Genomic DNA, 40806 nt, shown 5'->3' on the forward strand with positions numbered 1-40806 from the left:
CTCGGCCAGCTTGCGTCGCAGCACGGCCACCGAGTCGGGGCAGACGTGACCGGAGGCGTTGCCGGCCCGCAGGCAGGCGACGAACGGGCGGATGTCGTCCAGGCCGAAGCCCACCGCGAGCAGCGCCCGGATCTCGCGTACGACGTGCAACTCCGCCTCGTCGTAAACCCGGTATCCGTTGGCCGAGCGGGCCGCCCGGACCAGGCCGTGCGTCTCGTAGTAGCGCAGGGCCCGGGTGCTCGTGCCGGCGCGTTCCGCCAGCTCACCGATCAGCATCCGACCTCCCTCGTCCGACCCGACCGACGCTAGACCTTGTCACCGGCGTCAAGGCAAACGTCGGACCGCGCGGTGCCTCCGGCGTACGCCACGCATCCGACCTGCGGAAGCGCGACCCGACGGGGTCAGGCGGTCTTGCGGGCCGTCTTCTTCGCGGCGGCCTTCTTGGCGGCGGGCTTCTTCTCGCCCTCGGCGGCCTTCTTCGGGGCGGCCTTCTTGGCGGCGGCCTTCTTCGGCGCGGCCTTCTTCTCGGCGGTCTTCTTGGCCGGGGCCTTCGCCGCCTTCTTCTCGGCGGCCTTCTTCTGCGCGGAGCGGGCGGCCGAGATCGGGGTCGGCTCCCCGCCGCCGCCGGCCGGGGCCTCGCCCCGGGCGGACCGGGCGCGCTCGACGGACGCCTTCAGCGCCGCCATCAGGTCCACCGCCGCGGCCGGGGCCTCCTCGACCTCCTCCGGCTGGACCACCTCGCGGCCCTCCACCTTGGCGTCGATGACCTCCTGCAACGCCGCCCGGTAGTCGTCGGTGAAGGCGTCCGGCTCGAACTCGCCGGCCATCGAGTCGATCAGGGAGCTGGCCATCGCCAGCTCCGGCGGGCGGACCTTCAGGTCCTCGTCGAGGAAGCCGAAGTCGGGCTTCCGGATCTCGTCCGGCCAGAGCATGGTGTTGAGCAGCAGCACGCCCTCGCGGACCCGCAGCGTGGCGAGCTGCTCCCGCTGGCGCAGCGCCACCTTGACGATCGCCACCCGCTCCGAGTCGGCGAGCGCGTCGCGCAGCAGCACGTACGGCTTGGTGGCGGTGCCCTCCGGCTCCAGGAAGTACGCCTTGTTGTAGAGGATCGGGTCGACCTGCTCGGCGGGGACGAACTCCAGCACGTCGATCGCGCGCGAGCTGGACAGCGGCAGCTCGGCGAAGTCCTCGTCGGTGAGGATCACCATCTCGCCGCCGCCGATGTCGTAGCCCTTGGCGATGTCGTCGTAGGTGACCTCCTCGCCGCAGACCTGGCAGGTGCGCTTGTAACGGATGCGGCCGCCGTCCTCCCGGTGCACCTGGTGGAAGCGGATGTCCTTCTCCTCGGTGGCCGAGTAGAGCTTGACCCCGATCGAGACGAGGCCGAACGAGACGGCTCCCTTCCAGATGGCCCGCATCCCCGTGCTCCTCTCGCCGGTACAGCCCAGGATCGCAAATGATCGAAGGCCACGCGAGCGCTTCCGTGCGCAAGTACAGTCGGGACGTGCCCGGCGCGCCGCTCAAGCCGATGCTCGCGATGACCGGGCAGCTCCCGGCGGGTGCCGGCTGGGCGTACGAGTTCAAGTGGGACGGCGTCCGCGCGCTGGCCGACATCTCCGGCGGCCGGCAGCACCTGTACGCCCGCAGCGGCGTGGAGATCACCCTCGCGTACCCCGAGCTGGCCACCCTGCACGAGCAGGCGGGTGACGCGCTGCTCGACGGCGAGGTGGTGCTGCTCGGCGAGACCGGCCAGCCCTCGTTCACGGCCCTGGCGGAGCGGATGCACGTCCGGGACCGGAACAAGGCCGCCCGGCTGGCGGCGGTCGCCCCGGTGACGTACATGATCTTCGACCTGCTCCGGCTCGACGGCGAGGACCTGACCGGCCGGTCGTACGCCCGCCGGCGGGAGGCCCTGGACGCCCTGGCGCTCGGCGGCGCCCGGTGGGCGGTGTCGCCGGTCTTCGGCGACGGCCCGGCCACCTACGAGGCGGCCGGCGAGCACGGCCTGGAGGGGGTGATGGCCAAGCGGGTCGACTCGGTCTACCGGCCGGGCGTGCGCTCGCCGGACTGGGTGAAGGTCAAGCTGGAGGTCACCGGCGACTTCGTGGTCGGCGGCTGGCGGCCCGGGGCACGCCGCATCGGCGGCCTGCTGGTCGGGGTGCCGCGCCCGGACGGGCGGCTCACCTACCGGGGGCGCGTCGGCGGCGGCATCGGCGCGGCCATCGAGCGGGAGCTGCTGCGCGAGCTGGAGCCGCTGCGCGCCGGCGCGTCGCCGTTCGCGGGCGACGTGCCGCGCGAGGATGCCCGGGGCGCGATCTGGGTAACACCCCTGGTCGTGGTGGAGGTGAAGTACGGCCAGCGCACCCCGGACGGGCGACTGCGGTTCCCCCGGGTGCTCCGGCTGCGGCCGGACAAACCCGCCGAGGAGGTCGACGATGCCGGCTGAGCGGTTCCGGGTGGACGTGGAGGGACGCGCGCTGGAGCTGTCCAACCTGGACAAGGTGCTCTATCCCGACGCCGGGTTCACCAAGGGCGAGGTGATCGACTACTACACCCGGATCGCCCCGGTGCTCCTGCCGCACCTCGCCGACCGGGCGCTCACCCGGATCCGCTTCCCCAACGGGGTCACGGGCGGCTCCTTCTTCGAGAAGAACGCCCCCGCCGCCACCCCCGGCTGGGTACGCACCGAGACGCTGCCCGCGCCCGGGTCCAGCAAGGGCCGGGACACCATCGACTACGTGGTGGCCGACGACCTGCCCACCCTGGTCTGGCTGGCCAACCTCGCCGCGCTGGAGCTGCACACGCCGCAGTGGAAGGTCGGCGAGCACCCCGACATGATGGTCGTCGACCTCGATCCCGGGCCGCCGGCGGCGCTGCGCCAGTGCTGCCAGGTGGCGCTGTTGATGCGCGACCGGCTCGCCGAGGACGGCATCGACAGCTATCCGAAGACGTCGGGGAAGAAGGGCATGCAGCTCTGCTGCCCGATCGCCGGCACGCAGTCCTCCGACCTCGTGTCCGACTACGCCAAGCGGATCGCGCAGGAGCTGGAGCGGGCGCACCCGAAGCTGGTCGTGTCGAAGATGGCGAAGAACCTGCGGCCGGGCAAGGTCTTCATCGACTGGAGCCAGAACAACGCCGCCAAGACGACGGTGTCGCCGTACTCGCTGCGGGCGCAGTCCGTGCCGTCCGTCTCCACCCCGCTGACCTGGGACGAGGTCGAGGCGGGCGCGGCGGGGAAGCGGCCGGCGAGCAAGCCGTACACGGCGGGGGAGGTGCTGAAGCGGGTGGAGAAGCAGGGCGACCTGCTGGCCCCCCTGCTCGACGGCGGCCCCGAACTGCCCGCCCGCTGACTGCGGGGCACCGGACCACGTCCGCCGGCTCCCGACGCCGGCGAGCCGGGTCCCCGACGACGAGTGCATCGACGTCCATGATTTTGGCTGTTAGTATCCGACGACATTCGCGGCCGGCGTGAAAGAAATCTCAGCCGAGGTCGGCGCGCGTCCAGTCGGAGGATCGCCCATGCAACGGCTCATCGCCCGCCTCCTGGCCCTCGCGTGCGTCCTGCCGCTGCTGGCCCTGCCGGCGCAGCCCGCCGCAGCCTCGACCCTGTTCCGCGGCCAGCTCAACGGGGGCGCCGACCCCACCATGACCTACTTCGACGGCGCCTACTTCCTGTCCACCACGCTCGGCGACCGGATCGGCATCTGGACCTCCCCGACGCTGGCGGGTCTGGCCACCGCGCCCGAGCGGACGGTGTGGCGGGACCCGGACCCCAGCCGCAACAAGCAGGTCTGGGCCCCCTCGATCCACCGGTTCGTCCGGCCCGAGGGACCCCGCTGGTACATCTACTACACCGCCAGCGACGGCGTCGACGCCAACCACCGCAACTACGTCATCGAGTCCGAGGGCGACAACCCGCTCGGCCCGTACCACTTCAAGGGGCGGATCGCGGACTACGGCGAGTACGCCATCGACGGCGAGCCGGTGACGCACAACGGCCGGACGTACTTCGCCTGGACGGGCCCGGGCCGGGGGATGGGCGGGCCGGCGCAGCTCTACCTGCGGCTCATGACGTCGCCGTGGACCACCACCGGCAACCGCGTCGCGCTGCCGGCCGACGGCGGCTGCCACGAGGTACGCGAGGGGCCGACTGGGCTGCGCGGCCCGGGGCGGCTCTTCCTCGTCTACTCCGCCTGCGACACCGGCAAGCCGGACTACCAGCTCTGGATGAAGTCCATCGCGGACGGCGCCGACCCGTTGGTGGTCTCGAACTGGCGCCAGCACCCCGGGCCGGTCTTCTCCCGCAACGACGCGGCCGGCGTCTTCGGCCCCGGGCACAACGGCTTCTTCCGCTCGCCCGACGGCACCCAGGACTGGATCGTCTACCACGGCAAGACCAGCTCGGCGTACACCTACGACGGCCGCACCACGCGCGCCCAACCGGTCGTCTGGAACGCCGACGGCACGCCGAACTTCGGCCGTCCGGTCTCCCTGAGCACGCCGCAGGTGCCGCCCTCCGGTGACCCGTGGGCCAGCCAGGAGCCGGGCGCGTCGCGCGGGTACGTCTCCGGCGAGCAGCGGCACCACTTCGAGCGCGCCCCCGACGGCACGCTCTCGCACTGGTGGCGGGAGCCGGCCGACGGCTCGATCCACCGCGACACCTGGGGCGGTCCGATCGCGGGCCGGCCGACGGGCTACCCGGTCGGCGGCGAGCAGCACGTCTTCGCCCGTACCCCCGAGGGGAACCTGCGGCACTGGTGGTGGGCGCCGGGCGGCAGCGTCCGCCAGGAGGACTGGGGCGCGGGCCTGGCCGGCGACCCGACCGGCATGCTCTATCTCAACGGGCAGAAGCACGTGTTCGGCCGCGGTACCGACGGCAGGCTGCACCACTGGTGGCAGGAGCTCGACGGCACGGTCCGCCGGGACGTCTGGCACGGCGGCGACGTGGTCGGCAACCCGGTCGCGTACGCGTTCCACGACGAGCAGCACGTCTTCGCGCGCGGCAGCGACAACACCCTGCGCCACTGGGTCTGGTACCCGAAGATCGCGAACAACCTGCCCAGGCTGGACGACTGGGGAGGCGTCGGAAAGGTCCACTCGGACCCGACCGGCTTCGCCTTCGGCGACCAGCAGCACGTCTTCTACCGGGCCGCCGACGGCAGCATCGAGCACCGCTTCTACTCCCACGACCTGGACCGGGTCTTCACCGACAACTGGGGCGGCAACGTCGTCGGCACGCCCTGGGCCGTCCGGCAGGGCCAGACGCAGCAGGTGTTCGCCCGCTCCGCCGACGGCACGCTGTGGCGCATGTCGTGGCGACCGGGCGGCACGGTGACCACCGACAGCGGCGGCACCGGCGCCACCACCGACCCGGTGGCGCTGGCCTGGCGCGACGAGACCCACGTCTACACCCGGGGCGCCGACGGGACGCTCGTCGACCGGCACTGGCAGCCGGCCGGCGGCGCGGTCCCCACGTCGTGGGGCGGCCAGGTCGCACCCTGACCCCCGCGTCGGCGTCACCCGGGCCGCCGGTGCGGCCCGGGTGACGCCGCGCCGCATCGGGCGGGCCCGCGCGCCGACGGCGTCGCCCGGCCGCCGAGGTGATCGGTCAGGCGGCCGGCCAGGTGGTGTACGAGATCCGCGCGTTCAGGTTGGCCGGCACGCCCAGCCAGGTGTAGCAGTTGACCGAGACGACGGTGTCGGCCCCGGACGGGGACCACTTGGCCAGTACGCAGTAGCCGCGCGGCGGACGCTGGAGACTGGTCACGAACGAGTTCACGAAGGCGGTGCCGTAACCGGTGCCCGTGCCGGCGAAGCGCGCCTGGTAGCGGCCGGTGCCGAGCACCGTGCCCGTCGCGCCGCCGAAGCCCGGGATCGTCGAGTTGTAGCTCTCGCCGCCGATCCAGGTGCCGCTGACGTTCTCGCCGTGGAACACGCCGCTGGCGAAGCGCGGCCCGAACGCCCGGCCCAGCAGGTCCACCCGGGAGCCGTACGTGACCACGAAGCGGGCGTCCACCGGGTTGCCGGCGGCGTTCGCGCAGTGGACCACCCACCCGTCCGGCGGATCGAGCTGGCAATGCACGGCGGTGCCGCCCAGTGCGGTCACGTGCGCCATCGGGAAGATCGCCCCGCCCTCGCTGGGCGGGTTCGGGTTCATCAGGAAGCGGTACCGGCCCTTGTCGAGGCGCTCGTAGGCGACCGTCCCGCCGGTCGAGTCGTACCGGTAGGCGGCGGGCAGCGTGCGTACGCCGGTCGGCTGCGCCTGGTCGGTGACGAACCACGCCAGCCGGCCCTGGCCGACCTGCCGGACGTTGGTGAAGGTGGCCACGAAGCGGCTGTCCGCCGGGCTGCCGGTCGCGGCGAAGCAGCGCACCTGGATCAGCAGGTCGGGCGTGCCGATCGGGCTGCGGTACCAGCTCGCCACCGTGCAGAGGACCGGCCCGCCCCCGTACGCCACCGCGTGGGCCACCCCGCCGCTGGTCGCCGCCCCCTCCAGCGCCACCGTGTACGCCCCGGTGCCGGTCCGCCGCACCACGACGTCGCCGTCGCCGGAGTGGGCGCTGTAGCCGCCGGTGATGCGGTACTCGGTCGTGGTCGGGGCGTGCGCCCAGACCGTGGCGGTGACCGTGGGGTTGGGGTCCGGCAGCGGGTCCGCCACGGCGGGCACCGGCCGGGCCAGCACCGCCCCGGCGAGCAGTACCGCCAGCGCCACCGCGCCCCGCAGCGTCCCGCCCCGCCGGGCCCGGGGCACACGTTCGTCTGTCTGCATGACGCAGCCTCCCTGGGCCTCGGCGGACCGTCCGCGCCACGAGTGTGGCAACGCCCGTCAATGCCCGTACCGGCGCCGCCCGCCCGACCCACCGCGCCCGGGAGTGTGACGTCCCGTGCGGTGCCAGTGCCCGCGCGGTGCCCCTGGGGTGTCCGCGGGGGTGCCCGGAACCGCGCATCGGTGCCCTACCGGCCCGTAACCCGTTGAGTAGGGTGGCGACAGCCTGCCGAGGAGTGCGACATGAACATGACCGATGCCCTCGTCCGGGAGCCGCTGACCGGTGGTCGGGCGGCGGAGGTGGACCGGCCGCTGCTCACCTACCTGGACGACGCGACCGGTGAGCGGGTCGACCTGACCGCGACGGAGCTGGGCGGCTGGGCGGCGCGGGCCGCCGGGCTGCTGCGCGACGGCTGCGGGCTCGGTGTCGGCGACCGGGCGGCGGTGCTGCTGCCGGCGCACTGGCAGACCGCCGCCGTGCTGCTGGGCGCCTGGTCGACCGGGGTGGCGGTGTCCTTCCGGCCCCGGGCGACCGCCGGCCTGCCGTCGCTCGAACCGGGCGCCGACCGGCCGTACGACGCGCTCTTCGTCAGCGCGCAGCGGCTGGACGACTGGCTGGAGGACGTACCCGAGGCGCGGCACCGCTACGTGCTCTCCCTCGGCGCCGCGCCGCGCGGGGAGCGGCCCCTGGGCTACCTGGACTGGCTCGCCGAGGTCGGCCGGCACACCGATGCGCTGCCCGCGTCCGCCCCGCTGACCAGCGCCCACGCGGCCAGCCCCGACGGTACGAGCTACCGCGAGTGGGGCAGCGTCGCGCTGGCCGTGGCGGAGCGGCTCGACCTGCGGGCCGGCGACCGCCTGCTGGTCGACGTCGCCGAGCACGAGCAACCCGTGTACTGGCTGCTGGCGCCGCTGGCCGTCGGCGCGTCGGTGGTGCTCTGCGCCAACCTCGACCCGGCCCGGCTCGACGCCCGGATCGCCGCCGAGCAGATCACCCGGGTGCTGTGATGGGCGGGGTCTACACCGAGGCGAGCATGTCGCTGGACGGCTACATCGCCGCCCCGGGCGACACCGGCTTCGACCAGCTCTTCCAGTGGTACGAGAACGGCGACGTCGCCATCGGAACCACCAAGCCGGAGATGACGTTCCGCACCTCGCAGGCGAGCGCCGGCCACCTGCGGCGCACGCTGGACGACACCGGCGCCCTGGTCGTCGGCCGCCGACTGTTCGACCTCGTCGGCGGCTGGGACGGCCGGCACCCCATGGGCACGCCCGTCGTGGTCGTCACCCACCACGTGCCGGACGGCTGGCCCCGGCCGGGCGCGCCGTTCACCTTCGTCACCGGGGGCATCGAGGCCGCCGTCGCGCAGGCCCGCGAGCTGGCCGGGGACCGCTGGGTGGGGGTCAACGGGGGCAGCATCGCCCGCCAGTGCCTGGCGGCCGGGCTGCTCGACGAGATCCGGGTCAACCTGGTGCCGGTCCTGCTCGGCGACGGCGTGCCGTTCTTCGACCACGTCCGCGACGCCCCCGTCGAGCTGTCGAACCCGACGGTCGTCGAGGGCGACCGGGTCACCCACCTCTACTACCGGGTCCGCCGCCCCTAGCCGTTCGAAAGGACGAAACGGGCCTTCTCCGGTACGCCCCGAGGAGGCCCGGCGCGGTCCGCGCGCCTCCGATCAGCGCTCCCCGGCCCCCTGCCGTTACAGGGAGAATCGGCCCTTTCCGCAGGTCTGTTGCCGTTGCCATCGACGTGGTCTCATACCGGGAAGACGACGTCATCGACCTGGTCATGGCAACCCCGCGTCGACTCCGCACCGCCCCCAATCCTCCTGAAAGGTGCACCGATGCACAGGAGACCCATCTTCCGACTTGCGGTCCTCGCCGCCACCGCCGCGACGCTCCTGGCGTCCGGTGGCGCCTACGGCGCGGTATCGGCGGCGCCCGTGCCCGCCGCCCGGGGTGCCGCCGAGTGCGAGCCGGACGCCCACGGGCACGGCGCGGCCCGGCTCGCCGAGGGCGCCACCGCCCAGGAGCCGGAGCTGTACGCCAAGAACGAGGCGAACGCCTACGGCGTCATCAAGGACGCCCCGCGCCTGGCCAACGGCAGCGTCACCGTGCCGACGGTCTTCCACATGATCTCCGACCACCCGCTCACCGCTGCCGAGACGACCAGGTGGAACACCCTGATCGCGGCGCAGATGAAGGTGCTCAACGACTCGTTCGCGGGCCGCACCGCCGCCAACGCCTCCGACACGCCGTTCCGGTTCGACCTGGTCGACACGACGTGGACGGTCAACAGCGCCTGGTACACGGTCGTGCCCGGCAAGAACGAGCGCGACATGAAGAAGGCGCTGCACACCGGCGACTCCGAGACCCTCAACGTGTACGCGGCGAACATCGGCGGCGGCCTGCTCGGCTGGGCGTACTTCCCGAAGGGCTACAACAACGGCCGCGACTACATCGACGGCGTGGTGATGCTCGACGAGTCGATGCCGGGCGGCACGGCCGGCAAGTACGCGCTCGGCGACACGCTCACGCACGAGGTCGGGCACTGGCTGATGCTGGAGCACACCTTCGCGCACGGCTGCTCCGCCGCCGGCGACTTCGTCGCGGACACCCCCCGCGAGGCGACCCCGCAGTTCAACTGCCCGGTGGGCGCGGACACCTGCACCGCACCCGGGCTGGACCCCATCCACAACTTCATGGACTACACGCAGGACTCCTGCATGAACATGTTCACCGCCGGACAGGCGGACCGGATGAGCGACGCCTGGGTCGCGTTCCGGGCCGGCGGCGCCGGCTGACGCAGTGCGCGGGTGGCGGCCGGTCGTCGACCGGCCGCCACCGTCGGGCCCCCGGACCGGCTGGTCCCGGGTCGGGCCGGATCTCGATTCAGTCGAACGCGGCGGCGAACATGCCCGGCTGGTAGGAACCGCCCCGCTGATGCACGATCACGGCGAGGCGATTGGCCGCGTTGATCAGGGCGACCAGCGCGACCAGCGCCGCGACCTGGTCGTCGTCGTAGTGCCTGCGCACCTCGGCCCAGGTCTCGTCGGACACGGCCCGGTAGGCGTCGGCGAGTCGGGTGCCCTCCTCGGCGAGCGCCAGCGCGGCCTGCTCGGCCTCGGTGAAGACGGTGGACTCGCGCCAGGCGGCGACCAGGTTGAGCCGGACCGCGCTCTCGCCGGCCGCCGCGGCCTCCTTGGTGTGCATGTCGATGCACCAGCCACAGCCGTTGATCTGGCTGGCCCGCAGCGACACCAGCTCCTGCGTGGCCTTGGGCAGCGGCGACTGCTGGATCACCAGGCCGGCGTTCGCGAACCGCTTGGCGAACTTCCCGGCGATCTCGTTGTCGAACAAGTTGAATCGGGCGTCCATGCTTCCGTCCTTACTCCCGGTGTTCGTTCGGACGAACACGAGATGCCGGCGGGCAGCGCCACGTGACGCTGCGGCCGGGTGACGACTGCCACAGCCGGGGATGTCACAGGACGGCCGGCTCCGGCATCTGTTGGGTGACGCAGTCGCGAGGGAACAGGAGCCGCCCATGGTGGGTACGCCGCAGACCGCCGCCGACGATCGCCCGGACCCGGCGACCGAGGCGTTCCTCGCCCACCGCAACCTGCTCTTCACCGTCGCGTACGAGATGCTCGGCTCGGCCGCCGACGCGGAGGACGTCCTCCAGGAGACCTGGCTGCGGTGGGCGGGCGTCGACCTGGGCACGGTCCGGGACCGGCGCGCCTACCTGGTCCGCATCGCCACCCGCCAGGCACTCGTCCGACTGCGTACGCTCAGCCGCCGCAGGGAGTCCTACGTCGGCCCCTGGCTGCCCGAGCCGCTGCTCACCACTCCGGACGTCGCCGAGGACGTGGCGCTGGCCGACAGCGTCTCGATGGCGATGCTGCTGGTGCTGGAGACGCTGGCACCGACCGAACGGGCGGTGTTCGTGCTGCGCGAGGTGTTCGACCTCGGTTACGACGAGATCGCCGAAGCCGTCGACAAGAACCCCGCCGCTGTCCGTCAGATCGCCCACCGGGCACGGGCACACGTCGCGGCGCGCCGGCCCCGCCGGGTCGTCTCCGCGGCCGAGACCCGGTACGCGCTCGACGCGTTCCAGCGGGCGGTCGAGACCGGCGACCTGCAGAGCCTGCTCGACATCCTCGCGCCGGACGTGGTCCTGCTCGGCGACGGTGGCGGCATCAAGCAGGCAGTCCCGCGGCCCATCCTCGGAGCCGACAAGGTGGCCCGCCTGCTGGCCGGCGGGTGGGGCAGGGTCGCGGGCAGCACGTCGTGGCGGCCGGCACAGGTCAACGGCCACCCGGCGCTGATCGTCCAACTGAAGGGCGAGATGGACACGGTCCTGGCCGTGCGCATCGACGGCGGCCTCATCGCCGGGATCTACGCCGTACGCAATCCCGAGAAGCTGTCCCACATGGAACGGGAGACCGTCCTGAGCCGTTGAGCCCAAATTTCCCGTCCACCACGGACGCGATTCGTCCCCGTCCAGCTTGATAGCGTGCCCCGTGCGTCCTTCCCTCCTGCTGTTCGCCGGTGGTGCGCTGGCTCTCGCGCAATCAGCAAGCGGAGCCCGCATCGTCCTTCGCGACGCGCTCGACGCGGAGGCGATGTACGGCGGCGGAATGGATGTCGCCCTGCTGCTGATGCTGGTGGTCACCTCGGTGACCAGCGCGGCCGTTCTGATCGCCGCCGGCGGGCTGCTGGTTCGTCATCGTCTCAGGCCCGGCCGTGCCCTGCTTCAGCTATGGATCGCTCCGATCCTCGTCCGATCGGCATATGGCGGCTTTCTCGTGAGCGTCCCGAACGACGGCGGCCCGTTTCCGGCCTGGGCCGTCGTGACGGAGGTCGTGGCCGGTCCCGCTCTGGTGCTGATAGTGATCACCGCAACGTGGTCGCTGTTCGGCTGGTCCGGGAAATCCTCTCCGCGATCGGGGTAGAGCCGGGGCAGGGGCCGGAGCGAGGACTCCAGTGCGTCCAGGAAGCGTTCGAGTGCGGCCGCGATGACCCAGAGCACCGCCCGGGCGCTGTCCTGGTGCTCCCACTCCGTGGGGTGCCCGCACTGCGAAGTGCTTGCGACGATGGTACCGCCCACAGTACCATCGGCCGCGTGGCGTCCATAGACAAGGTCGTTGCAGCGATGCGGGCAAACCAGCAGAACATCGCTTACAGCGATCTCTACCGGGCATGTGAACACTACTTCGGTAAGCCGCGCCAAGCTGGCAGCTCTCACGCGGTGTTCAAGACGCCCTGGGCCGGCGACCCACGTGTGAACATCCAGAACGACAAGGGTAAGGCGAAGGCGTACCAGGTCCGGCAGGTGCTCAAGGCGATCGACAAGAAGGAGGCCATGTGATGCAGACCGATCCCCGTCCCGAGACCACCCACTACACCTACCGCGTCACCTGGTCCGCCGAGGACCGCGAGTTCGTCGCCACCTGCGCCGAGTTTCCCTCACTCTCCTGGCTGGCTTCCTCCCAGATCGAGGCTCTGCAAGGGCTTCAGGATCTGTTGCGCGAGGTGATCGAGGACATGCAGGAGCAGGGCGAAACGGTGCCGCAGCCGTTCGCCGAGCGCAGCTATTCAGGCAAGTTCAACCTGCGTGTCGGAGAGAGTCTGCACCGGGAACTCGCCATCCAGGCAGCTGAGGACGGCATGAGCCTCAACCAGTACGTCCTCCGCAAGCTCCGAGCCGCCTGACCGCAGAGCACCGTCAGTCGACGGTGGGCAGGCTCGGGCCGAGGACGTCGTCGGCGTCCACGATCGTGTACGCGTACCCCTGCTCCGCCAGGAACCGCTGCCGGTGGGCCGCGTACTCCGTGTCGATCGTGTCCCGGGAGACGACGGTGTAGAAGTGCGCCTGGCGGCCGTCGGCCTTGGGCCGCAGCACCCGGCCGAGCCGCTGCGCCTCCTCCTGGCGGGAGCCGAACGTGCCCGACACCTGGATCGCCACCGCCGCCTCGGGCAGGTCGATGGAGAAGTTGCCGACCTTCGAGATGACCAGGGTGCGCACCTCGCCGGAGCGGAACGCGTCGAAGAGCCGCTCGCGTTCCTTGTTCGTCGTGGACCCCTGCACGATGGGCGCGTCGAGGTACTCGCCGAGCTGGTGGAGCTGGTCGATGTAGCCGCCGATCACGAGCACCTGGTCGTCCGGGTGCCGGTCCACGAGGGCCTTCACCACGGGCAGCTTCGTGCGGGCGGTGGCCGCCATCCGGTAGCGCTCCTCAGCCTCCGCCGTCGCGTACGACATGCGTTCCGCGTCGGTGAGCGTCACGCGTACCTCGGTGCACTCGGCCGGGGCGATCCAGCCCTGCGACTCGATGTCCTTCCACGGCGCGTCGTACCGCTTCGGGCCGATCAGGCTGAACACGTCGCCCTCGCGGCCGTCCTCGCGTACCAGAGTCGCCGTGAGGCCCAGCCGGCGACGGGCCTGGAGGTCCGCCGTGAAGCGGAAGATCGGCGCGGGCAGCAGGTGCACCTCGTCGTAGACCACCAGGCCCCAGTCGCGGGCCCCGAACAGGTCCAGGTGGGTGAAGGTGCCCTTCTTGCGCGAGGTGAGCACCTGGTACGTGGCGATGGTGACCGGGCGGATCTCCTTGCGCTCGCCCGAGTACTCGCCGATCTCCTCCTCGGTCAGCGACGTGCGCGCGATCAGCTCCCGCTTCCACTGCCGCCCCGCCACCGTGTTCGTGACCAGGATCAGGGTGGTCGCCTTCGCCTCGGCCATCGCCGCCGCCCCGACCAGCGTCTTGCCGGCGCCGCAGGGCAGCACCACGACGCCCGACCCGCCGGCCCAGAACGCCTCCACGGCCTCCCGCTGGTACGACCGCAGCGTCCACGGCTTGCGGCCGTCCTTGCCGGCCTCCGCCAGCTCGATCGGGTGGGCCTCGCCGTCGACGTAGCCGGCCAGGTCCTCGGCCGGCCAGCCGAGCTTGAGCAGCGCCTGCTTGAGCCGGCCCCGCTCGGACGGGTGCACCGCGATCGTGTCGTCGTCGAGCTTCGCGCCGAGCATCCCGGCGAGCTTCTTGCTCTTGGCGACCTCGATCAGCACCAGCCGGTCCAGCGCCCGCAGGACCAGGCCGTGCGCCGGGTCGTTGGCGAGCTGGAGGCGGCCGTACCGGTCCATCGTCTCGGCCACGTCGACCAGCAGCCCGTGCGGCACCGGGTAGCGGGAGTACTTGATCAGGGAGTCCACCACGCCCTCGGCGTCGTGGCCGGCGGCGCGCGCGTTCCACAGCCCGAGCGGCGTCAGCCGGTAGGTGTGCACGTGCTCGGGGGAGCGCTCCAGCTCGGCGAAGGGCGCGATGGCCATCCGGCATGCCTGCGCGTCCGGGTGGTCGATCTCCAGCAGCAGGGTCTTGTCCGACTGCACGATCAGGGGTCCACCGCTCACGCCAGTGCCTCTCCTCCGCCTCGGGTCGCCGGCTGTCCGGGAGGCGACTGACCCGCCCAGGCCGACCCACCAGTGTTGCACGCACCCGGGTGACGGCAGAAAAATCTGGTCACCTGGAGCAACCGGAGCGGTACTCGCAACGTCTAGCAAAGGGAACACCTGTCAGGGAGGCAGCATGAAACATGTCCGGATCAGCAGCCGGCTGGTCGCCCTGGCGGTGGTCACGCTGGTCGGTGCCGGTGCGTGCACGTTCGATCCGCAGGCCGACGGCGGCGGGGGCGGGGGACCCGTCGCGGCCGGGGCTGCGGAGCGGGTATCGGGGGCGAGCGGTGCGCCCGGGCCGGACCAGCGGGCGCAGCCGAGCACGGCGCCGCCGAAGCCCAGGGTCAAGCCGACGCGGAGCACGCCGGCACCGACGCGCCCCACGGTGAGGCCGACGCGCCCCGCGACGAAGCCCACCGGGTCGCCGTCCGTCGCCGGCTGCCCGCAGGGCGAGCACCAGCGCGAGGTGGAGGCGCACCTGGCCCGGCTGGGCGGGTTCGGGCGCGTGACCGTCGACGGCCGGCAGTCCGCCGCCGACTGCGCCGCCATCAAGAAGTTCCAGAAGCGGTACGACATCCGCCCCGCCCACGGCCGCGCCGGGCCCACGACGTACGACGTGGCGAAACGACTCGCCACCACCGACACGGCGCGCTGCCGGGCCGGCTCGGGCACCACCTTCTGCATCGACCTGACCCGGCAGACCACCTGGGTCATGCGCAACGGCAAGGTGCTCGTCAAGCCGACCGTCACCCGCACGGGCATGCCCGGCTACCGCACCCCCGCCGGCACGTTCACGATCAACTACCGCAACGTCAAGGAGTGGTCCGACCCGTACGAGGTGTGGCTGCCGTACTGGCAGCACTTCACCCGGGGCATGGGCTTCCACCAGACCACCACGTACCTGCACGAGAAGTCGATCGGCTCGCACGGCTGCGTCAACCTGCTCCCCGGCGACGCCGTCCGCTACTGGGAGCTGGGCAGGGTCGGCAGCAAGGTGGTGCTGGTCGGGCGGCGCCCCGGCACCTGAGCCGCCCGACCAGCCGCGCCACTCCGAGGTCGCACAACTCGTCCGATCCGGGTTTTATCCCCTGTCACTCCCGCCACGGCGGTGTCACGCTGGATGCCAGGCGTCGAACCGGACGGGGAGGCTGGGAATGACGGTCGACCGAGAAGTGATCACGGAGCATAGTCCCGCGCACGACCGGTCGCCCGTCGAGGAGGTCTCCACCGCCACCGTGGTCGCGTACGGGGTGGCGGCGGTGGTGCTCGTCGGCTGGTTCCTCTTCGGCTGGCTGGTGCTCGAACAGGGCTTCGTCGACTCGGTCGGCGAGTCGGCCGGCGCCGGGTTCACGCTGCTGCTGATCGTCTCGGTCGTCGGGACGGTACGCCGCAGCCGGCGCTGACCCGACCCGCTCAGTCCTCCAGCACCGCCGCCGTGATCCGGTGCAGGGCGAACGTGTGCAGCATCTCCGTCCGGTCGTCCTCGGCGCGCAGGTAGCCCGCGCCCATCGAGACCGGCCGGACGAGCCGGGACGCGGTCGCCCCGTGCGCGTCGACGTACCCGACCCAGACCAGCGCCCGGTCCCGGATCGCCTGCTGGAGCACCGCCAGGGCGTCGCTGTGGGAGGGCACCGGCGCCGGACCGATACGCCCGACCCCGTTCCGGACCACGGCCGGCGCCCGCCGCGCGGCCCGGGCCGCCGCGTCGCCACGCCGGATCTGCTCCACCACGCCGAGCAGACGGGGCATGGCCAGCCTCGGTGTGGTCAGCGGGTCGATCGTCCGGGTCGTCACCGGCACCCGGGCCGGGGCCCGCCGGGTCTTCGGGCGGGCCAGCACCGCCGAGCCGCTCGCGTCCTCCGGCACCGGGGCGTACCCGGCGTCGCGCAGCACCATCAGCATCCGACCCACCTGGTACGGCGTCGACAGCACCGTCGGCGCCAGCCGGCGCAACGCCAGCGGCTCCAGTCGCCGGTCGGCGAGCACCTCGGTCAACAGCGCCTCGTCGTCGCTGCGCACGTACGCCCCGGCGGAGCCGACCCGCAGCCCGCCGTGCTTGCGGGCCACGTCGTCCACCAGGTACGTCAGCCCCTGCGGGACGGGGGTGCGGGACCGCCGTCGGAACAGGGCGTGCAGGTCGTCGGCCGAGTAGCCGGCGTCCAGGGCCCGGCGCACGCTGGCCGGGGTGACCCGGTGCACGCTGGCGCCACCGGCCGACTCGTGCTCCGCCACCACCTCCAGCTCGGCGGCCAGCGCCGGGTCGGGCGGGCCGGGCACCACGACGGTCAGGTCCGCCTGCACGAGGAAGTGGTCCACCGGGGCGGGCAGCAGCGCGTCCAGCGCGCGTACGGTGCTGGTCGGGTCGCCGCTCTCGGTGTCCGCCCGCAGCCCGAGGGGGTCGTCGCCGCCCCGCTCGTCGGCGGCGGTCACGTCGGCGAGCAGCAGCCGCCCGTACGAGGTGAGCGCCCCCAGCCCCGTCACGCCCAGCGTGGCCGCCTCGGCCAGCACCTCCCGGTGCGCGGCCTCCCGCCCCCGGCTGCGCCGCGGCGCCCGCCAGTCGAGCAGGGCCAGCACCTCCTCGGGGGTGGGCCCGGTGGCCGGCTCCAGGTCGGCGAGGACCTCCAGCACGGCCCGTCGGGCGGCCGGCGCGCCCGCCCGTTCCGCCTCTGCGGAGAGCACCGTGATCGGCCGGTCCCGGTCGTCGCGCTGCCCGACCAGCCCGGCCTGCCGCGTCATGGTCAGCCAGGCCCGGGCGAGCTGCTCCCAGCGCTGCGCGAGCGTCCCCGCCCGCCACACCTCGTACCCGGCGGTGGGCAGGACCTGCTGGTCGGCGCCGTGCCGGGTGGTGGTGGCCCCGGGCAGGTCGACCTCGCCGACGAGCCCGCCCGCGTACGCCGTCTCCAGCAGCAGGGCCGCCGTCGGCTCGTCCACCCCGACGACCTTGGCGAGCCGGCGCAGGTCGCGGACGCCCAGGCCGCCCGAGCGGAGCACCGGCGCCGGTTCGGCGGCGAGCTGTTCCAGCAGCCCCTCGGTGTGGCGTACCACCTCCATGGTCTGCCCGGCCCCGGCGGAGTCGGCGGCCTTCGGCTCGCGCGGCGGGGTGGCCACCGGCGGCGGGCTGCTGCGCAGCGGGCCGAGCGGGCCGCTGTCGCGGCGCAGCAGCAGGCCGACCTCGCGGGGCAGTTCGACGGTGCCCGTGGCGCCGGCCCTGCCGCCGGAGACCGGCACCAGCAGGTGGTGGTCGACGAGCCAGCGCACCGGCGAGCCGGTCGGCGCGCCGCCGTTGGTCGGGTCGGGCGGCAGGTCGTCCTCCGCGCCGAGCGGGGGCGCCTGCAACGCGCCCGTCGGCACGCTGCCGACCGGCGGTCCGGCGGCCAGCCGGTCCAGGATCGCCCGGGCCGAGGGCGGCGCGGCCAGCAGCGTCCGCCGCAGCTTCGCCGGGTCCGCGCAGAGCGCCGCCGTCCGCGGGCCGAGCTCCGCCGCCGGTCGACCCAGGCCCGCCGGGTACGGCGAGACCTCGTCGACGCTCGCCACCACGCGCAGGGCGCTCTCGGGGCCGTACAGCACGAAGAGCGCGCGCAGCCGGTTCACGGCGGCGCGGACGGTGGTGGGGGCGGGCGGCTGCGGGCCGGCGGTGGCCATGGCGAGCACCGCGTCGGTGGAGGTGGTCCCGTCGGCGGCGTCCCGGGTCAGCCGGGCGGCGTCCAGCATCAGCAGGGTGAACTGGTCCAGCGCGTCGAGCGCGCGGGCCACCGAGACCCGCGACTGGGCCCGGGTGGCGAGCGCGGAGACGTCTGCCGGCACGGGTACGACGAGGTCCGGCCGCAGCTGGAGGAGGGCGGCGAGCGACTCGTCGGGCAGCGACCGCAGGTGGTCGGCGAGTGAGGTGGTCATCGTCGTTCCACGCTAGCCCGGTGGAGGGCCCTCCCGCCCCTCGGACGTCCGGCTGACCCGGGGATGGGCGGGTACGTTCTCCCGCATGGCAGCGCTGACGGTCGGCTTCGACCTCGACATGACCCTGGTCGACTCTCGTCCCGGCATCGCCGACGCCTTCCGGGCGTTGACGGCCCGGACGGGGGTGCACGTGGACGCGGAGGCCGCCGTGGCGCGGCTCGGCCCGCCGCTGCGCACGGAGATCGCCCGCTGGTTCCCGCCGGAGCAGGTCGACGAGGCCGTCCTGACGTACCGCGAGCTGTACCCGGCGTACGCGATCACGCCCACCATCCCGCTGCCCGGGGCGGTCGCCGCGATCGACGCGGTACGCGGACGCGGCGGGCGGGTCCTGGTGGTCACCGCCAAGCAGGGCCGCCTGGCCCGGCTGCACCTCGACCACCTCGGCCTGGTGGTCGACGAGGTGGCAGGCGACCTGTTCGCGGAGGAGAAGGCGACCGCGCTGCGGCGGCACGGCGCGACCCACTACGTCGGCGACCACGTGGCCGACATGGTGGCGGCCGGGGCGGCGGGCGTGCCCGGCATCGCGGTCGCCACCGGCCCGTGCACCGCCGACGAGCTGCGCGCGGCCGGGGCGGAGGTGGTGCTGGATGATCTCACCGGATTCCCGGCGGCGCTGGACGGCATGATCCGGCTAGCCTTGGAGCGGTAGACGTCTCAAGCTCAAGCGAAGCAGGGGTTCTCAGGTGCCGACGGGTCGAGTGAAGTGGTTTGACGCGGCCAAGGGATACGGATTCGTCACCAGCGACGAGGGTGGCGACGTGTTCCTTCCCAAGGGCGCGCTACCGACGGGTGTCACCGACCTCAAGGGCGGCCAGCGGGTCGACTTCAGCGTGGTGGACAGTCGCCGGGGCGCGCAGGCGATGGGGGTCAAGCTGCTCGACGCCCCGCCGTCGATGGCGGAGCTGCGTCGCCGGCCGGCGGAGGAGCTGCACGGCCTCGTCGAGGACATGATCAAGGTGCTGGAGGCGAAGGTCCAGCCGGACCTGCGCCGGGGTCGCTTCCCGGACCGCAAGACGGCGCAGAAGATCGCTCAGCTGGTCCACGCGGTCGCCAACGAGCTGGAGGTCTGAGGCACCAGCCCGGCGTCGGCGGCCCGGCCGAGCAACGCCTCCACGGCGGCGAACCCCGCGTCCCCCAGGTCGGCGGTGAACTCGTTGACGTAGAGCCCGATGTGCCGGTCCACCACGTCGGGCTCCATCTCCTGCGCGTGCGCCAGCACGTACTCCCGGCTGGCGGCCGGGTCGGCCCAGGCCTGGCGTACCGACTCGCGGATCCATTCCGCTGCGGCCTCCGGGTCGACCGCGCCGCGCCGGGCCAGGATGGCCCCGAGGGGGATGGGCAGGCCGGTGTCGGCCTCCCACCACTCGCCGAGGTCGACCAGGGCGGTCAGGCCGTGCCGCGGGTAGGTGAACCGGGCCTCGTGGATGACCAGGCCGGCGTCGTACCGGCCGGCGGCGACGCCCGGCATGATCTCGTGGAACGGTACGACCTCGATCCGCGCCGGGGGCCGCTCGGCCGCCCAGAGCCGGAAGAGCAGGTACGCCGTGGTCCGGTCGCCCGGCACCGCCACCGTGGCACCGCCCAGGTCGGCGCGACCGGAGCCGCCGAGCCGCTCGGGCTGGCCGGGGCCGTCGGAATGGTCGGGCTGGCCGGGGCCGTCGGGGTGGTCGCTGCGGTCGGCGTGGTCGCCACGGATCAGGACCAGTGGGCCGCAGCCGCGGCCCAGCGCACCCCCGCAGGGCAGCAGATGGTAGTCGTCCAGCAACCACGGCAGCGCCGCGTAGCTCACCTTGACCAGGTCGAACGCCCCACGCTCGGCGGCCGTGTTGGTGACGTCCACGTCGGCGTACGTGACGTCGACCGGCGGCGCGCCGGGCACGAGACCGTGCACCAGGGCGTGGAAGACGAACGTGTCGTTGGGGCAGGGCGAGAAAGCCAGCGAGAGCGCCACGCCCTCACCGTATCCCCGCCGTCGGCGGCTCGGCTTCGCCCGGTCCCCACGACTGTGACCTGCCCCGCGAGGTGGCGCTGCCCCGCGAGGTGGAGGCGCGGAGGTGGAAGTGTGCGCTCTGACGCCACGAGCCACGGGCCGAGTGGGACGCGACGGCGACAACCAGGGCGGCAATGGTGTCCGGTTCGGCCCCTGTCGAGCTGCCCTCACAGATGGGGCAAGCCGCGATCCGGCAGATGGCGCAAGCCTCGATGCGGCAAATGGGCAGGGTGCGATCCGGCGAGCGCCGGCCGCACCAGCGCGGGAGCGGCCGGGGCCGGTCAGCCCTGTGCCGGCGCGCGTCGAGTACCGCTCGGTCTTCGCCGTCGCATCCCTGCTGCCCGATGACCCGGCTGATACCCGAGTGCATCCTCATCGCACGCCAGGGACCAGTACAGACGGCCGAGTCCGGCCAGCGACCGTGGCGAACTCGGTATCGCCGGCGGCGGCCCCGCCTTCTGGATACCGGTCGCTCAACGGTGCCGGCATCTCCGTGTACCGGTGGTCTCACGAACGGGGCAGCTCGACAGCGTGCCGAAGAGCACCCAGCCACGCAGCGCCAATCCACCTATCCACAGCCTTGTCCACAGGTGTGCCGCGCTTGTTGACGGTCGCTCGTGGCGTCGCAACGATCGACATGTGGCGGAGCCGACCGGACCGATCGAGGTGGGGGCGGCGCTGCGTGCTCTCCGGCGCCAGGCAGACCTGAGCCAGCGGGAGTTGGCGCGTCGGTCGGGCGTACCCAAGAGCACGCTGGCGCGGATCGAGGCCGATCCGGGAGCCGATCCGAAGTTGCGGACGGTGGAGCGGTTGGTCCGGGCTGCTGGCGGAGAGCTGGCGGTCGGCGTCCGGACGGCAGACCAACCGAGCACGAGCGGCAAACCCGGGGACGGCGAACCCGGGGACGGCGAACCGGGCGCGGTCGCCGTGTTGCCGTCCGTACCGCACGACGGACGACGCGACGAGGGAGGCCGCCGCTATCCCGCTCACCTCGACGTCCGGGAGGTCCGGACGTTGAAGGACTGGCCGGGTGCGTGGTGGGGGCACTGGTACGTCCCGCCCGAGCAGTGGCCGGTGCGGGTGCCGGAGAGGACGTACGACCTCCACCGTGGGCGACGCGACGAGCGACGGGTACGCGAGCGGGCCCGCGCCGCCGTCGGTTTCCGTCGGGTGACGGAGGGGGTTCCGGACGGGTGCTGGCGGTTCGTGGCCCAGCTGCCGGGCGGTGAGCTGGTCGGCGAACTCCGGGCACACGAACGCAGCGAGGACCTGCTGCTCGGTGAGGATCTGGGCGACCGGCGGGAGATGGTGCTGGACGGTGTCCTCGTCGCGCCCCAGCTGCGCTTCCTGGGCATCGGCCGGCGGCTGCTCCAGCTCCTCGGCGAGGGACTGGCCGGGGCCGGTATCCAAACGGTGCGCGCCGTCGCCGACATCGGTGGGGCCGACTTCCTGATCGCCTGCGGCTACCAGGTGGAGGCGAGCCGACCGACGGCTCTGCGGTTCGACCGGCGACCGACGTCCGGAGGATGATCGCCGGGCCGAACCGGGGCAGGGCGGATCAGCGGGGGCAGGCAGGCAGGCGGGCGGGAGGCTCAGGGCAGGTCGGGTGAGGTCAGGGCCGCGGCGGCGGTGGTGAGGGCGGCGAGCGCCTCGCGCATGCGCCAGGCGTCGCGGTCGCGGGGGCCGATCGGGTTGGAGACGGTACGCAGCTCGACGAAGGGGACGCCGGCCTGCGCGGCGGCGACGGCCACGCCGTACCCCTCCATGGCCTCGGCGACCGCGTCGGGATGACGCCGGCGCAGGGCGTCCGTGCTGCCGGCGGTGCCGGTCACCGTGCTGACGGTCAGTACCGCGCCCACCGTCGCCATCGGCAGCGCCGCCCGCAGGGTGGCCAGCAGACCGGGGTCGGCGGCGAGCGCGATGCCGCCACCGAGCCACTCCGGGGGCATGCCCAGCTCGTCCACCGGGAGGAAGCCCGCCGGTGACTCGGCGCCCAGGTCGGCGGCGACGGACACGGAGCCCAGCACCGTCGCGCCGACCTCCACCCGGCCGGCGAAGCCGCCCGCCACGCCCGCGCTGACCACACCGCGGTACGGGCGCCCGGCCGCCTCGGCGAGCACCAACTGCCGGGCGGTGGTGGCGGCGGCTACGGCGGGCCCGACCCCCACCGGCAGCACCGTCGTCGACGCGTCCGTGAGGCCCGCGCGGACCGCCTCGGCCTCGGCGGGCACCGCCGTGACCACCAGCAGGCCCGTCACGGCAGGGGCCCCTGCGGTTCCCGCCGGGTCTCGTCGTCCGCCCCGCCCGCCCCGCCGACGGCCGACGACGGCCGGTAGATGTGGTATCCCGGCGGGGCCAGGGCCGGGTCGTCCAGCGGCGAGCCGCCCTGCGCCGGGGCGGGCGAGACGGGCGCCACCCCGGTGTCGGGACCGCCTCCTGCCCCGGTGCGGGCGCCGGCGTCGGCGCCCGTGCCGGTGCCGTCGTTCCTGCCGGCGCCGTCGTCGCTGCTGCTGTCGGTGTCGTCGGACAGTTCCTCGTCGGCGAGCGGGCGACCGGCCAGCCGCTCGGCGCGCAGGCGGCTCGCCACCACGACGCCGCGGACGGCGGCCAGCGTGCCGACCCCGGCGGCGACGGCGATCCCGATCCGGCCGTCGAAGGGTACGAGCCCCAGCCCGCCCCCGGCGACGAACGCGAGCATCAGCACCGTCTCGGAGTGGGCGAAGGAGCTGGCCCGCAGCCGCTCCGGGATGCGCTCCTGGATCGAGGCGTCCACGGCGAGCTTGGCGATGCCGCTGATCAGCGCGGCCACCAGGCAGAGCAGGGCGACCATCGGCAGCGAGAACATCAGCGCGGCGAGGACCGCCACCCCACCCACGATGATGATGCCGCTGGACTGGATCGCGACGGGCCGGTGGATGCGCAGCCGGGTGCCGATGGCGGTGGCGAGGAAGGTGCCCACGGCCAGCGCGGCGCCGACGAGGCCCAGCGCTCCCTCGTCGCCCAGGTCCCGGCCGAAGACGACGGTGGTCAGGTCGCCGGCCTTGATCGCGAAGGCCAGGAAGAGCAGCAGGAACCCGTACAGCCCGCGCAGCGTCGCGGCGCCGATCAGGGTGGCGATCACGAGCCGGCCCGCCGGTCGCCCCCGGCCCAGCGGGCGGTCACCGGTGCGCCGGCCGAGCGCCCGCAGCGGTCGGGGCACCCGCTCCGGCGGCTCGGAGTCGGCCTTCGGTGGCAGCCGCAGGGAGATCACCATGCCGACCAGGAAGATGATCGAGGCGACCCGGAGCGGCCACTGCGGCCCGAACCAGAAGGCGGCCAGCCCGATCGGAGCGACCAGGGCGCCGGCCACCGTGCCGTAGACGCTGGCCCGGGCGCCCACCTGGGAGAGCCCGAGCCCCTCCGGCAACAGCCGCGGGACGGCCGCCGAGCGGGCCACCCCGTACGCGCGGGAGAGCGCCAGCACGCCGAAGGCCGCCGGATAGAGGCCGAAGCCGTGGATGTAGTCGGAGATCAACCAGGCCAGGAAGGCGCGGCCGAGCATGGTGGCGGCCAGCGCGTACCGGCGGCCGTGGCGGAAGTGGTCGAGCAGCGGGCCCACCACCGGGGCGAGCATGGCGAACGGCACCATGGTCACCAGCAGGTAGAGGGCGACCTTGCTGCGCGCCTCGCCGAGCGGGACGTTGAAGAAGATCGTCCCGGCGAGGCCGATGGCGATCAGCGTGTCCCCGGCGCAGGAGACCGCGTGCAGGTCGAAGAGGCGGACCATGCCGACCTCGCCCCCGGCGCCCCGCGCGCGGGCCCGGCCCGCCCGCCGGGTCATCCGGCGGCCACTGCTGACCGAACCACGGAACAGCAGGCGGACGGCCTTGATGCCGGTGCCGACGGTCCGCCCGAGTACGGACCGCCCGGAGCGGGAGAACAGCGGCATGTCCACCATCCTCACCCATCCGGTCCGTCCGTGCCGCACCACTGTCCCAGAACGTCGTCGGCGGGTGCCTGTCGGTCTGCCGTACGCATGGGGAACAATGGTCTGGTGACCAGGCCCGCCTCCGCCCGTGCCGCTCGTCTCGACCAGGTCTGCGCCGCCGCCGTCGAGGTGGCACGTGACGCCATCACCGAGGTGGACCCCTCGGACATCGGCGACCATCTGCAGGCCGTCGCGGAGGGCGACCGACTCGTCACCCACTACTTCGAGTGCCGGCTCGCCGGCTACCGGGGCTGGCGGTGGGCGGTCACCGTCACCCGCGTCCCGCGCAGCCGGCACGTCACCGTCTGCGAGACGGTGCTGCTCCCCGGCACCGACGCGATGCTCGCGCCCGGCTGGCTGCCGTGGCAGGAGCGGCTCAAGCCGGGCGACCTCGGCCCCGGCGATCTGCTGCCCACCCCGGCGGACGACGACCGCCTCCAGCCCGGCTACCTGCTCTCCGACGACCCGGCGGTCGAGGAGACCGCCTGGGAGTTGGGTCTCGGCCGGGCCCGGGTGCTCTCCCGGGAGGGGCGCAGCGAGGCCGCCCAACGCTGGTACGACGGCGACCACGGCCCGTCCGCCGCGATCTCGGCCGCCGCCCCCGCCGCCGCCCGCTGCGGCACCTGCGGATTCTACCTGCCGCTCGCCGGCGCCCTGCGGCAGTCCTTCGGGGCCTGCGGCAACTTCTACGCCCCCGACGACGGTCGGGTGGTCAGCGCCGACCACGGCTGCGGGGCCCACTCGGAGACCCTGATCGAGGCCACCGAGACCCCGGTCGAGGAGATGCCGACGGTCTACGACGACAGCGCGGTCGAGCCCGTGGCGGTCAGCCGGGCACCGGGCTCGGTCGAGGCCGCCGAGCCGGCGGAGCCGTACGGCCACCCCTGACGCCACCGGCGCGGCGCCGGTCCGGCGGGCCGGTGTCTTCGCAGGTCAGCGGCCGGCGCGGCGGCGGCGCCGGTTGGCGTCGTGCCGCATCATCACGGCGAGACCGGGGAAGCCCCACAGGAAACCGGCCAGGCAGGTCCACAGCCAGTCCTGGTGATCGTGCGCGGTCAGCCAGTCCCGGAAGAAGACCAGCAGCACCAGCCCGGCGAGCGCCCAGGCCGCCATCCCGGCGAGGGCGAACGGCACCATCGGCGGGTCGAGCGGCTCGGGCCGCGGTGGCTGCTCCTTCGGCACGCGGCAAGCGTACGCGATCAACTTTTCCTGCTGGCCGGTGATCTGCGACGATGCGCGCGACAACGGAAGATCACCTGCGAGGACCTGATGTCAGTAGCGCCGCCCGAGAACGGCACACCACCCGACCCAGCGCACCCCCGTAACGGTTTCGACCGGTACTTCGAAATCTCCGCCCGCGGCTCGACGATGAGCCGCGAGGTACGCGGTGGCCTGGCGACCTTCTTCACGATGGCGTACATCGTGGTGCTCAACCCGCTCATCATCGGTGGTGCCGTCGACGGCGACGGCCAGAAGCTCTCCATCGCCGCCCTCGCCGCGGCAACCGCCCTGGTCGCCGGCCTGATGACCATCCTGATGGGCGTGGTCGGCCGGTTCCCGCTGGCGCTGGCCGCCGGCCTCGGCGTCAACGCGCTGGTCGCGTACGAGATCGCGCCGGAGATGACCTGGGCGGACGCGATGGGCCTCGTGGTGATCGAGGGTCTGATCATCGCGGTGCTCGTGCTGACCGGCCTGCGTACGGCGGTGTTCCGCTCGGTGCCGACGCAGATGAAGACGGCGATCGGCGTCGGCATCGGCCTCTTCCTGACCATCATCGGCCTGGTCGACGCCGGCTTCGTGCGTCGGGTGCCGGACGTGCAGAACTCCACCGTCCCGGTCAGCCTGGGCATCGGCGGCAGCCTGGCCAGCTGGCCGCTGCTGGTCTTCGTGGTGGGCCTGCTGCTGACGATCGTGCTGCTGGTGCGTCGGGTCAAGGGCGCCATCCTGATCGGCATCCTCGGCTCCACCGTGGTGGCGATCATCGTCGAGGCGGTGGCGAACATCGGGCCGTCCTTCGTCGACGGCAAGCCCAACCCGAAGGGCTGGGCGCTGAACGTCCCCGAGCTGCCGAAGACCTGGGTGGACGTGCCGGACCTGTCGCTGCTCGGCAACTTCAACCTGTTCGACTCGTGGGGCCGGGCCGGCTGGGTCGTCGTCCTGATGTTCGTGTTCACCCTGCTGATCACGGACTTCTTCGACACCATGGGCACGATGGTGGCCGTCGGCCAGGAGGGGAGCATGCTCGACGAGCGGGGCACCCCGCCGCGGGCCAAGGAGATCCTGCTGGTCGACTCGATCGCGGCGGCGGCCGGCGGTGCGGCGAGCACGTCCAGCAACACGTCGTACATCGAGAGTGCCGCCGGTGTGGCCGAGGGCGCCCGTACGGGCGTGGCCAACCTGGTCACCGGCGGGTTGTTCCTGCTGGCGATGTTCCTGGCGCCGCTGGTCGTGGTGGTGCCGTTCGAGGCGGCGTCCACGGCGCTGGTGGTGGTCGGCTTCCTGATGATGACCGCGGTGCGGACGATCGACTGGTCCGACTACGAGATCGCGATCCCGGCGTTCCTGACGATCGTGCTGATGCCCTTCACGTACTCGATCTCCAACGGCATCGGCGCCGGCCTGATCACGTACGTGGTGGTGAAGCTCGCCAAGGGTAAAGCCCGGGAGATCCACCCGCTGCTGTACGGGGTGGCCGCCCTCTTCGTGCTCTACTTCCTGCGTGGCCCGATCGAGTCCGTGGTGCTCTGAACACCCTTCGCTCCGGGCCGGTGACCGAATCGGGTACCCGGCCCGGAGCAGGACAACCTCCCGTGAGCGTGGTCATATCAGTGGTCATTCGCCAAGCTAATTAGTTAGGCTAACTATCGTGACGGAGCGGACGGTGACGGCGAAACGCGTGCCACCGGCGCAGCTGGCACCGCAGCTGCGTGATGCGATCACCCGGCTGAACCGACGGGTCCGCCAGGCCCGGCCGGTCGGCGACCTCACGGTCACCCAGCTCTCCGCGCTCACCAGCCTCCGGCTGGCGGGTGCGTTGACGCCTCGGGAACTGGCCGACGTGGAACGGGTGCAGCCGCCCACGATGACCAGGATCGTCGCGAAGTTGGAGGAGCGCGGCCTCGTGCAGCGCACCCCCCATCCGACCGACGGCCGGCAGGTCATCCTGGCGGCGACCGAGGGGGGACGGGCCGTGCTCGACCAGTTCGAGCGGGTCCGTGACGAGTGGCTGGCCCGCCGGCTGGCCGAGCTGAGCGAAGCCGAGCGGGAGACCCTGCGGCAGGCCGCCGGGATCCTTCAGCAGGTCGCCCGCGCCTGACCCGCGCGTCGTGCCACCGCGCCGTCCGACGTCGATGACGCGTACGACCGCGAGGAGGCGCACCAAGAGTGCAGGCGAAGCTGAGCACGATGTTCCAGTCCCTACAGGTCCGCAACTACCGGCTCTTCGCGTCCGGGCAGCTGATCAAACTGATCGGCGTCTGGATGATGTTCATCGCCCAGGACTGGCTGGTCCTCGAGCTCTCCGACAACTCCGCCACCGCGCTCGGCGTGGTGACCGCGCTCCAGTTCACCCCGGTGCTGCTGCTCACGCTGCTCTCCGGGCGCCTCGCCGACCGCTACGACAAGCGGATGCTGCTCTTCGTCGCGAACGCGTTCTGGACCGTGCTGGCCCTCGCCATGGCCCTGCTGGTCATCACCGGCCTCGTGCAGCTCTGGCACGTCTTCGCGTTCGCGGCCCTGCTCGGCGTCGCCAACGCCGTGGAGACCCCGGTCCGGCAGGCGTTCGTCTCCGAGCTGGTCGGCACGCGCCTGCTGCCGAACGCGCTCTCGCTGAACGCGGCCGTGTTCAACTCCGCCCGGATCGTCGGACCGGCCGTCGCCGGCCTGGCCATCGCCGCCTTCGACGTCGGGCCGGTCTTCCTGTTCACCGCGCTCAGCTCGATCGCCCCGCTGGTCACCGTGATCCAGATGCGCCCCGCCGACCTGCACCGGGAGGCGCTGCCGCCGCGCGACGAGCGGGCGTCGGCCAAGGTCGTCGACGGCCTGCGCTACGTGTGGCGCCGGCCCGACCTGCTGCTGCCCATGGCGATGATGTCGGTGATCGGCATGTCGCTGTTCAACTTCCAGCTCACCCTCGCCGCGCTGGCCAAGACGGTGTTCGAGACCGGCGCCGCCTCGTTCGGGCTGTTCAGCACCGCGCTGGCGGTCGGCGCGCTCGTCGGGGCGCTCGCCGGCACGGGGCGGCGCAGCCGCCCGTCGGTCTGGCTGGTGCTCGGCGCGGGGGTCGGCTGTGCCAGCTTCGGCACGCTGGTGGGGCTCGCCCCGGCGTACTGGATGGTGGTGACGCTGCTGCTGCCGACCGGGTTCTTCATGGTCTTCTTCGCCCAGGCGGCCAACCAGCGGGTCCAGCTCGGCACCGACGCCGCCTTCCGCGGCCGGGTGATGGCCCTGTGGGTGCTTGTCTTCCTCGGCACCAACCCGGTCGGGGCGCCGCTCATCGGCTGGGTCGCCGAGACCTACGGCGCCGGTGCCAGCATCTGGATCGGTGGGCTGATCTCGCTGGCCACCGTCCTGATCGCGCTCACCTGGCAGCTGCGCCGCTCCGGTGCCCGACTGCGCTTCCGCATCCTGCCGATGCCGCGCTTCTACGTCACCTCCGCCGACTGCTGAGCCCGTCGCCCCGGGCCGGGCCGAGGCCGGGGGCGTGGATGACACGAAAGCGGTGGCGGTAAGGGGGAAAGAGGCTTAGCGTCGATACGTGGAGCTCGGGCGCGCGCTGCTGCTGATCCTGGCCATCGTCGCCATGGCCAGCCTGCCGGCGGTGATCGCCCTGGTCTTCTGCGCGGACGAGATCATCGACCGGGTCGCCTGCGGTTACGCCGAGTGGCGTGAGCGCCGGCGGGAGCGGCGCACCATCGCCCGGCTGGACCGGGCCGTCGAGGCCGACGCGCTCACCCGCGACATCGACCTCGCCGACCTCGACCGGCCCGACCGGCGCCCGCTGGAGGAACTCGCCGCCGACCTGCGCCGCCTGCGCAGCCAGGGGGTGGGTTTCGACGGCCGCCAGCCCGTCTGGCACGGCATGGTCCTCCAGGCGTACGACGACCGGCTCCGGCTGGCCTGCCGGGCCCTCGGGCTGGCCGAGCACCTGACCGAGTTGGAGGGCGTCGACCTGGAGCTGGAACGCGTCCGGGTGGAGGGCCTGCTGCACGCCGCCGGGCTGACCCTGCCCGCCGCCCGGGCCGGTCACCGGCAGCGGCACCGCTGAGGGCGGGCCCGGCGTGAGGCTCTTCGTCGCGCTCTACCCGCCGCCCGAGGCGGTCGCGCACCTCGGCGCGCGGGTCGCCCGGCTGCGGATCGGCGCGGCGGCCGCCGCCGGGATCAACGTCCGGCTCGCCGACCCGGTCAACGCGCACGTCACCCTGGCCTTCCTCGGCGATGTCGAGGCGGACCGGCTGGTCGCCGTGGAGAGCGCGCTCGGGCTCGCCGCCGAGTGGTCCCGCGACGGACGCCAGGCCGCGCCCCGGCTCCGGCTGGCCGGTGGCGGGCGGTTCGGGCGGGGCCGGTTCACCGTGCTCTGGGTCGACCTGCGGGGCGAGGTGGAGCCGGTACTGGTGCTGGCCCGGCTGATCCGCTCCCGGCTGCGGCACGCCCGCCTGCCGCACGACGAGAAGCCGTTCCGCCCGCACCTGACGATCGCCCGCCCCGGCGACCGGGTGCCCCCGGTCGACGTGGCCGCCGACGTGGCCGCCCTCGACGACTACGAGGGCCCGGAGTGGCCGGCGGGCGAGATGGTCCTCGTGCGCAGCCACCCCGGCCCCCGCCCCACCTACGACCGCCTGGCCGCCTGGCCCCTCTGACGCTCCCCGGTCACCAGGCCCACGCCTCGGGGCCGGGGCCGCCGTTGCCGACGGGCGGGAAGAGCTCGTCCAGGCGGGTGAGGGTGTCCTCGTCGAGGCTGACGGTCAGGGCGCCCAGGGAACGGTCGAGCTGGTCGGTGGTGCGCGGTCCGATGATCGGGGCGGTCACCCCGGGCCGGGACAGCAGCCAGCCGAGGGCGACGTCCGCCGGGTCGTGACCGAGGTCGCCGCAGAGTTTCTCGTACGCCTCGATGGTCGGCCGGTGCGCGGCGAGCGCGTCGGCGGAGCGGCCGCTGGCGCCCCGCGCGGCCCCGCCCTCGGCCATCTTCCGCAGCACGCCGGCGAGCAGCCCGCCGTGCAGCGGCGACCACGGGATGATGCCCAGCCCGTGGTGCTGCGCGGCGGGCACCACCTCGAGTTCGACGTGCCGGGTCATCAGGTTGTAGATGCACTGCTCCGAGACCAGGCCGAGGAAGTGGCGCTTCCCCGCCGCCTCCTGCGCCACGGAGATGTGCCAGCCGGCGAAGTTGGACGATCCGACGTAGAGGACCTTGCCCTGGGCGACCAGGGTCTCCATGGCCTGCCAGATCTCCTCCCACGGCGTGCTCCGGGAGACGTGGTGCATCTGGTAGAGGTCGATGGTGTCGGTCTGGAGGCGGCGCAGCGAGTCCTCACAGGCCCGGACGATGTGCCGGGCGGAGAGGCCCTGCTCGTTGGGCCACTCGCCCATCTTGCCGTAGACCTTGGTGGCCAGCACGACCTTCTCCCGCCGGCCGCCGCCCCGGGCGAACCAGCGCCCGATGATCTGCTCGGTGATCCCCTCGCCGGTCTGCCAGCCGTAGACGTTGGCGGTGTCGAAGAAGTTGATCCCGTGTTCGAGGGCCCGGTCCATGATCGCGAAGCTGTCCGGCTCGGTGGTCTGCGGCCCGAAGTTCATCGTGCCGAGGCAGAGGCGGCTGACCGAGAGGCCCGTACGGCCGAGGTTCGTGTACTCCATGAGGCCACCCTGCCACGGCGGCACTTCGAGTGCCTCGCGTCGACTCCGGCGACCGGGTGGTCGCCGGAGTCAGGCGGTCACGAGGACTCGCGGGCCGCCGGGCCGCTGCCGAAGAGCACGTCGTCCCAGCTCGGCAGGCGCTTGCGCGGCTTGCCGCCGGCGTCGGTCGACTCGCCCGCCGCTGCCGCCGGCGCGCCCGTGCGCCGGGGCCGGAGCACCGCCAGCGACGGCACGGCGGGCACCTCCTTGGGCGCGTCCGAGTCGTCGTCGAAGGCGGAACCCTGACCGCCGCCGAGCAGCGCCGCCGCCCCGCCACCGACCGGCCGTTGGCGCGGCGCGTCCTGCCCGGCCAGGGCGGCCGGGGTGCGGGGTTCGAGCCCGCGGCCCGAGGTCGAGCCGAGCGGACGGTCGAGGGAGGCGAGCAGGGCGTCCCGCCCGGCCCGGATCGGGTCGCGGCCGGGACGGCTGTGCTCCGCCGCCGCCGGCAGGCCGTGCCCGCCCCGGCTCGGCTCGCCGCGCGACGGGCCGGGCAGCGCGTGGCCGCCCCGCTCGGGCGTCGGCTCCTGGCCGAGGATCGGGGTGGGCCGCTCGGCGCAGAGGTACTGCGCCATGTCGTCGTGCGGGGTGACCGCCTGCCGGGTCTTGTCGAGATCCCAGATCGCCTGCGCGGTCGCCTTGCCCGAGGGCCAGGTCGCCACGATCCGCCAGGTGCCGTCGTCGCGGCGCCACGCGTCCCAGGAGATCTTCTCGGTGTCGATCCCGTGCTGGGCCAGCCGGCCGTTGACCACCTCGGCGAGCGGGGTGGGCTTCTCCGCGCCCTTCAGCCGGGTGCGGCGGGCGTGCTGGGCGAGCATGGCCCGCTCCTGGAGCACCGGGCCGGCGTAGCGCAGCACGCGGTCGACCGGCACGCCGGCGATCCGGGCGACGTCCTCGGCGGACTCGCCGGAGCGGATCTTCGCCTGGATGTCCCGTGGGGAGAGTGAGGGCACCGGGTCGGCGCTGGCCGCCGGGGCCACCGCGAGCGGTGGGGCGCCGGGCTCGGCGTGCAACGCGCCGGCGATCCGCTCGTCGATGGGCAGGGCGAGCAGTCGCCCGACCTCGTCGGCGAGCACCAGGGCCTGGCCGTCCTCGGAGAGGGCGACGAAGCGTACTGGGCGCATGGCGTAGCCTCCGTCCCGCTTCGCTGGCCGTCACGCCACGAGCCGGCCACCCGGGCGTCCTCGCACCACCGTACGCGCATCTGTCCGCAGGTGGGGGATGCGACACCCGCATGTCGCGACTGAGCTGCGGCGATGATCACGGTCGGTGGCCGCAGGACGCGTCGGCGGCCACCGACCGTGACGGCGATCAGAGTCGCTCGACCACGTAGTCGATCGACGCGGTCAGGGCCTCGACGTCGGCCGGCTCGACGGCCGGGAAGAGCGCGACGCGAAGCTGGTTGCGGCCCAGCTTCCGGTACGGCTCCGTGTCCACGATGCCGTTGGCGCGCAGCGCCTTGGCGATCGCGGTGGCGTCGACGGACTCGGCGAAGTCGATGGTGGCGACCACGTGGGAGCGCAGCGCCGGGTCGGTGACGAACGGCGTCGCCACCTCGGAGCGCTCCGCCCAGCCGTACACGATCGACGCGCTCTCGGCCGTGCGCTTGGCCGCCCAGGCCAGCCCGCCCTGGGAGTTCATCCAGTCGGTCTGCTCGGCGGCCAGGAAGATCGTGGCCAGCGCCGGGGTGTTGTAGGTCTGCTCCAGCCGCGAGTTGTCGATCGCGGTGACCAGGTCGAGGAAGGCCGGGATGTAACGGCCGGACGCCTTGATCTCGCCGGCCCGCTCCAGCGCGGCCGGCGACATCAGGGCCAGCCACAGGCCGCCGTCGGAGCCGAAGCACTTCTGCGGTGCGAAGTAGTAGACGTCGGTCTCGCCGACGTTGACGTCCAGGCCGCCGGCGCCCGAGGTGGCGTCGACCAGCAGCAGCGAGCCGGGGTCGGCGCCGGCCACCCGGCTGATCGGCACCGCCACACCCGTCGAGGTCTCGTTCTGCGGGGTGGCGTAGACGTCCACCCCGGCCTCGGCGGTCAGGGTGGGCGCGGTGCCGGCCTCCGACTTGCGGACGGTGGGCTCGCCGAGGAACGGGGCGTCCTTGACGGACTTGGCGAACTTCGCGCCGAACTCGCCGAAGCTGGCGAACTGCGCCCGGTCCCGGACCAGGCCGAACGTCGCGACCTCCCAGAAGGCCGTGGTGCCGCCGTTGCCCAGCACCACCTCGTAGCCCTCGGGGAGGGAGAAGAAGTCGGCGATGCCGCGGCGCAGCCGGGCCACCTCGTCACGGACGGTCTTCTGCCGGTGCGAGGTGCCCAGGTAGCTCGTCGCCACCTCGGCGAGGGCGGAGACCGCCGCCGGACGGACCTTGGACGGCCCGCAGCCGAACCTCCCGTCGGCGGGCTTGAGGTCGTCGGGAATCCGGATGGTCGGTGCGTCAGCCACGGTTGTCGAGATCCTTCCGCATGGGCGAGGGCGGGCCCGGTGTTCAGGCGGGCGCGGATCGACGGCGGACGCGCGCTCAGGCGCACGACGTGGCCGGGACCCGGGCCCGGTCCGGCGACACTGCCGGCCTTCATCCTCCCACCCGCCCCGGCCGCGGTGACCGCTGGTCCCACGCCCGGCGGTGAGGCGTCCACCACAACCCCCGCCCTTGGGCGGCCCGGGCGTCGCGCCTGGTCGCGCCCACGCAACAGCCCGGCCGCGCCCGGGCGCCACCGGTGGTTCCGCTACGTGAAAGGGGCCCCTTCCCGTCGACTGACGACGGGAAGGAGCCCCTGCGCGGCTCTCAGACGCCGTGCGGGATGGCGTCCCAGCCCTCGACCTCGCTGGGCTTGCGGGTGCCCGGGCCGACGTAGCGGGCCGACGGGCGGACCAGCCGCTGGAGCTTCTTCTGCTCCAGGATGTGCGCGCTCCAGCCGCCCATCCGGGCGCAGGTGAACATGGAGGTGAACATGTGGGCCGGCACCTCGGCGAAGTCCAGCACCACGGCCGACCAGAACTCGACGTTGGTGGCGAGCACCCGGTCCGGGCGGCGGGCCTGGAGCTCCGCCAGGGCGGCCTTCTCCAGCGCCTCGGCGATCTCGAAGCGCGGGGCGCCCAGCTCCTTGGCGGTGCGGCGGAGCACCCGGGCGCGCGGGTCCTCGGCCCGGTAGACGCGGTGGCCGAAGCCCATCAGCCGCTCGCCCCGGTCGAGGACGCCCTTGACGTAGCCCTCGGCGTCGCCGCTGCGCTCGACCGCCTCCAGCATGCTGAGCACGCGGGACGGGGCGCCGCCGTGCAGCGGGCCGGAGAGGGCGCCGATGCCGGAGGAGATGCAGGCCGCGGCGTCGGCGCCGGTGGAGGCGACGATCCGGGCGGTGAAGGTGGAGGCGTTCAGGCCGTGCTCGGCGGCCGAGATGAAGTAGGCGTCGACGGCCTTGACGTGCCGGGGGTCCGGCTCGCCCCGCCAGCGCTTCATGAAGCGCTCGACGATGGTGGACGCCTTGTCGATCTCCTTCTGCGGCACCGCCGGCAGGCCCAGGCCGCGCGCCGACTGGGCGACGAAGGAGAGCGCGGTGACCGACACCCGGGCGAGGTCCTCGCGGGCCTGCTCGTCGGAGATGTCGAGCAGCTGGTTGAGACCCCAGTACGGGGCGAGCATGGCGACCGCGGACTGCACGTCGACCCGGATGTCGCCGGAGTGCACCGGCACCGGGAACGGCTCCGCCGGCGGCAGACCCGGGCCGAACCGCCCGTCGACCAGCAGCGCCCAGACGTTGCCGAAGGAGACCTGGCCGATCAGATCCTCGATGTCGACTCCGCGATAGCGCAGCGCGCCGCCCTCGCGGTCGGGTTCGGCGATCTCGGTCTCGAAGGCTACGACGCCCTCAAGCCCGGGTTTGAAATCGGCCATGTCGCTCTCCTGGATCTGCTCGGTGCGCCCGCCCGGGGCTCCGGTCCCGGCCCAGCCGGGCGAGCGCCTTAGGCGACCCTCAGGGATGTGTTCGTGACATCTTGCCTGCTGGGTAACCGGATCCGCGACCCACGGCGACTGTGCCGCACACGACATCCCCGGTCCGGACGCCCCGGACCGCGTCGGTGACACTGTGCGGTGCGGGCTGGCCAGCGCCGCAGGCAGTGGGCCGGGTCGACGACGAGGAGGGGGAACGTGACGGGGGACACAGTCCGGCCGGCGGGGATGCGTAACGAGTACGCCCGGGAGCTGGGCCTTTCCGAGGCGGACCTGGCCGCCGACTGGCACGGCCAGTTCGCCCGCTGGTTCGCCGACGCGGTCGCCGCCGGACTGCCCGAACCGAACGCGATGGTCGTCGGCACCGCCGACGCCGAGGGTCGCCCGAGCGCGCGCACGGTGCTGCTGAAGGGGTACGACCCGGAGGGCTTCGTCTTCTTCACCAACTACGGATCCCGCAAGGGCGCCGAGGCGGCCGTCAATCCGTACGTGAGCCTCGTCTTTCCCTGGTTCCCGATGCACCGGCAGGTGGTGGTGGCGGGGCGGGTCGAGCGGGTCGACCGGGCGGAGACGGAGGCGTACTTCGCCAGCCGGCCGCGCGGCTCCCAGCTCGGCGCCTGGGCCAGCACCCAGTCCCGGGTGATCCCCGAACGGGCCGTGCTGGACGAGGCGTACCGGGCGGCGGCGGAGCGGTTCGCCGAGGTCGAGCCGATCCCCGCGCCGCCGTACTGGGGCGGCCTGCGGGTGCGGCCGGAGTCGGTGGAGTTCTGGCAGGGCCGGGTCAGCCGACTGCACGACCGGCTGCGGTTCCGGCTCACCGGGACCGGGGAGTGGACCGTCGAGCGGCTGGCGCCGTGACCCAGCTCAAGGACGGGCGGCCGAACGGGCTGCGCCGGTTCGCGATCGACGTGCGCCCGCTGGCCGTGCCGGCGTACCGGCGGATGTGGCTCGGCAACGGCATCGCGATGTTCGGCATCCAGCTCACCGCGGTCGCCGTGCCGGTGGAGATGTACGCGCTGACCGGCAGCTCGCTCTGGGTCGGTCTGATCGGGATCGCGGCGTTCGTACCGCTGTTGGTCTTCGGGCTCTGGGGCGGCGCGGTGGCCGACGCGCACGACCGGCGCAAGGTGCTGCTGGGGACGGCGGCGGTGCTCTGGGCCGCCACGTTCGGCCTGGCGGTGCAGGCGGTGCTCGGGATCGGCAGCCCGCTGCTGCTGCTCGCCCTGGTGGCGGTGCAGTCGATCGCCTTCGCGGTCAGCTCGCCCACCCGCAACGCGATCCTGCCCCGGCTGGTGCCGGCGGAACTGGTGCCGGCGGCGACCACGCTGAACTTCACCACCCACACGGCCGCCTCGGTGGTCGGCCCGCTGGTCGCCGGCCTGATCTTCGCCTGGTGGGGCACCGACCTCGGCCTGCCGATCGCGTACGCGGCCGACGCGGTGCTCTACACGGTCGCCGTCTGGGCGACGGTGAAGCTGCCCGCCATGCCGCCGGAGCCGGACCCGGACGCGTCCGCCACCCCACGACGGGCCGGGCTGGCCAGCATCGTCGACGGCCTGCGCTACCTGGCCACCACCCCGGTGCTGATGCTCTCCTTCGTCATCGACCTGATCGCGATGGTGCTGGCGATGCCCAGGGCGCTCTTCCCGGAGATCGCCGAGTCCCGGTTCGGCGGCGGCGCGGCGGTCGGCTGGCTCTACAGCGCGATCGCGGCGGGCGCGATGCTCGGCGGGCTGACCTCCGGGTGGATCGGGCGGCTGCGCCGGCAGGGGCTGGTGCTGGTGGTGGCGGTGGTCGGCTGGGGGCTGGCGGTCGCGGCGGCCGGGCTCGCCGGCCAGCTCTGGCTGATGGTGCTGCTGCTCGCGGTGGCCGGCGCGGCCGACCTGGTCAGCGCGGTGCTGCGGCAGTCGATGCTGCTGGTCTACGCGCCGGACCGGATGCGCGGGCGGCTGATGGGCGTCAACACGGTGGTCATCGCCGGCGGCCCGCGCCTGGGCGACCTGCGGGCGGGCGCGGTGGCGGCCGGTTTCGGCGGCGGCGTCGCCTGGGTCGGCGGCGGGCTGCTCTCGGCGGCGCTCGCGGTGCTGCTCGCGGTGGCGTTCCCGGTGCTGCTGCGCTACCGGGCGGCGACCCCTTCCGGCGGTGACAAGGCGTGACCGGCCGGGTCGGGGCGAGCGACGCCGGGGCGGGAACCGTTAGGGTCGCCCGCATGGACACCCCCGACCAGCGTCCGCCCTCGGGCGCACAGTGGACCATTTCCGCCGCCGGCCACGAGGCCGTGATCGTGGAGGTGGGCGGTGGGGTCCGGACATACCGGCACGACGGGACCGACCGCCTCGACGGGTACGCCGCCGACGAGATCTGTCCCGGCTGCGCGGGGCAGGTGCTGGCCCCCTGGCCGAACCGGATCCGCGACGGGCGCTACACCTTCGGCGAGCGGTCGTTGCAGCTCACCCTCAGCGAACCGGACCGGGGCGTGGCCATCCACGGGCTGGTCAACTGGGTGCCGTGGCGGCTGGTGGAGCAGTCCTCCGACGCGGTGACCGTCGGCTACGACCTGCCGCCGCAGCCGGGCTACCCGTGGCCGCTGCGGCTACGTACGCGGTGGAGCGTCGGCCCGGACGGGCTGCGCGCGGAGCACGAGGCGACGAACCTCGGCGCCGAGCCCGCGCCGTTCGGCTTCGCGGTGCACCCGTACCTGCGGGTGCCCGGGGTGGCGGTGGACGACCTGTCGATGCGGCTGCCGGCCCGGACGCGGTTGCAGGTGGACGGCCGGCTGCTGCCGATCGGGGGCACCCCGGTCGCCGGCACCGAGTACGACTGGACCAGCCCTCGCCGGATCGGCGACGCCCGGCTCGACCTCTGCTTCGGCGACGTGATCCGCGACGACGACGGCGGCTCGGTGGTCAGCCTGGCGGCCCCGGACGGCGCGGCGGGGGTGCGGATCTGGGCGGACCGGGAGTTCGGCTGGTGGCAGGTGTTCACCGGCGACGCCCTGCCCGACGAGCGGCGGCGCCGTTCCGTGGCGGTGGAGCCGATGACCTGCCCGCCGGACGCGTTCCGCTCGGGCCGGGACGTGATCACCCTGAAGCCGGGCGCGACCTGGCGGGGTGCCTGGGGCGTACGGCCCGGGGCCTGAGCGGGGAAGCGCATGGAGTTCAGCGAGGTGGTCCGGCGGCGCCGGATGGTGCGCAACTACGACCCGGACCGTCCCGTCCCGCCCGACGTGGTGGAGCGGCTGCTCGACCACGCGGTCCGCGCGCCGTCGGCCGGCTTCGCCCAGGGCTGGGGTTTCCTGGTGCTGGAGACGCCGGAGGACCGGGAGCGCTTCTGGACGGCGACCACCCCGGGTGGCGGCGGCCGGGAGCGGTGGCTGGCGGGGATGCGCCGGGCCCCGTTGATCGTCGTCCCGCACGCGAACCGCTCGGCCTACCTGGAGCGGTACGCGGAACCGGACAAGGGCTGGGCGGACCGCTCGACGGAGCGCTGGCCGGTGCCCTACTGGTACGTGGACACCGGCTTCGCCGCCCTGCTGATGCTGCTGACCGCCGTCGACGAGGGGCTGGGGGCGTGCTTCTTCGGCATCCCCGCGCAGCGCCTCGACGCGTACCGGGAGGCGTTCGGGGTGCCGGGAGAGTACGAGCCCGTCGGGGCCGTGACGGTGGGTTATCGTGCGCCTGACCACCGGTCACCGTCACTGCGCCGGGGGCGTCGCCCGGTGGACGAGGTGGTCCGGCGGGGGCGGTGGAGCTGACGGCGTCGGATGTCCCGTCAGGTGTTTCGTCCGGTGGCGAACCGGACGGCGGGTGGTGAAACTGACATCAGGGAGCAGAACGCGGTGTGGTGCAGCCGGCTACGCTGGCACGGTCATCGGTGCCGCGGGTCGCGGTGCCGCGCCGCGACCCGACCCGGTGTCGTGGGTCGGCCGGGCCAGGGGGAGGGGAGCGTGCCGTCGTGATCTTCAGAGCGGTCCGGGACGGGCGTCCCTACCCGGAGCACAACCTGACGCTCAAGCAGTGGGCGGAGATTCCGCCGAGGCCGCTGCGCCTGGACCAGTTGATCACCACCAAGCGCGAGCTGGCGCTGGACAAGCTCCTCGCCGAGGACTCCACCTTCTACGGCGACCTCTTCCCGCACGTGGTGCAGTGGAACGGCGGGCTCTACCTGGAGGACGGGCTGCACCGCGCCCTGCGGGCGGCGCTCCAGCAGCGCAACCAGATCCACGCCCGGGTGCTCGTCCTCTCCGGTCCGATCGAGTGAGCGCGACCCGCCGGCCGTCCGACCCGTCCTGACCTGCGGTTCTGTCGGATCGGCGCGGCGGCGCGCCCTTCGGCGAGCGGCTGTCGCACCGGAGCCGTACCGTCATCTCCAGACGACGTGTCTGACGAGGACGGTGAGGGCCATGGCCCGCGACGGTGACATCAACGAGCCCACGAGGGAGTTCCCCGGTTATCCGACCGGCGAGGCGCTCAAGGAGCGGTCGGCTGTCACAACCGAGCCGGAGCCGGGTGCGCCACCGCCGGCGGGCGGGCCCGCCCGCGGCCTGCTCTGGGTGCTCGGCGCGGCGGCGCTGGCGGTGGTGGTGCTGCTCGGCGTGCAGGCCACCGGCCTGCTGCCGGACTTCCGCAACCCGTTCGCCAAGGAGCAGACCGACCGCAGCCAGCCGCCGCTGCTCAAGTCGATCCAGGATCTCAGCCGCTACGTCGCGGCCGAGGGCAACTTCCAGGTGGTCGTCGATCTCCAGAACGACCGGCGCAACGTGCCCGACTGGCTGCTCAGCCAGCGCACCCTCTTCGTCGGGGCGGGCAGCGTCGAGGCGTACGTCGACTTCGCCAAGATCTCCGAGGGCGCGGTGGTCGAGTCGGCCGACGGCAAGTCGGTGGAGATCAGGCTGCCGGCGCCGCAGCTCGGCAAGACCAACCTCGACCTGGAGAAGAGCTACGTCTTCGCCGAGGAGCGCGGGCTGCTCAACCGGGTCGGCGAGCTGGTGAAGGGCGACCCCAACCGCCAGCAGCAGGTCTACCAGCTCGCGGAGGAACGGATCACCACCGCCGCCCGCGACAGCGGCCTGACCCAGCGGGCCGAGGAGAACACCCGCAAGATGCTGGAGGGGCTGCTGCGCTCCCTCGGCTACGAGAAGGTGACGGTCACGTACACCGCTCCGTGACGGCGGACCCACGACGCGACGGCGCCCGCCCCGGTCGACGGGACGGGCGCCTCGTGCTCACCCCCGCGCCGGGCGGGGGTGGGGTGGGCTCAGTAGCGGGCGGTGGCGTAGCGGTCCTCGTTCGGCATCAGGAGCCAGAGGACCAGGTAGACGACCACCTGGGTGCCGGGCAGCAGCAGCGACAGCAGGAACAGCAGCCGGATGAAGCCGGCCGACCTGCCGAAACGCTGGGCCAGGCCGGCGCAGACGCCGGCGATCATGCGCCCCTGACGGGGGCGGACCAGTTTGCGACTCATCGTCGTACTCCCACTCTGCGGCGTTCGCCGCCTCTGCCCTCAACGGTAGAAAGGGGTGGCCACCGCGCCCTCGGTCGCGAGGAGGATCGGCGGCGCCCGTACCCGTAGGTGGTTACCCGGGAACCGGCCCCGCGACGCTTCCGGACCCGCCGGGGTGTGACGACCGGTCGCGGCTGGCGGCAGGGGCTGAGCCGGGCGGGTAGGCTCGCCGGTCGGGCACCCACACCCCCGGGTGCCGGACGGCCGCCCGGACCGGGCCGGCCACGACCATGCCGCTGACCCACGAGGTACGACGGCGAGGAAGTGCAGCCATGATCAGCGTTTTCGATCTCTTCAGTGTCGGCATCGGGCCGTCCAGCTCCCACACCGTGGGGCCGATGCG

General features: G+C 73.3%; 43 protein-coding genes (1 of these 43 only partly in view). 28 read left to right on the top strand and 15 right to left on the bottom strand.

Annotation, left to right across the window (positions count from 1 at the left end):
- Both ACFHW0_RS16870 and ACFHW0_RS16875 read right to left on the bottom strand, forming a co-directional pair.
- On the bottom strand, positions 1–276 hold the 5' portion of the coding sequence (locus ACFHW0_RS16870; RefSeq protein WP_121397016.1) for a MerR family transcriptional regulator. It extends 117 nt beyond the left edge of the window; 276 of the gene's 393 nt are visible here — the first part of the coding sequence; its start codon is at positions 274–276; the stop codon falls past the left edge of the window.
- A gap of 125 nt (positions 277–401) precedes the next feature.
- Positions 402–1418, bottom strand: a complete 1017-nt coding sequence (locus ACFHW0_RS16875; protein WP_366641128.1) for a Ku protein — start codon at positions 1416–1418, stop codon at positions 402–404.
- Positions 1419–1504: 86 nt separating this feature from the next.
- Here ACFHW0_RS16875 and ligD (ACFHW0_RS16880) point away from each other — a divergent pair, with 86 nt between their 5' ends.
- From ligD (ACFHW0_RS16880) to ACFHW0_RS16890, 3 genes are all read left to right on the top strand, one after another.
- Positions 1505–2446 carry a non-homologous end-joining DNA ligase gene (gene ligD, locus ACFHW0_RS16880; protein ID WP_416608766.1) on the top strand — a complete coding sequence of 314 codons (942 nt, stop codon included), beginning with the start codon at positions 1505–1507 and terminating at the stop codon, positions 2444–2446.
- Positions 2436–3350 (top strand): non-homologous end-joining DNA ligase, encoded by a 915-nt coding sequence (gene ligD / locus ACFHW0_RS16885; protein ID WP_416608690.1) that lies wholly within the window; start codon positions 2436–2438, stop codon positions 3348–3350. The genes ligD (ACFHW0_RS16880) and ligD (ACFHW0_RS16885) overlap by 11 nt, the downstream gene beginning before the upstream one ends.
- Positions 3351–3519: 169 nt before the next feature.
- The gene (locus tag ACFHW0_RS16890; RefSeq protein ID WP_416608692.1) at positions 3520–5502 is read left to right on the top strand and encodes a family 43 glycosylhydrolase; all 1983 of its coding nucleotides are present in this window, start codon (positions 3520–3522) and stop codon (positions 5500–5502) included.
- Between the two features lie 106 nt (positions 5503–5608).
- Here the strand turns inward: ACFHW0_RS16890 and ACFHW0_RS16895 are convergent, their stop codons facing one another.
- Positions 5609–6769: a hypothetical protein gene (locus ACFHW0_RS16895; protein WP_416608694.1), complete on the bottom strand. Its 1161-nt coding sequence runs from the start codon at positions 6767–6769 to the stop codon at positions 5609–5611.
- A 240-nt stretch (positions 6770–7009) separates the two neighbouring features.
- On the opposite strand from ACFHW0_RS16895, the gene ACFHW0_RS16900 reads away from it, so the two are divergent.
- The 3 genes from ACFHW0_RS16900 to ACFHW0_RS16910 all read left to right on the top strand — a co-directional run bounded on the left by ACFHW0_RS16900 (position 7010) and on the right by ACFHW0_RS16910 (position 9570).
- Positions 7010–7774 carry a TIGR03089 family protein gene (locus ACFHW0_RS16900; RefSeq protein WP_416608696.1) on the top strand — a complete coding sequence of 255 codons (765 nt, stop codon included), beginning with the start codon at positions 7010–7012 and terminating at the stop codon, positions 7772–7774.
- Positions 7774–8370, top strand: a complete 597-nt coding sequence (locus ACFHW0_RS16905) for a dihydrofolate reductase family protein (protein WP_416608698.1) — start codon at positions 7774–7776, stop codon at positions 8368–8370. The genes ACFHW0_RS16900 and ACFHW0_RS16905 overlap by 1 nt, the downstream gene beginning before the upstream one ends.
- A 240-nt stretch (positions 8371–8610) precedes the next feature.
- On the top strand, positions 8611–9570 hold the full coding sequence (locus tag ACFHW0_RS16910; RefSeq protein WP_416608700.1) for a zinc metalloprotease: 960 nt from the start codon (positions 8611–8613) through the stop codon (positions 9568–9570).
- An 88-nt stretch (positions 9571–9658) separates the two neighbouring features.
- Here ACFHW0_RS16910 and ACFHW0_RS16915 read toward each other — a convergent pair whose 3' ends face one another.
- A complete protein-coding gene (locus tag ACFHW0_RS16915; protein ID WP_416608701.1) occupies positions 9659–10144 on the bottom strand; it encodes a carboxymuconolactone decarboxylase family protein in 486 nt (161 codons plus the stop codon).
- A 166-nt stretch (positions 10145–10310) separates the two neighbouring features.
- Between ACFHW0_RS16915 and ACFHW0_RS16920 the strand changes: the two genes are divergently transcribed.
- The 4 genes from ACFHW0_RS16920 to ACFHW0_RS16935 all read left to right on the top strand — a co-directional run bounded on the left by ACFHW0_RS16920 (position 10311) and on the right by ACFHW0_RS16935 (position 12478).
- Positions 10311–11225: an RNA polymerase sigma-70 factor gene (locus ACFHW0_RS16920; protein ID WP_416608703.1), complete on the top strand. Its 915-nt coding sequence runs from the start codon at positions 10311–10313 to the stop codon at positions 11223–11225.
- Positions 11226–11286: 61 nt separating this feature from the next.
- Positions 11287–11718, top strand: coding sequence for a hypothetical protein (locus ACFHW0_RS16925; RefSeq protein ID WP_416608705.1), 432 nt, complete (start codon positions 11287–11289; stop codon positions 11716–11718).
- Between the two features lie 170 nt (positions 11719–11888).
- Entirely contained in the window at positions 11889–12134 is a 246-nt protein-coding gene (locus ACFHW0_RS16930; RefSeq protein WP_416608706.1) for a toxin HicA, read from the top strand.
- A complete protein-coding gene (locus ACFHW0_RS16935; protein ID WP_416608708.1) occupies positions 12134–12478 on the top strand; it encodes a type II toxin-antitoxin system HicB family antitoxin in 345 nt (114 codons plus the stop codon). Before ACFHW0_RS16930 ends, ACFHW0_RS16935 begins: the two co-directional genes overlap by 1 nt.
- Before the next feature lie 13 nt (positions 12479–12491).
- Here ACFHW0_RS16935 and ACFHW0_RS16940 read toward each other — a convergent pair whose 3' ends face one another.
- Positions 12492–14171 (bottom strand): DNA repair helicase XPB, encoded by a 1680-nt coding sequence (locus tag ACFHW0_RS16940; protein WP_416608710.1) that lies wholly within the window; start codon positions 14169–14171, stop codon positions 12492–12494.
- Between the two features lie 175 nt (positions 14172–14346).
- Here ACFHW0_RS16940 and ACFHW0_RS16945 point away from each other — a divergent pair, with 175 nt between their 5' ends.
- A complete protein-coding gene (locus tag ACFHW0_RS16945; protein WP_416608712.1) occupies positions 14347–15240 on the top strand; it encodes a L,D-transpeptidase family protein in 894 nt (297 codons plus the stop codon).
- 127 nt (positions 15241–15367) lie between these two features.
- Positions 15368–15616: a hypothetical protein gene (locus ACFHW0_RS16950; RefSeq protein WP_416608714.1), complete on the top strand. Its 249-nt coding sequence runs from the start codon at positions 15368–15370 to the stop codon at positions 15614–15616.
- A gap of 10 nt (positions 15617–15626) precedes the next feature.
- Here ACFHW0_RS16950 and ACFHW0_RS16955 read toward each other — a convergent pair whose 3' ends face one another.
- Positions 15627–18107, bottom strand: coding sequence for a helicase-associated domain-containing protein (locus ACFHW0_RS16955; RefSeq protein WP_416608716.1), 2481 nt, complete (start codon positions 18105–18107; stop codon positions 15627–15629).
- Between the two features lie 85 nt (positions 18108–18192).
- Between ACFHW0_RS16955 and ACFHW0_RS16960 the strand changes: the two genes are divergently transcribed.
- Together ACFHW0_RS16960 and ACFHW0_RS16965 are read left to right on the top strand one after the other, a co-directional pair.
- Entirely contained in the window at positions 18193–18816 is a 624-nt protein-coding gene (locus tag ACFHW0_RS16960) for an HAD family hydrolase (protein WP_416608718.1), read from the top strand.
- Positions 18817–18850: 34 nt separating this feature from the next.
- A complete protein-coding gene (locus ACFHW0_RS16965) occupies positions 18851–19237 on the top strand; it encodes a cold-shock protein (protein WP_101413859.1) in 387 nt (128 codons plus the stop codon).
- Here the strand turns inward: ACFHW0_RS16965 and ACFHW0_RS16970 are convergent.
- Positions 19198–20118, bottom strand: a complete 921-nt coding sequence (locus ACFHW0_RS16970) for a 1,4-dihydroxy-6-naphthoate synthase (RefSeq protein ID WP_416608720.1) — start codon at positions 20116–20118, stop codon at positions 19198–19200. The two genes, ACFHW0_RS16965 and ACFHW0_RS16970, sit on opposite strands and share 40 nt — an antisense overlap.
- Before the next feature lie 678 nt (positions 20119–20796).
- Between ACFHW0_RS16970 and ACFHW0_RS16975 the strand changes: the two genes are divergently transcribed.
- Complete coding sequence (locus ACFHW0_RS16975; RefSeq protein ID WP_416608722.1) at positions 20797–21687, top strand: helix-turn-helix domain-containing protein; 891 nt, start codon at positions 20797–20799, stop codon at positions 21685–21687.
- Positions 21688–21749: 62 nt separating this feature from the next.
- Here ACFHW0_RS16975 and ACFHW0_RS16980 read toward each other — a convergent pair whose 3' ends face one another.
- Positions 21750–22415, bottom strand: a complete 666-nt coding sequence (locus tag ACFHW0_RS16980) for a futalosine hydrolase (RefSeq protein ID WP_416608724.1) — start codon at positions 22413–22415, stop codon at positions 21750–21752.
- A complete protein-coding gene (locus ACFHW0_RS16985; RefSeq protein ID WP_416608726.1) occupies positions 22412–24085 on the bottom strand; it encodes an MFS transporter in 1674 nt (557 codons plus the stop codon). Before ACFHW0_RS16985 ends, ACFHW0_RS16980 begins: the two co-directional genes overlap by 4 nt.
- A gap of 87 nt (positions 24086–24172) precedes the next feature.
- Here ACFHW0_RS16985 and ACFHW0_RS16990 point away from each other — a divergent pair, with 87 nt between their 5' ends.
- On the top strand, positions 24173–25012 hold the full coding sequence (locus ACFHW0_RS16990) for a DUF3027 domain-containing protein (RefSeq protein ID WP_416608727.1): 840 nt from the start codon (positions 24173–24175) through the stop codon (positions 25010–25012).
- Between the two features lie 45 nt (positions 25013–25057).
- Here the strand turns inward: ACFHW0_RS16990 and ACFHW0_RS16995 are convergent, their stop codons facing one another.
- Entirely contained in the window at positions 25058–25306 is a 249-nt protein-coding gene (locus tag ACFHW0_RS16995; protein ID WP_089002323.1) for a DUF2530 domain-containing protein, read from the bottom strand.
- 87 nt (positions 25307–25393) lie between these two features.
- On the opposite strand from ACFHW0_RS16995, the gene ACFHW0_RS17000 reads away from it, so the two are divergent.
- The 5 genes from ACFHW0_RS17000 to thpR all read left to right on the top strand — a co-directional run bounded on the left by ACFHW0_RS17000 (position 25394) and on the right by thpR (position 29982).
- Positions 25394–26872 (top strand): NCS2 family permease, encoded by a 1479-nt coding sequence (locus ACFHW0_RS17000; RefSeq protein WP_416608729.1) that lies wholly within the window; start codon positions 25394–25396, stop codon positions 26870–26872.
- A gap of 118 nt (positions 26873–26990) precedes the next feature.
- The gene (locus tag ACFHW0_RS17005) at positions 26991–27440 is read left to right on the top strand and encodes a MarR family winged helix-turn-helix transcriptional regulator (protein ID WP_416608731.1); all 450 of its coding nucleotides are present in this window, start codon (positions 26991–26993) and stop codon (positions 27438–27440) included.
- A 68-nt stretch (positions 27441–27508) separates the two neighbouring features.
- Positions 27509–28792, top strand: coding sequence for an MFS transporter (locus tag ACFHW0_RS17010; protein ID WP_416608733.1), 1284 nt, complete (start codon positions 27509–27511; stop codon positions 28790–28792).
- 88 nt (positions 28793–28880) lie between these two features.
- The gene (locus ACFHW0_RS17015) at positions 28881–29390 is read left to right on the top strand and encodes a hypothetical protein (RefSeq protein ID WP_416608735.1); all 510 of its coding nucleotides are present in this window, start codon (positions 28881–28883) and stop codon (positions 29388–29390) included.
- Between the two features lie 13 nt (positions 29391–29403).
- A complete protein-coding gene (gene thpR, locus ACFHW0_RS17020) occupies positions 29404–29982 on the top strand; it encodes an RNA 2',3'-cyclic phosphodiesterase (RefSeq protein ID WP_416608737.1) in 579 nt (192 codons plus the stop codon).
- Between the two features lie 10 nt (positions 29983–29992).
- Here thpR and ACFHW0_RS17025 read toward each other — a convergent pair whose 3' ends face one another.
- From ACFHW0_RS17025 to ACFHW0_RS17040, 4 genes are all read right to left on the bottom strand, one after another.
- Positions 29993–30979: an aldo/keto reductase gene (locus ACFHW0_RS17025; protein WP_416608739.1), complete on the bottom strand. Its 987-nt coding sequence runs from the start codon at positions 30977–30979 to the stop codon at positions 29993–29995.
- A gap of 77 nt (positions 30980–31056) precedes the next feature.
- Positions 31057–32139, bottom strand: coding sequence for a septation protein SepH (gene sepH / locus ACFHW0_RS17030; protein ID WP_366641104.1), 1083 nt, complete (start codon positions 32137–32139; stop codon positions 31057–31059).
- A gap of 187 nt (positions 32140–32326) precedes the next feature.
- Positions 32327–33454: a phosphoserine transaminase gene (serC, locus tag ACFHW0_RS17035; RefSeq protein WP_416608741.1), complete on the bottom strand. Its 1128-nt coding sequence runs from the start codon at positions 33452–33454 to the stop codon at positions 32327–32329.
- 343 nt (positions 33455–33797) lie between these two features.
- Positions 33798–34904 (bottom strand): citrate synthase 2, encoded by a 1107-nt coding sequence (locus tag ACFHW0_RS17040; RefSeq protein ID WP_121396987.1) that lies wholly within the window; start codon positions 34902–34904, stop codon positions 33798–33800.
- Positions 34905–35189: 285 nt separating this feature from the next.
- Here ACFHW0_RS17040 and pdxH point away from each other — a divergent pair, with 285 nt between their 5' ends.
- The 6 genes from pdxH (at position 35190) to ACFHW0_RS17070 (ending at position 40128) form a co-directional block, all read left to right on the top strand.
- Positions 35190–35819, top strand: a complete 630-nt coding sequence (gene pdxH, locus ACFHW0_RS17045; protein WP_416608767.1) for a pyridoxamine 5'-phosphate oxidase — start codon at positions 35190–35192, stop codon at positions 35817–35819.
- The gene (locus ACFHW0_RS17050; protein ID WP_416608743.1) at positions 35816–37117 is read left to right on the top strand and encodes an MFS transporter; all 1302 of its coding nucleotides are present in this window, start codon (positions 35816–35818) and stop codon (positions 37115–37117) included. Before pdxH ends, ACFHW0_RS17050 begins: the two co-directional genes overlap by 4 nt.
- Positions 37118–37170: 53 nt before the next feature.
- Entirely contained in the window at positions 37171–38100 is a 930-nt protein-coding gene (locus ACFHW0_RS17055; RefSeq protein ID WP_416608745.1) for an aldose 1-epimerase family protein, read from the top strand.
- A 12-nt stretch (positions 38101–38112) separates the two neighbouring features.
- The gene (locus ACFHW0_RS17060; protein WP_416608747.1) at positions 38113–38715 is read left to right on the top strand and encodes a nitroreductase family protein; all 603 of its coding nucleotides are present in this window, start codon (positions 38113–38115) and stop codon (positions 38713–38715) included.
- Positions 38716–38915: 200 nt separating this feature from the next.
- Complete coding sequence (locus tag ACFHW0_RS17065; RefSeq protein ID WP_089002310.1) at positions 38916–39221, top strand: type II toxin-antitoxin system VapB family antitoxin; 306 nt, start codon at positions 38916–38918, stop codon at positions 39219–39221.
- A 142-nt stretch (positions 39222–39363) separates the two neighbouring features.
- Positions 39364–40128, top strand: coding sequence for a DUF4230 domain-containing protein (locus ACFHW0_RS17070; RefSeq protein WP_358086135.1), 765 nt, complete (start codon positions 39364–39366; stop codon positions 40126–40128).
- An 89-nt stretch (positions 40129–40217) separates the two neighbouring features.
- On the opposite strand, the gene ACFHW0_RS17075 is transcribed toward ACFHW0_RS17070, so the two are convergent.
- Positions 40218–40424 (bottom strand): PspC domain-containing protein, encoded by a 207-nt coding sequence (locus ACFHW0_RS17075; protein WP_416608749.1) that lies wholly within the window; start codon positions 40422–40424, stop codon positions 40218–40220.
- 311 nt (positions 40425–40735) lie between these two features.
- Between ACFHW0_RS17075 and ACFHW0_RS17080 the strand changes: the two genes are divergently transcribed.
- Positions 40736–40806 (top strand): serine dehydratase beta chain (locus ACFHW0_RS17080; RefSeq protein WP_416608769.1); only part of this gene is annotated, 71 nt, incomplete at its 3' end.

Source organism: Micromonospora sp. LOL_025 (assembly GCF_048060285.1).
In the GTDB taxonomy this organism is placed as follows: domain Bacteria; phylum Actinomycetota; class Actinomycetes; order Mycobacteriales; family Micromonosporaceae; genus Micromonospora.

Coding starts and splice junctions, on each gene's coding strand:
- ACFHW0_RS16875 (WP_366641128.1), bottom strand. CDS start 1,418: ATGCGGGCCATCTGGAAGGGAGCCGTCTCGTTCGGCCTCGTCTCGATC.
- ligD (WP_416608690.1), top strand. CDS start 2,436: ATGCCGGCTGAGCGGTTCCGGGTGGACGTGGAGGGACGCGCGCTGGAG.
- ACFHW0_RS16890 (WP_416608692.1), top strand. CDS start 3,520: ATGCAACGGCTCATCGCCCGCCTCCTGGCCCTCGCGTGCGTCCTGCCG.
- ACFHW0_RS16895 (WP_416608694.1), bottom strand. CDS start 6,769: ATGCAGACAGACGAACGTGTGCCCCGGGCCCGGCGGGGCGGGACGCTG.
- ACFHW0_RS16900 (WP_416608696.1), top strand. CDS start 7,010: ATGAACATGACCGATGCCCTCGTCCGGGAGCCGCTGACCGGTGGTCGG.
- ACFHW0_RS16905 (WP_416608698.1), top strand. CDS start 7,774: ATGGGCGGGGTCTACACCGAGGCGAGCATGTCGCTGGACGGCTACATC.
- ACFHW0_RS16910 (WP_416608700.1), top strand. CDS start 8,611: ATGCACAGGAGACCCATCTTCCGACTTGCGGTCCTCGCCGCCACCGCC.
- ACFHW0_RS16915 (WP_416608701.1), bottom strand. CDS start 10,144: ATGGACGCCCGATTCAACTTGTTCGACAACGAGATCGCCGGGAAGTTC.
- ACFHW0_RS16920 (WP_416608703.1), top strand. CDS start 10,311: ATGGTGGGTACGCCGCAGACCGCCGCCGACGATCGCCCGGACCCGGCG.
- ACFHW0_RS16935 (WP_416608708.1), top strand. CDS start 12,134: ATGCAGACCGATCCCCGTCCCGAGACCACCCACTACACCTACCGCGTC.
- ACFHW0_RS16945 (WP_416608712.1), top strand. CDS start 14,347: ATGAAACATGTCCGGATCAGCAGCCGGCTGGTCGCCCTGGCGGTGGTC.
- ACFHW0_RS16950 (WP_416608714.1), top strand. CDS start 15,368: ATGACGGTCGACCGAGAAGTGATCACGGAGCATAGTCCCGCGCACGAC.
- ACFHW0_RS16955 (WP_416608716.1), bottom strand. CDS start 18,107: ATGACCACCTCACTCGCCGACCACCTGCGGTCGCTGCCCGACGAGTCG.
- ACFHW0_RS16960 (WP_416608718.1), top strand. CDS start 18,193: ATGGCAGCGCTGACGGTCGGCTTCGACCTCGACATGACCCTGGTCGAC.
- ACFHW0_RS16985 (WP_416608726.1), bottom strand. CDS start 24,085: ATGCCGCTGTTCTCCCGCTCCGGGCGGTCCGTACTCGGGCGGACCGTC.
- ACFHW0_RS16990 (WP_416608727.1), top strand. CDS start 24,173: ATGGGGAACAATGGTCTGGTGACCAGGCCCGCCTCCGCCCGTGCCGCT.
- ACFHW0_RS17000 (WP_416608729.1), top strand. CDS start 25,394: ATGTCAGTAGCGCCGCCCGAGAACGGCACACCACCCGACCCAGCGCAC.
- ACFHW0_RS17025 (WP_416608739.1), bottom strand. CDS start 30,979: ATGGAGTACACGAACCTCGGCCGTACGGGCCTCTCGGTCAGCCGCCTC.
- sepH (WP_366641104.1), bottom strand. CDS start 32,139: ATGCGCCCAGTACGCTTCGTCGCCCTCTCCGAGGACGGCCAGGCCCTG.
- ACFHW0_RS17040 (WP_121396987.1), bottom strand. CDS start 34,904: ATGGCCGATTTCAAACCCGGGCTTGAGGGCGTCGTAGCCTTCGAGACC.
- pdxH (WP_416608767.1), top strand. CDS start 35,190: ATGCGTAACGAGTACGCCCGGGAGCTGGGCCTTTCCGAGGCGGACCTG.
- ACFHW0_RS17055 (WP_416608745.1), top strand. CDS start 37,171: ATGGACACCCCCGACCAGCGTCCGCCCTCGGGCGCACAGTGGACCATT.
- ACFHW0_RS17060 (WP_416608747.1), top strand. CDS start 38,113: ATGGAGTTCAGCGAGGTGGTCCGGCGGCGCCGGATGGTGCGCAACTAC.
- ACFHW0_RS17070 (WP_358086135.1), top strand. CDS start 39,364: ATGGCCCGCGACGGTGACATCAACGAGCCCACGAGGGAGTTCCCCGGT.
- ACFHW0_RS17075 (WP_416608749.1), bottom strand. CDS start 40,424: ATGAGTCGCAAACTGGTCCGCCCCCGTCAGGGGCGCATGATCGCCGGC.